Origin of the sequence: Corynebacterium sp. HMSC059E07, assembly GCF_001814395.1 — a bacterium.
GTDB lineage: Bacteria > Actinomycetota > Actinomycetes > Mycobacteriales > Mycobacteriaceae > Corynebacterium > Corynebacterium hesseae.
This window is the reverse complement of sequence record NZ_KV816282.1, coordinates 1-56,526: the sequence shown is the minus strand read 5'-3', so window position 1 is coordinate 56,526 and position 56,526 is coordinate 1. Positions and strand designations below refer to the sequence as shown.

General features: G+C 62.5%; 51 protein-coding genes and 1 tRNA gene (1 of these 52 only partly in view). 24 read left to right on the top strand and 28 right to left on the bottom strand.

The window, feature by feature from the left end:
* Together HMPREF2967_RS02750 and HMPREF2967_RS02745 are read left to right on the top strand one after the other, a co-directional pair.
* Positions 1-530, top strand: the final stretch of a protein-coding gene (locus HMPREF2967_RS02750; RefSeq protein ID WP_070684897.1) for a CAF17-like 4Fe-4S cluster assembly/insertion protein YgfZ. Its footprint begins 532 nt before the window's first position; 530 of the gene's 1,062 nt are visible here — the last part of the coding sequence; its start codon lies beyond the left edge, outside the window; it ends in the stop codon at positions 528-530.
* 186 nt (positions 531-716) lie between these two features.
* A complete protein-coding gene (locus tag HMPREF2967_RS02745) occupies positions 717-944 on the top strand; it encodes a DUF3073 domain-containing protein (protein ID WP_070684908.1) in 228 nt (75 codons plus the stop codon).
* 107 nt (positions 945-1,051) lie between these two features.
* Here the strand turns inward: HMPREF2967_RS02745 and purM are convergent, their stop codons facing one another.
* From purM to HMPREF2967_RS02730, 3 genes are read right to left on the bottom strand one after another with little or no spacing between them, the layout of a single operon-like run.
* Positions 1,052-2,104, bottom strand: coding sequence for a phosphoribosylformylglycinamidine cyclo-ligase (gene purM / locus HMPREF2967_RS02740; RefSeq protein ID WP_070684895.1), 1,053 nt, complete (start codon positions 2,102-2,104; stop codon positions 1,052-1,054).
* Positions 2,105-2,118: 14 nt separating this feature from the next.
* Complete coding sequence (gene purF / locus HMPREF2967_RS02735; RefSeq protein WP_198531011.1) at positions 2,119-3,612, bottom strand: amidophosphoribosyltransferase; 1,494 nt, start codon at positions 3,610-3,612, stop codon at positions 2,119-2,121.
* Positions 3,613-3,646: 34 nt separating this feature from the next.
* A complete protein-coding gene (locus HMPREF2967_RS02730; protein WP_070522921.1) occupies positions 3,647-4,051 on the bottom strand; it encodes a sterol carrier family protein in 405 nt (134 codons plus the stop codon).
* 33 nt (positions 4,052-4,084) lie between these two features.
* On the opposite strand from HMPREF2967_RS02730, the gene HMPREF2967_RS02725 reads away from it, so the two are divergent.
* A complete protein-coding gene (locus HMPREF2967_RS02725; protein WP_070522918.1) occupies positions 4,085-5,119 on the top strand; it encodes an acyl-CoA thioesterase in 1,035 nt (344 codons plus the stop codon).
* Between the two features lie 37 nt (positions 5,120-5,156).
* Here the strand turns inward: HMPREF2967_RS02725 and HMPREF2967_RS02720 are convergent, their stop codons facing one another.
* Both HMPREF2967_RS02720 and HMPREF2967_RS02715 read right to left on the bottom strand, forming a co-directional pair.
* On the bottom strand, positions 5,157-6,086 hold the full coding sequence (locus tag HMPREF2967_RS02720; protein ID WP_070684893.1) for a MaoC/PaaZ C-terminal domain-containing protein: 930 nt from the start codon (positions 6,084-6,086) through the stop codon (positions 5,157-5,159).
* The gene (locus HMPREF2967_RS02715; RefSeq protein WP_070684891.1) at positions 6,087-7,427 is read right to left on the bottom strand and encodes a 3-oxoacyl-ACP reductase; all 1,341 of its coding nucleotides are present in this window, start codon (positions 7,425-7,427) and stop codon (positions 6,087-6,089) included. It lies immediately after the preceding gene.
* Between the two features lie 186 nt (positions 7,428-7,613).
* Between HMPREF2967_RS02715 and HMPREF2967_RS02710 the strand changes: the two genes are divergently transcribed.
* From HMPREF2967_RS02710 to HMPREF2967_RS02700, 3 genes are all read left to right on the top strand, one after another.
* Positions 7,614-8,912: an acetyl-CoA C-acetyltransferase gene (locus tag HMPREF2967_RS02710; protein WP_070684889.1), complete on the top strand. Its 1,299-nt coding sequence runs from the start codon at positions 7,614-7,616 to the stop codon at positions 8,910-8,912.
* A 28-nt stretch (positions 8,913-8,940) separates the two neighbouring features.
* Positions 8,941-11,025 carry an acyl-CoA dehydrogenase family protein gene (locus HMPREF2967_RS02705; RefSeq protein WP_070684887.1) on the top strand — a complete coding sequence of 695 codons (2,085 nt, stop codon included), beginning with the start codon at positions 8,941-8,943 and terminating at the stop codon, positions 11,023-11,025.
* Positions 11,026-11,120: 95 nt separating this feature from the next.
* Positions 11,121-11,756, top strand: a complete 636-nt coding sequence (locus HMPREF2967_RS02700; RefSeq protein ID WP_070684886.1) for a DUF6891 domain-containing protein — start codon at positions 11,121-11,123, stop codon at positions 11,754-11,756.
* Positions 11,757-11,787: 31 nt separating this feature from the next.
* Here HMPREF2967_RS02700 and HMPREF2967_RS02695 read toward each other — a convergent pair whose 3' ends face one another.
* Positions 11,788-12,441 carry a PAQR family membrane homeostasis protein TrhA gene (locus HMPREF2967_RS02695; protein ID WP_232770609.1) on the bottom strand — a complete coding sequence of 218 codons (654 nt, stop codon included), beginning with the start codon at positions 12,439-12,441 and terminating at the stop codon, positions 11,788-11,790.
* Between the two features lie 290 nt (positions 12,442-12,731).
* Between HMPREF2967_RS02695 and HMPREF2967_RS02690 the strand changes: the two genes are divergently transcribed.
* Positions 12,732-13,769: an alpha/beta hydrolase gene (locus tag HMPREF2967_RS02690; RefSeq protein ID WP_070684884.1), complete on the top strand. Its 1,038-nt coding sequence runs from the start codon at positions 12,732-12,734 to the stop codon at positions 13,767-13,769.
* 1,006 nt (positions 13,770-14,775) lie between these two features.
* Here HMPREF2967_RS02690 and purL read toward each other — a convergent pair.
* From purL to purS, 3 genes are read right to left on the bottom strand one after another with little or no spacing between them, the layout of a single operon-like run.
* Complete coding sequence (purL, locus tag HMPREF2967_RS02680; protein WP_070684882.1) at positions 14,776-17,073, bottom strand: phosphoribosylformylglycinamidine synthase subunit PurL; 2,298 nt, start codon at positions 17,071-17,073, stop codon at positions 14,776-14,778.
* A gap of 27 nt (positions 17,074-17,100) precedes the next feature.
* Positions 17,101-17,763 (bottom strand): phosphoribosylformylglycinamidine synthase subunit PurQ, encoded by a 663-nt coding sequence (gene purQ / locus HMPREF2967_RS02675; RefSeq protein WP_070522890.1) that lies wholly within the window; start codon positions 17,761-17,763, stop codon positions 17,101-17,103.
* Positions 17,763-17,993, bottom strand: coding sequence for a phosphoribosylformylglycinamidine synthase subunit PurS (gene purS / locus HMPREF2967_RS02670; protein ID WP_039676532.1), 231 nt, complete (start codon positions 17,991-17,993; stop codon positions 17,763-17,765). The genes purQ and purS overlap by 1 nt, the downstream gene beginning before the upstream one ends.
* 230 nt (positions 17,994-18,223) lie before the next feature.
* Between purS and HMPREF2967_RS02665 the strand changes: the two genes are divergently transcribed.
* Together HMPREF2967_RS02665 and HMPREF2967_RS13075 are read left to right on the top strand one after the other, a co-directional pair.
* Positions 18,224-21,052, top strand: a complete 2,829-nt coding sequence (locus HMPREF2967_RS02665) for an ExeM/NucH family extracellular endonuclease (protein ID WP_070623078.1) — start codon at positions 18,224-18,226, stop codon at positions 21,050-21,052.
* Positions 21,053-21,464: 412 nt separating this feature from the next.
* On the top strand, positions 21,465-21,881 hold the full coding sequence (locus HMPREF2967_RS13075; RefSeq protein ID WP_070522883.1) for a hypothetical protein: 417 nt from the start codon (positions 21,465-21,467) through the stop codon (positions 21,879-21,881).
* Between the two features lie 433 nt (positions 21,882-22,314).
* Here the strand turns inward: HMPREF2967_RS13075 and HMPREF2967_RS02660 are convergent, their stop codons facing one another.
* From HMPREF2967_RS02660 to HMPREF2967_RS02650, 3 genes are all read right to left on the bottom strand, one after another.
* Positions 22,315-23,001 carry a DUF2334 domain-containing protein gene (locus tag HMPREF2967_RS02660; RefSeq protein ID WP_070623075.1) on the bottom strand — a complete coding sequence of 229 codons (687 nt, stop codon included), beginning with the start codon at positions 22,999-23,001 and terminating at the stop codon, positions 22,315-22,317.
* Between the two features lie 117 nt (positions 23,002-23,118).
* Positions 23,119-25,227: a S9 family peptidase gene (locus tag HMPREF2967_RS02655; RefSeq protein ID WP_070684880.1), complete on the bottom strand. Its 2,109-nt coding sequence runs from the start codon at positions 25,225-25,227 to the stop codon at positions 23,119-23,121.
* Between the two features lie 9 nt (positions 25,228-25,236).
* Positions 25,237-26,094: a phosphoribosylaminoimidazolesuccinocarboxamide synthase gene (locus tag HMPREF2967_RS02650; RefSeq protein ID WP_070562275.1), complete on the bottom strand. Its 858-nt coding sequence runs from the start codon at positions 26,092-26,094 to the stop codon at positions 25,237-25,239.
* A 64-nt stretch (positions 26,095-26,158) separates the two neighbouring features.
* Here HMPREF2967_RS02650 and HMPREF2967_RS02645 point away from each other — a divergent pair, with 64 nt between their 5' ends.
* Complete coding sequence (locus tag HMPREF2967_RS02645) at positions 26,159-26,965, top strand: serine/threonine protein kinase (protein ID WP_070623069.1); 807 nt, start codon at positions 26,159-26,161, stop codon at positions 26,963-26,965.
* A 114-nt stretch (positions 26,966-27,079) separates the two neighbouring features.
* Here HMPREF2967_RS02645 and purB read toward each other — a convergent pair whose 3' ends face one another.
* Positions 27,080-28,519: an adenylosuccinate lyase gene (gene purB, locus HMPREF2967_RS02640; protein WP_070684878.1), complete on the bottom strand. Its 1,440-nt coding sequence runs from the start codon at positions 28,517-28,519 to the stop codon at positions 27,080-27,082.
* 39 nt (positions 28,520-28,558) lie between these two features.
* Positions 28,559-29,833 (bottom strand): phosphoribosylamine--glycine ligase, encoded by a 1,275-nt coding sequence (purD, locus tag HMPREF2967_RS02635; protein WP_070596932.1) that lies wholly within the window; start codon positions 29,831-29,833, stop codon positions 28,559-28,561.
* Between the two features lie 34 nt (positions 29,834-29,867).
* Here purD and HMPREF2967_RS02630 point away from each other — a divergent pair, with 34 nt between their 5' ends.
* Positions 29,868-30,296: an HIT family protein gene (locus HMPREF2967_RS02630; RefSeq protein WP_046649286.1), complete on the top strand. Its 429-nt coding sequence runs from the start codon at positions 29,868-29,870 to the stop codon at positions 30,294-30,296.
* 24 nt (positions 30,297-30,320) lie between these two features.
* Here the strand turns inward: HMPREF2967_RS02630 and HMPREF2967_RS02625 are convergent, their stop codons facing one another.
* The 3 genes from HMPREF2967_RS02625 to HMPREF2967_RS02615 form a co-directional block, all read right to left on the bottom strand.
* Positions 30,321-31,772: a sensor histidine kinase gene (locus HMPREF2967_RS02625; RefSeq protein ID WP_070684876.1), complete on the bottom strand. Its 1,452-nt coding sequence runs from the start codon at positions 31,770-31,772 to the stop codon at positions 30,321-30,323.
* 11 nt (positions 31,773-31,783) lie between these two features.
* Complete coding sequence (locus HMPREF2967_RS02620; protein WP_046649284.1) at positions 31,784-32,488, bottom strand: response regulator transcription factor; 705 nt, start codon at positions 32,486-32,488, stop codon at positions 31,784-31,786.
* 132 nt (positions 32,489-32,620) lie between these two features.
* A complete protein-coding gene (locus tag HMPREF2967_RS02615) occupies positions 32,621-33,394 on the bottom strand; it encodes a MerR family transcriptional regulator (protein ID WP_070546752.1) in 774 nt (257 codons plus the stop codon).
* Between the two features lie 80 nt (positions 33,395-33,474).
* Between HMPREF2967_RS02615 and HMPREF2967_RS02610 the strand changes: the two genes are divergently transcribed.
* Complete coding sequence (locus HMPREF2967_RS02610) at positions 33,475-34,764, top strand: MFS transporter (protein ID WP_070684874.1); 1,290 nt, start codon at positions 33,475-33,477, stop codon at positions 34,762-34,764.
* Between the two features lie 66 nt (positions 34,765-34,830).
* Here the strand turns inward: HMPREF2967_RS02610 and HMPREF2967_RS02605 are convergent, their stop codons facing one another.
* Positions 34,831-36,576: a pyruvate dehydrogenase gene (locus tag HMPREF2967_RS02605; RefSeq protein ID WP_070684872.1), complete on the bottom strand. Its 1,746-nt coding sequence runs from the start codon at positions 36,574-36,576 to the stop codon at positions 34,831-34,833.
* Positions 36,577-36,744: 168 nt separating this feature from the next.
* Here HMPREF2967_RS02605 and HMPREF2967_RS02600 point away from each other — a divergent pair, with 168 nt between their 5' ends.
* Entirely contained in the window at positions 36,745-38,244 is a 1,500-nt protein-coding gene (locus HMPREF2967_RS02600) for an MFS transporter (protein WP_070684870.1), read from the top strand.
* Complete coding sequence (locus HMPREF2967_RS02595) at positions 38,231-38,758, top strand: TetR/AcrR family transcriptional regulator (RefSeq protein WP_070684868.1); 528 nt, start codon at positions 38,231-38,233, stop codon at positions 38,756-38,758. The genes HMPREF2967_RS02600 and HMPREF2967_RS02595 overlap by 14 nt, the downstream gene beginning before the upstream one ends.
* Positions 38,759-38,788: 30 nt before the next feature.
* Here the strand turns inward: HMPREF2967_RS02595 and HMPREF2967_RS02590 are convergent.
* Positions 38,789-38,861: transfer RNA gene (locus HMPREF2967_RS02590), tRNA-Thr, on the bottom strand.
* A 186-nt stretch (positions 38,862-39,047) separates the two neighbouring features.
* Between HMPREF2967_RS02590 and HMPREF2967_RS02585 the strand changes: the two genes are divergently transcribed.
* From HMPREF2967_RS02585 to otsB, 5 genes are read left to right on the top strand one after another with little or no spacing between them, the layout of a single operon-like run.
* Entirely contained in the window at positions 39,048-40,724 is a 1,677-nt protein-coding gene (locus HMPREF2967_RS02585) for a threonine/serine exporter ThrE (RefSeq protein WP_070684905.1), read from the top strand.
* A 50-nt stretch (positions 40,725-40,774) separates the two neighbouring features.
* The gene (locus HMPREF2967_RS02580; RefSeq protein WP_070684866.1) at positions 40,775-41,134 is read left to right on the top strand and encodes a hypothetical protein; all 360 of its coding nucleotides are present in this window, start codon (positions 40,775-40,777) and stop codon (positions 41,132-41,134) included.
* Between the two features lie 2 nt (positions 41,135-41,136).
* Positions 41,137-42,558, top strand: coding sequence for an alpha,alpha-trehalose-phosphate synthase (UDP-forming) (locus HMPREF2967_RS02575; RefSeq protein WP_070684864.1), 1,422 nt, complete (start codon positions 41,137-41,139; stop codon positions 42,556-42,558).
* Positions 42,555-43,079: a hypothetical protein gene (locus tag HMPREF2967_RS02570; protein WP_070683728.1), complete on the top strand. Its 525-nt coding sequence runs from the start codon at positions 42,555-42,557 to the stop codon at positions 43,077-43,079. The genes HMPREF2967_RS02575 and HMPREF2967_RS02570 overlap by 4 nt, the downstream gene beginning before the upstream one ends.
* Before the next feature lie 31 nt (positions 43,080-43,110).
* Entirely contained in the window at positions 43,111-43,854 is a 744-nt protein-coding gene (gene otsB, locus HMPREF2967_RS02565; protein ID WP_070532319.1) for a trehalose-phosphatase, read from the top strand.
* On the opposite strand, the gene HMPREF2967_RS02560 is transcribed toward otsB, so the two are convergent.
* Positions 43,851-44,936, bottom strand: coding sequence for a LacI family DNA-binding transcriptional regulator (locus HMPREF2967_RS02560; RefSeq protein ID WP_070684862.1), 1,086 nt, complete (start codon positions 44,934-44,936; stop codon positions 43,851-43,853). The genes otsB and HMPREF2967_RS02560 overlap by 4 nt on opposite strands.
* 72 nt (positions 44,937-45,008) lie before the next feature.
* Between HMPREF2967_RS02560 and HMPREF2967_RS02555 the strand changes: the two genes are divergently transcribed.
* The 4 genes from HMPREF2967_RS02555 to HMPREF2967_RS02540 are packed head-to-tail and all read left to right on the top strand — an operon-like array spanning position 45,009 to position 48,603.
* On the top strand, positions 45,009-46,112 hold the full coding sequence (locus HMPREF2967_RS02555) for a metal ABC transporter solute-binding protein, Zn/Mn family (protein WP_070684860.1): 1,104 nt from the start codon (positions 45,009-45,011) through the stop codon (positions 46,110-46,112).
* Entirely contained in the window at positions 46,113-46,814 is a 702-nt protein-coding gene (locus HMPREF2967_RS02550) for a metal ABC transporter ATP-binding protein (protein WP_070684858.1), read from the top strand.
* On the top strand, positions 46,792-47,754 hold the full coding sequence (locus HMPREF2967_RS02545) for a metal ABC transporter permease (RefSeq protein WP_175973284.1): 963 nt from the start codon (positions 46,792-46,794) through the stop codon (positions 47,752-47,754). The genes HMPREF2967_RS02550 and HMPREF2967_RS02545 overlap by 23 nt, the downstream gene beginning before the upstream one ends.
* Before the next feature lie 9 nt (positions 47,755-47,763).
* The gene (locus HMPREF2967_RS02540) at positions 47,764-48,603 is read left to right on the top strand and encodes a CE1 family esterase (RefSeq protein ID WP_070522820.1); all 840 of its coding nucleotides are present in this window, start codon (positions 47,764-47,766) and stop codon (positions 48,601-48,603) included.
* A gap of 33 nt (positions 48,604-48,636) precedes the next feature.
* On the opposite strand, the gene HMPREF2967_RS12765 is transcribed toward HMPREF2967_RS02540, so the two are convergent.
* The 8 genes from HMPREF2967_RS12765 to HMPREF2967_RS02500 form a co-directional block, all read right to left on the bottom strand.
* Positions 48,637-48,918, bottom strand: a complete 282-nt coding sequence (locus HMPREF2967_RS12765; protein WP_080550367.1) for an ATP-binding cassette domain-containing protein — start codon at positions 48,916-48,918, stop codon at positions 48,637-48,639.
* 305 nt (positions 48,919-49,223) lie between these two features.
* Positions 49,224-49,874 (bottom strand): AAA family ATPase, encoded by a 651-nt coding sequence (locus HMPREF2967_RS02535; RefSeq protein ID WP_010188886.1) that lies wholly within the window; start codon positions 49,872-49,874, stop codon positions 49,224-49,226.
* Positions 49,871-50,605: an AAA family ATPase gene (locus tag HMPREF2967_RS02530; RefSeq protein ID WP_010188884.1), complete on the bottom strand. Its 735-nt coding sequence runs from the start codon at positions 50,603-50,605 to the stop codon at positions 49,871-49,873. Before HMPREF2967_RS02530 ends, HMPREF2967_RS02535 begins: the two co-directional genes overlap by 4 nt.
* 18 nt (positions 50,606-50,623) lie before the next feature.
* Positions 50,624-51,574, bottom strand: a complete 951-nt coding sequence (gene rlmB, locus HMPREF2967_RS02525; protein WP_070522812.1) for a 23S rRNA (guanosine(2251)-2'-O)-methyltransferase RlmB — start codon at positions 51,572-51,574, stop codon at positions 50,624-50,626.
* Between the two features lie 59 nt (positions 51,575-51,633).
* Positions 51,634-53,055 (bottom strand): cysteine--tRNA ligase, encoded by a 1,422-nt coding sequence (cysS, locus tag HMPREF2967_RS02520; protein ID WP_070684856.1) that lies wholly within the window; start codon positions 53,053-53,055, stop codon positions 51,634-51,636.
* A 599-nt stretch (positions 53,056-53,654) separates the two neighbouring features.
* Complete coding sequence (gene ispF, locus HMPREF2967_RS02510) at positions 53,655-54,146, bottom strand: 2-C-methyl-D-erythritol 2,4-cyclodiphosphate synthase (protein WP_070684852.1); 492 nt, start codon at positions 54,144-54,146, stop codon at positions 53,655-53,657.
* Entirely contained in the window at positions 54,139-54,900 is a 762-nt protein-coding gene (ispD, locus tag HMPREF2967_RS02505) for a 2-C-methyl-D-erythritol 4-phosphate cytidylyltransferase (RefSeq protein ID WP_070522801.1), read from the bottom strand. Before ispD ends, ispF begins: the two co-directional genes overlap by 8 nt.
* The gene (locus HMPREF2967_RS02500) at positions 54,872-55,456 is read right to left on the bottom strand and encodes a CarD family transcriptional regulator (protein WP_070684850.1); all 585 of its coding nucleotides are present in this window, start codon (positions 55,454-55,456) and stop codon (positions 54,872-54,874) included. Before HMPREF2967_RS02500 ends, ispD begins: the two co-directional genes overlap by 29 nt.
* A gap of 288 nt (positions 55,457-55,744) precedes the next feature.
* On the opposite strand from HMPREF2967_RS02500, the gene HMPREF2967_RS02495 reads away from it, so the two are divergent.
* Positions 55,745-56,320 carry a hypothetical protein gene (locus HMPREF2967_RS02495; RefSeq protein ID WP_070684848.1) on the top strand — a complete coding sequence of 192 codons (576 nt, stop codon included), beginning with the start codon at positions 55,745-55,747 and terminating at the stop codon, positions 56,318-56,320.
* Positions 56,321-56,526 lie beyond the last annotated feature (206 nt).

Here is a 56,526-nt window from a genome sequence, read left to right as displayed (position 1 = left end):
AGCTGGAGACAGCAGTCACAGAGTTGGAAAAGCAAGGCGGAAGTTTAGCGGGGCTCATGGCCTATACCGCCGAACGAGTGCGCGCACGCGAACCAGAATTGGCCGCTGACCTCGATGCGAAAACCATCGCCCACGAGGTTCCCCAGTGGATCCGACGCAGCGATGATAACCCCGCGTTCGTCCACTTGGAGAAGGGCTGCTATCGCGGGCAGGAGACGGTCGCGCGCGTAGAGAACCTCGGGCGCTCTCCACGCCTGTTGATCATGCTGTACCTCGACGGCTCCGCTCCGGAGCTCCCCGTAAGCGGGGCGGATATTTCGCTGGGGGGACGGCGCGTCGGCAAGCTCGGCACCGTGGTAGAGGATTGCGATTATGGCCCCATCGCGCTTGGTCTAGTGAAACGCAGCGCCCTCAACCACGGGGATCTGAGCATTGGTCCAGTGGCGGCATCGGTCGAGCCGGACTCCATTCCCGCCGACGAGGGCCCCAAGGCCGGGCGCGCCGCTGTGGACCGGCTGCGCGGAAAATAGTGGCGAAATGCACACTGCCCGTTGGCCGCGGGCTAGCGCACTTTTCCACGCACCACTGGGGGTAGTTCGGAATTTTTTCTTCACACAGGCTATGGTGTCTTACAGGAACATACACATATCTGACTAAGACGATGGGGCGGCCAAGAATCCCTGGACCGCCCTACACACCTCAAGGGGGTCATGCACATGGGACGCGGACGCGCAAAGGCAAAGCAGACCAAAGTTGCACGCCAGCTGAAGTACAATTCGCCCGAGATGGATCTGGATTCGCTCCAGCGTGAGCTCGCCTCACAGAACTCCAAGCGTTCCCACAACGAGGACGAAGACCAATACTCGGAGTACGCGGATTACGAGGACTACGCAGATCGCTGGGACTCGGATGAGTGGGATGAGGATGATTCCGACGCGCGCTAGGCGCGCGAGTCACTGTCCCACCCTGTACATCACTTAAGCGAAAGGCCGGAGCCGTCTCCCCTCTGATTAAGGGGAAGCGCCTCCGGCCTTGTTCCTTTTCTCAGGACTTAGAACCCTGGGTGCTCGCCGGTCATGATAACGCGCGGCTCGCCCTCTTCGGCAGCACGAACGGTGCCCAGTTCCCACGCCTCCACGTGGCGGGCGGTCATCATAGCCAATGCTCGCTCGCGATCCTCCGGCGCAACGACGGCGATCATACCGACGCCCATATTGAAGGTCTTCTCCATCTCTTCGAGCGCAACCTTGCCCACCGAGGAAATGGTCTTGAAGATCTGGCCCGGAGTCCACGTCGAGCGGCTCACCTCAGCGCTCAGGCCCTCCGGGATGACGCGCTCCAGGTTGCCGGCAAGGCCGCCTCCGGTGACGTGGCAGAAGGTAGACACCGCGCACTCCGATGTCAGCGCCAGACAGTCCTTGGCGTAGATGCGGGTAGGCTCCAGAAGTTCCTCGCCGAGGGTGCGACCTAAGTCTTCCATGTAGCCGTCGAGCGGCAGACCCGCCTGCTCCAGGAGCACGTAGCGCGCCAAGGAGTAGCCGTTGGAGTGCAGGCCGGAGGACTTCATGGCGATGAGAACGTCGCCTTCGCGCACCTTGTCCGGGCCGAGCAGCTCATCAGCCTCTACAACGCCAACCGCAGTAGCGGAGACATCGTATTCATCCTTGCCCATCACCCCTGGGTGCTCGGCGGTCTCGCCGCCGAGGAGCGCTGCACCAGCCTGGACGCAGCCCTCAGCAATGCCCTTAACAATCTCCGCTACCTTTTCCGGCACTACCTCGCCCACGGCGATGTAGTCCTGCAGGAAGAGCGGCTCAGCGCCGCACACGACAAGATCGTCCACGCACATGGCGACGAGGTCGATGCCGATGGTGTCGTGCTTATCCATGGCCTGGGCCACGGCCAGCTTGGTACCCACGCCATCAGAGCCAGCTGCGAGGACCGGCTCCTTGTAGTTCCCCAGCTTGAACAGGCCGGCGAATCCGCCGAGCCCACCCATCACCTCGGGGCGGGTGGCGCGCTTGGCGTGGGGGGTGATTAGCTCTACTGCGCGGTCGCCTTCCTCAATGTTGACGCCGGCGGCAGCATACGTGTTCTCGCTCATGAGTGACTTAGTCCTTATTCGTTAGTTGTCGTCGAGCCCTGCAGGGTGCGCACGGCCTCAGCATTGGGGTTTCCGGCAGGCAGTCCGAGTGGGTACTTACCGTCGAAACATGCGCAGCACAGTTCGTTGCGCGGCTGTTGAGTAGCCGCCACCATCTCATCGGTGGAGACAAATCCCAGTGAATCCGCACCAATCGCGGTGCAGATGGTCTGTGCTACCTCTTCCGGATCATCGGAAGGGTTGGCATTGGCAATGAGCTCGCCTGGGGAGGCGAAGTCGATGCCGTAGAAGCACGGCCACTTCACCGGCGGGGAGGCGATGCGCACGTGGACTTCGGCAGCACCGGCTTCCCGCAACATCCGGATCAGCGCGCGCTGCGTGTTACCACGCACGATTGAATCATCCACCACGACGATGGACTTGCCTTCAATGACCTCCCGCAGCGGGTTGAGCTTGAGGCGAATGCCCATCTGGCGCTGGGACTGCGTGGGCTGGATGAAGGTGCGGCCCACATAGGAGTTCTTCACCAAGCCGTGTGCGAAGGTCAGCCCGGATTCGCGAGCATAACCGACGGCAGCCGGGTTGCCAGACTCGGGAACGGGGATCACCATGTCCGCATCGGGTGCCGGGTATTGGCGCGCTAGACGACGCCCAATTTCCACGCGCGTGGCGTTGACAGAACGGTCCTTGATATTCGTATCGGGCCGAGCCAGATAGACATATTCGAAGACGCAACCATGGCGCTTGGTCTCGGCGAAGCGCTCGGAGCGGATTCCGGTCTCATCGATGGCAACGAGCTCGCCGGGTTCGATCTCCCGGATAAACTGCGCTCCGACGATGTCGAGCGCACAGGTCTCACTGGCTACCACCCAGCCGGTAGTGAGGCGGCCGAGGGCAAGCGGGCGCACGCCATGCGGATCGCGGGCGGCGTAGAGAGTGTGCCCGTCCGTAAAGGTCAGGCAGTATGCGCCCTTCACCGTGGGCAACAATTGCAGGGCCGAATCAAAGACGGTGTTGTCCTCGTTGACGCCGTCCGCCAACAAGATGGACAGGCACATGGAATCCGAGACGGACTCTTCCTGTGGCTTAATCAGCCCGCGCCGCACGGCCTCGGCGCGCAGTTCCAGGTAATTTACTAGGTTTCCGTTGTGGCCGAGCGCGATGTCAACGCCGCTGGGCGACGTCCCGAACATCGGCTGCACATTCGACCATTCCTTGCCGCCTGCGGTGGAATAACGCGTGTGGCCGACGGCCACGTTTCCATGCAGCGAGCTCAGGATTGATTCATCGAAGACATTGGAGACAAGGCCCATATCCTTAAAGACGACGATGCGATCATCATCGCCCACCGCGATACCGGCGGCCTCCTGTCCGCGGTGTTGGAGGGCGAAAAGCCCGAAGTAGGTTAGCTTCGAAACCTCTTCTCCTGGTGCCCAAACACCGAAGACTCCGCATTCTTCGCGGGGTTCCGGATCCAGGCTGGGATCCGTCGACAAGGGCTTAGTCATGCTCTGGACGTGTTCAGCTACCACGGCGCCAATCCTAGCTGTTTGGGCCTGTGAAAACTAACGGAATCACGGGCAAACAGGCTGCAATGTCGTGGGAGCGGGATCCGGAGGCGTCTACGCGGCCAGCGTTAAGCGCCTGCTCCCAGCCAATGACTCCCGTGGCCAGCTGCAACCATGTCAGGGGATCCATCTCCACCACATTCGGAGGGGTACCCCGGGTATGCCGGGGACCGGCGATGCACTGGACTGCCACGAATGGGGGGACCCGCAACTCCACGGAATGTCCCGGCGCGTCCGCCTCCACCAGGCGAGCCGTAGTGCGGGTGGCCTTTGCCAGAGCAGAGCGACCTGGTTTTTCGGTCCTCTCAGGGTCACGGATCCACTCCGCCACCGCTTCGACGGCAGCACGGGTGGTGGCGGCATCAACGGCCTTTTTCATACGCTATGCACACTCCCTGATACTTTGTTATCCATGTCACCAACCATGCCACCAAGCTCCTCGGAAGAAAAGAAGCCTGTCCCGACCGGGAAGTCTCCCTCCATCACGCTGCGGTTTATGGCCGCCCCGACAGATCTCACCATCGCCGGCGCCCAAGGCATCGGCGGCGGTCGCGTTTTGGAATGGATCGATAAGGCCGCCTATGCCTGCGCGGTTCAATGGTCCGGTACCTACTGCGTGACGGCCTACGTGGGCCACATCCACTTCACGCGCCCGATCCCTTCGGGCCACTTGGTGGAGGTACGCTCGCGCATCGCGATGACGGGGCGGTCCTCCATGCACATCGTCAACGAGGTGCTCTCCGCTGACCCGCGCGATGGCATCTTCACACGCGCCTGCGACTGCCTCGTCATCTTCGTGGCCAAGGACACCGAGACCGGAAAGTCGATGGCCGTTCCGCCGCTCGTTCCGGATTCCACTGAGCACCAGCGCGTATGGGAGGCCGCAGAGTCCCGTATCGAGCTGCGCAAAGCCATCGAAGCGGAGATGGAAAAGCAGACTTATGACGGCCCGTCTGACGCTCCCCGCATGGTCAACCGCTTCTTGGCCAAGCCCACCGACGTCAACTGGGGCGGCAACGTCCACGGCGGCACCGCCATGGAATGGATTGATGAGGCGGGCGCTGCCTGCACCATGGAGTGGTCCGGCGAGCACACCGTCGCGGTCTATGCCGGCGGCATCCGCTTCTACCGGCCAATCCATATTGGTGATCTCATCGAGGTGGATGCCCGCATGATGCGCACGGATACCCGCTCGATGCAGATGTCCGTCCATGTGCGCTCGGGCAACCCGCGCGGCGGCCGCGAAAAACTGGAGACCGCCATCCACGCCACCGTCTCCTACATGGCAATGGATGCTGACTGGCAGCCGCTAGCTGCCCGCCAATTCACTCCCCGCACCGAGGAAGACAAGCGCCTCTGGGAGCACGCCGGCATCCTTCGCGGACTGCGCGGCAAATACTCCCCGAAGCCACTGGTGGTGGCACCAAAGCACCAACACGTGGATTAACAAAAGGATGAGCCAGAGGCCCATCCCTGGGCCGCGCCTACTCTAGAGGCTCAACCCGGCACGCCACGTGGAGGGAGCTTGGGTCCTTGGCCTTGCGCAAGGTGACGGTGCGGGCTCCGATCTCACTGTTTGTGGCGACGCTCGGAGCCACAAACACTCCCGTGGTCGCCGGAAGGATGACGGGCTTGTAGAAGTCCGCGCTGATGCGCACAGCACCGGGGAGGGTGCCGTCGAGCACCGACAGCATGCGAGCGTGCGTGTACATGCCGTGCGCGATGGGCGCGGGGAATCCGAAGAGTTTGGCACCCACCGCAGACACGTGAATGGGGTTCTTATCCCCCGATGCCGCGGCATAGACGCGGGTACTTTCGGGGCTAAAGCGCAGCGTTGCCGCAGGCGTTCCCGCCTCATCGCCGGGGAAGTCGAGGAAGCGCTCAGCCTCCGGACGTGTTCTCACTTGTCGCGGGGTGTCCTTGGTGAACTTCGCCCCCTGGCCTAGGAAGACTGATGTCTGGCGCCAGATCTCCTCGCCGCCAACGCTGTACGTGGTCACCATATCGATGACCAACCCTTTGCGGTGCGGGCGCAGGTTTTCCGCGTGCACGGCGATGTCACAGCGCTCGTCGACGCGCAGCGGGCGTTTCTGCTCGATGCGGTTGGACAGATGCACCACGCCCACGGCTGGGAACGGAAAGTCCGGTGCTGCCATGACCTTGATGGCAAGCGGGAAGGCCAGCGCGTAGAGATAGGTAGCGGGCAGCTCGTTACTCAGACGCAGGCCCGTGGCCTGGCAGTAGCGAGCCAGGTGCTCGGTGTCGACGCCTACGCTGTCGACGCGGTACGCGGTCTGCGGGTCCTCAACCTTGCGCTTGCCCGCCCCCAGCCCGGGGATGGGGACCGCACCCAGCATGAGGCTGCGGTACAGGGCGGGAAGGTCCGGAATCTCGTTGAGTGTGGTGACGTTCATTTAGGCTCCCATGAGGTTCTGACCGCAGACGCGGACGGTGTTGCCGCTCACCGCCGCGGAGGCCGGCGAGGCGAAGAAGGCGACGGTCTCCGCGACGTCGACAGGCAAGCCGCCCTGTTGCAGTGAGTTCAGGCGGCGGCCGATCTCGCGCGGCCCGGTCGGCATCGCCGCGGTCATGGCGGTTTCAATAAAGCCCGGCGCCACGGCGTTGATGGTGGATCCGTTCTCCGCCAACACTGAGCGCAAGGAATCAACGAGGCCAATGATGCCTGCCTTGGTCGTAGCGTAGTTGGTCTGACCGCGGTTGCCGGAAATGCCAGCCATGGAGGACACACCAATCACCGCGGCACCCGGCGCGAGGGAACCGGATTCCAAGAGGCTTTCGGTAATGCGAACTGGCGCCAGAAGGTTAACGGCAAGAACAGAGTCCCACTGGCCTTCATTCATGTTGGCCAGCAGCTTGTCGCGAGTAATTCCGGCGTTGTGGACGATGACGTCAATGGCTCGACCGTGGCGCTCCTGCGCGTGCTGGGCAATCTTATCTGCGGCTTGGGGGTCGGTAACGTCGAGAGGCAGCGCCGTGCCCTTGACCTTGTTCGCGGTCTTGGCCAAGTGCTCGCTGGCCTGCGGAACGTCGATGCAGATGACGCTGGCACCATCGCGCGCCAGCACCTCAGCAATGGTGGCACCGATGCCGCGGGCAGCACCGGTCACCACCGCCAGCCGCCCGTCGAGCGGCTGCTCCCAGTTCTGCGCTTCGCCATTGGTTGCCGGAGAATCGTGTCCCTGGGCACTGACACGCACAACCTGCCCGTCCACGAAGGCCGACTTCCCAGACAGGAAGAAGCGGAGCGTGGACTCCACCTCTGCGGTGGCAGCAGGGTCTGCCCACACCAGGTTAACGGTACCGCCCTTGCGCATTTCCTTGGCCAGGGAACGGGTGAACCCTTCGAGTGCACGGGCGGCAATGCGGGCGTCGATAGTGTCCGCAGCTTCCGGGGTGGTGCCGATGACCACCAAGCGCGCGCACGGCAGAAGGTTGCGCATCTGCGGGTTGAAGAAGTCATAGAGCTCACGCAGCTGTTCTGGGGTCTCCAGGCCGGTGGCGTCGAAGACGAGGGCGGCGCGCTTCGCCTCCGCGGAAGCATTGATGACCTGGTAGTCCACGGCTAGCTGAGAGCTCAGAAACTCAGCGATGCGCCCCTTGCCGCCAATGACGATGGGGCCATCGAGCGCTGGTTCCCCAGCCTTGTGGCGGCGCAGGGGGTGGCCTTGGGGTACTCCTGCTTTGGCTGCGAGCGGTGAGTTGATGAGCTTCTCAGCAATTGTGACGTTCGGCATAGGCTGGCATGTTCCTTTCTCGATTCTTCACAACCTTGCGAGCTTTGTTGAGCTGGTTGCAAGGTTAGTTAATTGAGTGATAGAACTAACAATATCACTTTAGTTGTGACGCGAAACGAACAGCCGGGTTGCTACCCCCTCCCGCTGGGATGATTCGCACGAGACCACTCGCGAAGGAGCTTTTTAATGACCAACCCCCCGCACCGCGTAGCCATCCTGGGTGGCAACCGCATCCCCTTTGCTCGTTCCAATAAGCAGTACGCCCACGCGTCCAACCAAGACATGCTCACCAGTGCGCTGGATGGACTCGTCGCACGCTACGGGCTTCACGACGAACGCCTCGGCCTCGTCGCCGCCGGCGCTGTGCTCAAGCACTCCCGCGATTTCAACCTCACCCGCGAAGTCGTCCTAGGTTCCGCCCTGGACTCCACAACCCCCGCCATCGATGTACAACAGGCCTGCTGCACTTCTCTTGCGGCAGCTATCCACGTCGGCGATGCCATCGCCCAAGGGCGCATCTCCGCCGGCATCGCGGGCGGAACGGACACCACCTCGGATGCCCCGCTGGCCGTTAATGACACGCTGCGCCGCACGCTGCTCAACCTCACCCGCGCCAAGACGGCCGCTCAGCGCGCCCAGCTCATCGGCTCTATTCGCCCCTCGCAGCTGGCCCCGGAACAGCCGCAGAACGGCGAGCCGCGCACCGGGCTGTCCATGGGTGACCACGCCGCCATCACCGCCCGCGAATTGAACATCAGCCGCAAGGCCCAGGATGAGTTGGCGCTCGCCTCCCACCAGAACCTCCACAAGGCTTGGGAGGAGGGCTTCTTCGATGACCTCACCACGGGCTTCCTCGGCGTCAACCGCGATACCAATCTGCGCCCGGATTCCTCCCTGGAGTCCTTGGCCAAACTCAAGCCGGTCTTTGGCAAGCGCGATGCCGAGCAACACGGCACGCAGGCCACGATGACCGCAGGCAATTCCACGCCGCTGACCGACGGCGCCTCCGTCGCCCTGCTGAGCTCCGAGGAATGGGCGGCCGAGCACAACATCGAGCCCCGTGCCTTCCTCGTGGACTCGGAGACCGCGGCCGTCGACTTTGTCCACGGTCCCGACGGCCTGCTCATGGCCCCCACCTACGCGGTCCCGCGCCTGCTCGAGCGCAACAACTTAAGCCTGCAGGATTTCGATTTCTACGAGATCCACGAGGCCTTCGCCTCCCAGGTCTTGGCCACCTTGTCCGCATGGGAGGACGAGACCTACTGCCGCGAGCGCCTCGGATTGCAGTCCGCACTAGGCCCCATCGACCGCGCCAAGCTCAACGTCAAGGGCTCCTCCCTGGCCGCCGGCCACCCCTTCGCCGCCACCGGCACCCGAATCCTCGCCACCACCGCCAAGATTCTCGAAGAAAACGGCGGCGGGCGCGCCCTCATTTCTATCTGCGCTGCCGGCGGTCAGGGCGTCGCGGCCATCGTCGAGCGTTAAGAAAAGCACCACAGAAAGGACCCTCACCATGGCACTCACCAAGTCCTCCACGGACAAAAAGTCCATCTCCCCGGAGCTCAACAACCAGGCCTCCACCGACGCCCCCAAGGCCGAGGCCCGCAGCCCACACCGCCTGCCCACCACCCCGAAGCCTGCTGTTGCCACCGAACTTGCCGCGCTTCTCGACGGCCCACACGCCGCCTTCCGCCAGGAGCTGCGCACCTTCCTCAACGATCCTTCGCTCTTCCCAAACCCGGATCTACCTATGGCGGAGCAGCGCCAACACACCTTTGAGAACCTCTCCAAGGTTCGTGACTTCGGCGGATTCAACCACGGCCTGCGCCGCGCGCACGGCGGTGCCGGCAAGCCGAATCTCTCCACCTTCACCCTCGAAGGCTTGGCGTGGGTCGACGGTTCGCTAGCGATTAAGTCCGGTGTGCAATGGGGCCTGTGGGGCGGTGCGCTGGATCAGCTAGGCACCGAGCGCCACCTCAAGTGGGTTGAGAAGGCCGCCAGCCTGGAGTTGCCGGGCTGCTTCGCTATGACTGAGCGCGGACACGGCTCCGATGTGCAATCTCTCGAGACCACCGCCACCTTCGACCCGGAAACCGATGAGTTCATCATCAACACCCCTTCCGATTCCGCGGTGAAGAACTACATCGGTAACGCCGCCAAGGATGGCCGCGCCGCAGTCGTCTTCACCCAGCTCATCACCCCGGATAGCGACGGCCGCTCCCACGGCGTCCACGCCATCATCGTCCCTATCCGCGACGAGGAAGGCAACGAGCTGCCAGGCGTTACCTTGGGCGATCATGGCCACAAGGGTGGTTTGGTAGGCGTCGATAATGGCACCCTGCACTTCGACAACGTCCGCGTGCCGCGCGAAAACCTGCTCAACCGCTTCGCCGATGTGGACGAGAACGGCAAGTACTCCTCCCCCATCGAGTCCAAGAATGCTCGCTTCTTCACCATGCTGGGCACTCTCATCCGCGGCCGCATCGGCGTATCCGGCGCAGCGGGTGCCGCCACCGAGGCATCCCTGGACATTGCGATTCGCTACGCCAACCGCCGCCGTCAGTTCGAGGGCGCGACCGGCGCCGAAAAGCGCCTCATTGAGCACCGCCAGCACCGCCGCCGCCTGCTCATTCCACTTGCCCGCACGTACGCGCTGCACCTGCTCTACAACCAGATCCTGGAGCGCTACCAGGAGCAAAACGATCAGCACGAGGCTGGCACCTGGTCTGTGACGGAACCGACCGAAGAGCAGAAGTTTGCCTCCCGTGAGATGGAATCCCTGGCAGCTGCCATCAAATCCGCGCAGACCCAGCACGCCACCCGCACCATCCAAGAGTGCCGCGAGGCCTGCGGCGGCGCCGGCTACATGTCCGAGAACCGCCTGACCACCTACCGCGCCGATTCCGATGTCTTCGCCACCTTCGAGGGCGATAACACTGTGCTCATTCAGATGGTGGGCAAGAACCTGCTCACCGCCTATGGTCGCGCGATGAATGATATGAGCCCGTGGGACACCGTGAAGTACGCGGCTACCACCGCCACCGATGTGGTTCGCCGCCGCTACGGGTTCACTACTCGCCTGCAAGGCCTGGTGGACCGCGTGAATCCTTCAGAGGCCTCGCTTTTCGACGCCACCTACCAGGCCAAGCTGATCGACGACCGCGCCCAGTCCATCCTCTTCTCCCTCGTGCGCCGCATCCAGCCGGCTCGCAAGGCCGATAAGGTGCAGGCCGCCGCCATCGTGGACCAATGCCAGGATCACCTCATCGCCGCCGGCTGGGCCCGCGTGGATACCTTGTTGGTCCAGGCCATGATTGAGGCAGAAGAGCGCCTTGAGGAAGGTTCGCTGGCACGCCAGGTCTTCGAGCAACTGCGCCACCTCTTCGTCTTCGACACCTTGGTTCAGCACGCGGGCTGGTACCAGGAGCACAACCTGATTCCGGCCGGCCGCATGAAGGCCGCCCGCGCTGCTATCAACGACCTCGTCGATTCGCTCGCACCGTGGTCCGTCGTTCTCGTGGATGCCTTCGGCGTTCCGTCCGAGGTACACAACATCCCGATGCTCACCGAGGCCGGTGTGGATCCGCTCCACGTCTAGTCACGCCACGCATCTCGAGGGCACCTCCGCCATCCGGCGGGGTGTCCTCCCTGCTTTTCTGAAAGTAGCGATAGGGGCTGTTTATTCTCTGAGCTATGACCACACAGCATCCGATGTTCTCCAGTTCCTTCCCACCCTCCGATGATCTCCTTGAGCCAAGTCCGCTTCGCAACGACATCGCATTGCGTCTCTGCCACGGCAAATCTCGCCAAGACATCCACAACGACTACATTGAAGTCCTCGATGACCCCTCCGAATGGGAGGCCAGCTATGAGGAACCTTATCCAGAGAACTTTGACGCCATCATCGACGAAGTCGCCGCAGAATACGGCCGGCTGGTCACGGAAAAGTCGGAGGATGTTAAGCGCCTCGAAGCCCTGCGCGACGAGCTTGCTCAGCGCGATATCTCCTTCACGTTCAACGAGGCCTGGGATCTCTCAGACGGCGTCTGGGTAGGCTCCAAGCTCGCTGAGAAGGAAGGCCGCAGCGGCTATGTCTACTGCCACAGACAGGACATCAGCCGGGTTATTTACGATGGCGAGCTGTACTTCGGTTTCTCCGCGATGGAGGAAAACGAGGAAGCAACATTCAAGGTCGGCGAGCAACTCGTCGAGGCCTTACGCGCCGTGGGCTTTGCTCCCGAGTGGAATGGTTCGACGACAGCGCGCGTTCTGTGCCAGGACGTCGCTCTCGAATTTCCCCTCGCCGACGACCTCACGGACTCCGAGTAGACAATTACAAAACGCTAGCCCCCGTATGCGGTTAGCCCGCAACAACCATCCAGATGGCTACCATGTGCACCACCGCCGCGGCAATCGTCGCGGTGTGGAAGTGTTCGTGGTAGCCATACCAACGCGCGTTGCGCCCCGGCCACTTGAAGCCGTACATCAACGCACCTATTGAATAGACCACGCCGCCGGCAAAGAGAAGCCACACAACGGCCGGACCCGCGGACTGCCACAGGTTCGGCAATAGCGGCAGGATGAGCCAGCCCAGCACGAGGTAGACCACCACGTCCAGCCAGCGCGGGTGATTAATCCACACCAGATTCAAGATGACGCCCATGATGGCGCCCACCCACGCCGAGGTCAGCATCCATAACGCCTGCGTTGGCTCCAGCACGATGGCGCACAAGGGCGTGTAGGTCGCCGCGATAAACACCGAAATCGTCGCATGGTCAGCACGCCGCCACCATTGCACCGCGCGCATGGATACCCACGGCCAGCGGTGGTACAACGCCGAGACCGTAAAGAGGCCCACCACGCCGACGCCGTAGACCGTCACCGCGAGCCCCTGCCACCACGGCAGCGTCATCCATGCAAAGGTAATCAGAACCGTCGATGCAATCAGGGAGGCAATGGCCGCAAAGAAGTGGCCCCAGCCGCGCGTTAATGGGCGCGGGCCGCGGTCCGCCATCCAGTACGTGCGCTGGATGAGCTGCTCTATCGTGCTATTTTCCTGCACAGAGCCTTCTTCAACTGGAAATTCTTGCGGGGACGATTTCTGAGCACTGGGTGCGTTCATAGTGGGGGCCTTGTCTTGCCTGAGATGCGGGTCATGCGCATAACGCATTCACTCCCAAAACTTACGTACCCGTAACTATACGGACGGGCACTGTGGCAGACAAGGGTTGAGCAACAGTTTTCACCAGTTTTTCTTCCAATATTTGCAGTTCGAGGGCGCTGGCCACGTAAACTACCCACATTATGCTTTCCTTTGTCTCACGCTCTCGCCGCGCCGCGGCGCTGTTCGCAGCTGCCATGATGGCGCTGGGGGCGGCGTCGGCAGGCGCCGGCTCCGCTTCCGCACAGTCCAGCACCATCGGCGAGGTTTCCTCGCGCGTGACCAACCCGCAGCCCTGGCTCGGTGACAAGGCCTTCATTACCTCAAAGCGCCACATGGGTGGCAACCACTGGGTGGTAGACGTGTGGTCCCCGGCCAATCGTGCGGTGATTTCTAATAACGTCCTACTCCCCGAGGGCGATAAGCCGCGCCCCTCCTTCTACCTGTTGCCCGGTGTAGAGGGCGGCCAGGCGGGCATGAACTGGATGACCCACTCTGATATCCGTAATTGGGCCGTGGGCAAGAACGTCAACGTCGTTATGCCGCTCGGCGGCGCCTATTCCCTCTACACCGATTGGAATGCCGAGGATCCCATCCTGGGAGTCAACAAGTGGAACACCTATATGACCGCTGAGTTGCCCCCGCTGATCGACGCCGAATTCCACGGCTCCGGCCGCGATGCCATCGGCGGCATTTCTTCCACGGGCGGCGCCGCACTCGACATCGCCGGCCACGCCCCACAGCGCTACAAAGCAGCAGCCTCCTACTCCGGCTGCCCGGTGCGCTCCGGTGCGATTGGCTTCCCCACCTCCACCGCGATGATCGCCTACGGCGGCGGATCCTCCTTCAACGCGTGGGGCCTGCCGGGCTCCCCGCAGTGGTTCGAGCACGACCCCAACGCCAACCCTGGGCGCCTGCGCGACGTCGAGGTCTTCGTGGGCTCGGCCTCCGGCACCCCGGGTCCCATCGATGGCACCAACAACCCCGCTCAGTGGCTCGGCCCCCGCGCGGTAGAGACGGTTGCTAACCAGTGCTCAGAGGAATTCACCCGCAACGCCCGCAATGCCGGGGTGCGAGTGAACCGTTACTTCAGCCCCCAGGGTTCGCACACCTTCAACCTCTTCTCCCACCAGATGAAGCTGAGCTGGGACCAGACCATCGCCCGCACCATCGGCGCTTAATTGGTTGGTTCCTAGGAGGTTGCCGCCTCACGGCGGGCGGGGCCGGCCCCTCGCTCCTGCCTTCGGCATTTCCTAATAGCTCCCTTGCCTCCCCACACGATGAAGGTCTAAACTCAAGGCGAAAGGTTCCGCCCCACTGAAAGAGCCCCTGAAGGCTTTCCGGCTTACGCCGGTAGGTGGGGCGGTCGCTTATTTTCGGACCGGGCCACTCCAGTAATAGGTCTTTCCCGCCGAAAACATATTGAATTGATCCCAATTGTGCCGCTGCGAAAGTGCTTGAACGTACTGTCCCTTGCCTCGTTCCATTTTCTGAAACCAGGACCAAGAAAAATAGTCAGCAATCTGACCGTTCAAATCCTGTTTTACTGGATGAAAGAGCACACGGAACTTTAGCTGTAGACCTTTCAACAGAGGCTTTATCCTCTTTTCAAATGCCGATCTTTCCTTGCCAGTAAGAACCGAGTCGAAAATTAAAATTACGTCGCTTACCTCTGAGTCTCCCCACACCGCATTAATCCACTTCCCCATCTGCACCAGCAAAGAGCCCTAAAAGCTGCGGTGGAGACTGGTAAGTCGGATGCGTCATTCGCTTATCCACCCAGATCGTGTGGACACGGCACCGATCAAGCTCATTAATTCGGTCTATTACCCGCTTTCGCGTTCCTTTCGAATTTTCAGTTGCATGAAACTCAAGGTCTTTACTCCCCGCTGCCGTAAGTTCATACTTCAGCGCTTGCAGTCCTATCGCAGTGCCTGCTGGATCGAAAGTGCAAAATGCTGTGATTAGGAAGTGCGTGGAGGCTTTTGCACCAAACTGCATATCCCCCCGACTCATCGAGAAAAACATACAAAGTTCTTTTTCTCTTCACGTCTTCCATCTCTGTTCCCCAGCCCCCGTACGCAGCTATTGCTAACAGTCTACAACGCTGACTGGAGCAATTAGACAGTGCGGGCAGGGCCTCGCCTTGGCGAGAACCCCGCCCGGTTGCAGTTCTGTGCGTGAGGTCTACTCCACGACGGAGTTGGCACCCACCGCGTGGCCAAAGAGGTCCGGCAGGGTTGCTGCCCAGGCCTCACGAAGCTCGGAGACAGCGATGGACTCGCCGCCGAGCTCAAACTCGCCATTGTCGGTGGTCTGGCCGATGACGACGGCCGGCACGCCGCACTCCTCAGCGCGGTGCAGGAGCATGTCGACGCGGTCAGCGGTCGTTGCCACGAGCACGCGGGAGGCGGACTCGGAGAAGGCAGCCACGAAGGCGTCCTCGTGGACCTTGGACAGATCCAGGTTCAGGCCCACGCCGCTGCGCTTGGCCATCTCGAACGCGGTGACGGCGAGGCCACCTTCGGAGATGTCGTGGGCAGCGGTCAGACCATCGTTGCCCACGAAGAAGTCAGCGAGGCGCTGCTCATTAGCCAGGTCGACCTGCGGCGGCAAACCGTTGAGCCCGTTCTTCGCCTCATGGCCCTGCTCGTGGGCGCTCACCTGCTGCCAGATGGATCCGCCGAACTCATCCTTGGTCTCACCCAGCAGCACGAGAACCTCGGGTTCCTCCACGAGGCCGAGCTCGTTGCCAATGGACGAGTGGACGTCATCGATGACACCCAGGACGCCCACGACGGGCGTCGGCAAGATCGGCTCCTCGCCGGTCTGGTTGTAGAAGGAGACGTTGCCGCCGGAGACGGGGATGCCGAGTTCCACGGCGCCGTCGGCAAGCCCGTGCACGGACTCGCGGAACTGCCACATGACGTCCGGGTTTTCCGGGGAGCCATAGTTGAGGCAGTTGGTGATGGCGACCGGGCGGGCGCCGGTGACGGCGACGTTGCGGTAGGCCTCCGCCAGAGCCAGGCGTGCGCCCATGTTCGGGTCCAGCTTGGTGTAGCGGCCAGACGCGTCAGCCGACACCGCGATACCACGGCCGGTCTCCTCATCAATGCGCAGAACACCAGCGTTCGCGTGGTGGGACTGCACGGTGTTGCCGCGCACGTAGCGGTCATACTGCTCAGTGATGAAATCACGTGAACACAGTGCCGGGGAGGCCACGAGCTTCTTGAGCGCCACAGTGATGTCCTGCTTCTCGACGCCCTCGAATTCCTGCAGCGCATCCTGCCACTCCGGGCGCGCGTAGGGGCGGTCATACACCGGCCCCTCGTTGGCGATGGTGTGTGCCGGGGCATCGACGACGACCTCGCCCTGGTGGCGAATGATGAGGTGCTTGCCGGTGGTGACCTCACCGATCTCGGCACAGGTGACGTCCCAGTGCGCGCAGATCTCCTTGAACTTCTCCACGTTCTCCGGGGTCACCACGGCGCACATGCGCTCCTGGGATTCGGAAGCGAGGATCTCTGCGGCGGTCATGTTCTTCGCACGCAGCGGGACGTTGTCCAGGTTGATCTCCATGCCGCCGTCGCCGGACGCAGCCAGCTCGGAGGTGGCACAGGCCAGGCCCGCACCGCCCAGATCCTGGATGCCCACCACGATGCCGGACTTGTACAGCTCCAGGCAGCACTCGATGAGAACCTTCTCCGCGAACGGGTCACCCACCTGGACAGCCGGCAGCTTGCGCTCCGCGCCATCCTCGAAGGTGTCAGACGCCAGCACGGACACGCCACCGATGCCGTCGAGGCCGGTGCGCGAGCCAAAGAGCATCACCTTGTTTCCGGTACCAGAAGCGAAGGCCAGCTTGAGGTCCTCGACCTTCAGCGTGCCCACGCACAGCGCGTTCACCAGCGGGTTGCCGGCATAAGATTCATCAAAAATGGTTTCGCCGCCAATGTTGGGCAAGCCCAAGCAGTTGCCGTAGTGCGAAATGCCGTCGACGACACCCGGCAGAACGCGCTTGGTGTCGGGTGCATCCGCCGGGCCGAAGCGCAGCTGATCCATCACGGCAATCGGGCGCGCGCCCATGGCCATGATGTCGCGGACGATGCCGCCCACGCCCGTCGCAGCACCCTGGTGTGGCTCCACGTAGGAGGGGTGGTTGTGGCTTTCTACGCGGAAGGTCACGGCGTTGCCGTCTCCGATGTCCACCACGCCGGCGTTCTCACCGATGCCGGCGAGGATCTTGGAGCCCATCTCTTCCGTCATGGTCTCGCCAAAGTAGCGCAGGTGCGCCTTGGAGGACTTATAGGAGCAGTGCTCCGACCACATCACCGAGTACATGGTCAGCTCGGCGTCGGTCGGGCGGCGGCCCAGGATCTCGCGGATGTGCGCGTATTCGTCATCCTTCAGGCCCAATTCGCGGTAGGGCTGGTCCAGTTCAGGCTGCGCGGATGCCTGCTCGACGGTGTCGTTGTGTACGGTCATTGTTTCTCCTTTAACCGTCGGCGCGGGTTAAGCGACGACCTTGAGGGCGGACACAAACAAACCCAGACCGTCGGTGGACGGGCCGGTGAGAAGATCGATGGCATGCTCCGGGTGCGGCATCAGCCCCACCACGTTGCCGGCCTCGTTGGTGATGCCGGCAATGCCATTGATGGAGCCGTTGAAGTTATCGGTATAGCGGAAGACCACGCGACCCTCGCCCTCCAAGCGCTCCACGGTCTCCGCATCCGCCTGGAAACGGCCCTCGCCGTGCTTCGCCGGGATGAGGATGCGCTGGCCCTGCTCAAACTCGCTGGTCCAGGAGGTCTGTGCGTTCTCCACCTCGAGGTAGGTATCCACGCAGTGGAAATGCAGGCCCTGGTTACGGGTCAGGGCGCCGGGCAACAGGCCAGCTTCCGTCAGAATCTGGAAGCCGTTGCAGATGCCGAGCACCGGCATGCCCTTGTTAGCGGCATCGACGACCGCGCGCATTACCGGGGCGAGCGCCGAAATCGCGCCGGAACGCAGGTAATCGCCATAAGAAAAACCGCCGGGAACCACGACGGCATCGACGCCGCGCAGGTCCTCGTCCGCATGCCACAGGGACACGACTTCGGCGCCGGCGGTGCGGGCGGCGCGGGCCGCGTCGACGTCGTCAAGCGTGCCGGGGAAGGTAATAACGCCGATCTTCATTACTGGATGACCTCGTAGTCCTCGATCACGGTGTTGGCCAGCAGGGTGGAAGCCACCTTCTCCAACTCCTCGGCGCTGACCGAATCATCGACTTCAATTTCAAAGCGCTTGCCCTGGCGCACGTCGCTGACACCAGCAACCCCCAGGCGGCCCAGCGCGCGAACAACGGCCTGACCTTGCGGGTCCAAAATCTCGGCCTTGGGCATGACATTGACAACTACACGAGCCATGAAAATTTTTGCCTTACTGTGCGTGAGTATAGGTGCCCCGCCAGTCTATCCCGCCGGCAAGAAAGATTCGGAATCTTTGGGGGTGATGAATTCAAACCAAACGGCTGAAGAATTCTTGGGGAATCCCACCTTAACCCCCAGCTCACCTAGTGCGCTCCGGTATCACTCGGTGCGAAACCCGGGTAGAACGAGATGCATTGTCCTGTTCTCACCTATCCAAGGAACCTCTCATGTATCTCAAAGGCATTGGCTCACTCGCCATCGCTGCTCTTGTCTCTACCTGCATCGTCGCACCTCAGGCCGGTGCGGCGGCGGACGGCTCCAACGCCGTTATCTCTGAGGTCTACGGTGGCGGCGGCAACAAGGGGGCGGCGTTTACTAAGGATTTCATCGAGCTTTATAACCCCACCTCCGCTGACCTCGACCTCACTGGCTGGTCCGTGGAGTACCTATCCGCTTCTGGCAACTCAGGCGGAAAACACGAGCTGTCCGGCTCCCTCCCGGCTGGGGGCTACTTCCTCATCCAGGAAGGTGGCGGCGACACCGGGGAGCCGCTTCCTTCCCCTGATGTAGAGGGGAACCTGAACCTGTCCGGCTCCAAAGGCTCGGTCAAGCTTTACGACGCCTCCGGTGCCGAGGTGGACCTCGTGGGGTATGGGGAGGCGTCGATTAGCGAGGGCTCCCCCGCCCAAGCCCTGAACAACTCCACCTCTGCGCAGCGGGACGCCGAGGGCACCGACACCGACGACAATGCCGCCGACTTCAGCACTGCAGCACCGACGCCGAAGTCTGCCGGCGGCACCACCCCGCAACCGGACCCATCCCCGGCCGAGCCGGGTTCCACGGTCACCATCCCGGAGTTCCAGGGCACCGGCGCACAGTCCCCGCTCAAGGGCCAGAACGTCTCTACCCAGGGTGTGGTGACCGCGGTATGGCAGGGCGAGAAATCCCTCAACGGCTTCACCATCCAGACCCCGGGCACGGGCCAGACCGCGCCGACCGAGGCATCTGAGGCAGTCTTCGTCTACACCGGTGGCACCGGCTTCTACCCAGAAATTGGGGAGTCCGTCGAGGTCACCGGCACCGTTGATGAGTACTTTGGGCAGACTCAAATCGCGTTGAGCAATGGCTCTGTGCTTTCCGACGCCCTCCCCGCCGTCACCCCGCTGGCCATCGATGCCCTGCCGGAAGGTGATGAGGAGCGGGAGAAGCTCGAGTCCATGCTGCTCAAGCCGGGCGTGCACACCGTGACCGACAATTACGGTCTCAACCGCTACGGCGAGCTGGGCTTGGCTCCGGGCACGGAAGCTCTGCGTCAGCCCACCGACATCGTCTCCCCGGGCACCCAAGAGCAAAAGGACATGGAGGCTGCTAACGCGGCGAAGTACGTCATTTTGGACGACGGCTCCACCCGCGACTTCTCCCGTGATGGCGCCTCGACGAAGCTGCCCTACATCATGCAGAACGGCTCGGAGGTCAAGACCATCCGCACCACCAACCAGGTAGAGTTCGCGGACTCCGGCGTCATCCTGGGCTACGGTCACGAGCAGTGGCGCTTCCAACCCACCGCGATGATTACCGGTGACTCTGCCGCCGCGGACCTGCCGATTACGTGGGACCCGGCCCGTCCAGAGGCCCCGCAGGTGGCTGGCGATTACACCGTGGCGGCGTTTAACGTGCTGAATTTCTTCATCAACTTGGGCGAAGACAACGGCGCAAAGGCGTACAAGGACCGCTTTGGCAACGGCGTGGGCTCCGATAGCGGGACCTTCCGCGGTGCGTGGTCCGAGTCCGCGTTCAATGACCAGAAGGGCAAGATCCTCACCGCGCTGGAGGGCCTTGATGCCGATGTCATTGGCCTGTCTGAGATCGAGAATGCCGCGAATACCGTGGGTGGCTCCTACGATGACGCCGTGAAGTACCTCGTGGGTGAGCTCAATTCCCGCGCGGGTTCTGAGAAGTGGGATTACGTCAAGGCCCCGGCGAACGCGTCAGCCGATACGGACGTCATCCGCACCGCGATCATCTACAAGAAGGACCGCGTTAAGCCGGTGGGTGAGGCCACCTTGCTTGAGGACGCCCGCTTCAAGGGCACCGCCCGCACCCCGCTCGCCGCGGAGTTCCAGCCTGTTTCCGATAGGTGCGCTGTTGAAGGTCCCGATTCCTTCGTGGTGGTGACCAACCATTTCAAATCCAAGGGATCGGTAGCGAACGGTGATGCCGATACCGGCGACGGCCAAGGCAACAACCCCAACGTGCGCAACGCCCACGCCCAGGCCGTCCTCGACGGGCTGGCCAAGCAACCGCAGTGGCAGAAGAAGGCCACCTTTGTCATGGGTGATTTGAACACCTACTCCAAGGAAGATGCCATCTCCGTCTTCCGCAATGCGGGCTACACCATCCCGGTGGAAGAGCTCAATGCGCAAGAGGACTGGCAGAACGTGGCCTCCTACCAGTTCTCCGGCCGCCTCGGCTCCCTGGACCACATCCTGGCCAACGAGCACGTCGATGCGCAGGCCGCGCAGACCTGGAACATCAACTCTGACGAGCCCATCGCCATGGAATACTCCCGCCGCAACTACACCGGCGGCGATGTCTTCGAGGCCGATAACCCCTACCGCTCCTCCGACCACGACCCGGTCAAGGTGGGCTTTAACCTTGCGACGGTGAAGCGCACCGATAACCAGCTCAAGGACTGCACCACGACCGACGAGCCGGACCCGTCTGAGGAGCCGGCTCCGTCGGAGGAGCCGGATCAGACCGACGATGACGACAAGGTTGACACCAAGCCAACTCACAGCTCCGGTTCTTCTGCCGGCGAGCACTGCCTGCCGACTGCCCTCGGCCTCACCATCCCCGCAGCCCTCGCCATTCCGGTTGCCTTCCTTGGGTTTGCCAACACGCAGTTCAACATCCCGGGCTTCGAGCCTGTCCGGAAGCAGATTGAGTCGATGACCCGCAACATCCCGCGCGAAGCTCAGTACGCCGTCGGTGGCCTCGGCCTGCTGGCTGCGCTTGGCATCATCGGCGCGGCCTGCGCCCCAACCGAATCTGAATAGAGACCAGCCGGACCCGATGAAACAAGAGGCCACCCCTCCCCTTTTTTTGGGGGGGGGAGCACAAGGCAACATCAAACCGCCTGACGGTTGCAGGCTCCTTTTCGATGCCTCATAATTCACTACAAGGTGAAAGGGACTTACCCCAGCTCACCCCACAAATCATCTCTCTCCTGCAAAGGACACTCATGAAGTTCTCTCTTCGGAATCCTTCATCCAGGAACCCAAACTCGACTTTGCTATAGCTTAGACACCACAGGCGGACAAAGCGGTTCTCCGGTCTATGCCACAGACAACGCTGCCATCGGCATTCACACGCATGGCATCAGCGATCTCGGCTGCCCTGAAAACAGTGCCCTACGTATAAGCCCAAGCATGCTAAATACCTTCAATGACATTAAGGAGATCCAAAACAATGCAACCACAGATCCCGGTTCCAGCTCAGGTTCAAGCTCTCATTAATAACCCAAGTAACCTTCTCGGACTCATTGGTACCGTTCTGGGCATTATTTCCCTAGTTGTTGCAATCAGTGTCGGCCAAGGCCTCCCCAACGATGGGCAGTCCAAGCCTAATGCAGGAGAATCAACGATTCGCGTTGTAACCTCCAGTGGTAACCCGGCAGGCGAATGTAAGCTTCTTGGCCTTTCGCAGGAAAAGGTACACACGACTAATGCCAAAGGCGTGTACTTCTACGCGTTGGAACCTGGTTCGCATACCATCAACGCATCTTGTTCAGGGCTTTCCAGTCTTTCCTCCGCGCGAGCGCTCGAGGGTAGTCAGGAAGTAACCGTGAATGACGAGCCGGTAATGGTAAAGATTGTTGTTAAGTAGATTGGCCCTAACTTTCTTGGTTCTAAAGAGCTAAGAGAAACACGCACGTGCCCCCAGGGAAACCTCCCGGGGGCACACGCTTTTCAATGAACCACACCTAATTCGAGAGGGAACCGTACTTTCGTACGCGCCCGTATGAGAAGCTGGCGCATTTAATGACAGCAGCAAAACATCATTTTCAAACAAATGAACGCTTTTAAACCTCTGCCCCAAGAGCGCCAAACGCTTATCTGCATGTGTTTACACGGGCAGTTGGCTGTAAACCTGTAAAGACCCCATCACCTTCAATGCACATCGCGATGATCTGTTTGAAGTTAGCCACAAGAACTAGCTTTTCCAAGTAGAAGTTGACGCAACACCACCGAGTCGTGGAGTCTCCAACTTCCCCATGTTGTATCGAGTACGCGCTAGAAAAGAAAAAGAGGTTGGTGGGCTATTCGGCGTGCGTGAAAACGGAATAGTCAGCGGGGCGGGCACCTGCTGCCATGGCGCGCTCGGCGGCCTTAAGGAAATCAGCAACTACCTTACGGTCATCGAGGTTGCGGCCAGAGATTGACAGGCGCACGGTGTTGCCGCGCTGTGCAGAGCGCTCTGCTGCGCGAATAATGTTGCGGCGCCACCACTTTGCCGAACCGAAGCCCTCACCAAAGGACAGATTGCGGGCTTGGTGGAGCTCGCCTGTGCGAAGGTCGTGGATGCCACGGGTGGAGGCGGCAAAGTCGAAATCAAACTCGGGAAGGACTTCTAGTGTTCCCTCCGACATTCGCCAGCGCGGCGGTGCAAAGATGGTCGGCTCAAAGCCGATCTTGGCCATCTGTCGCGTCGCGCCCTTGAGGCGCAAACGTGCCTCGTGCGCATCCAGGTTGGCGAACTCCGCACGGCGGCCCTGGACCGCTTGGTCAAAGCCATTGAGAATAAGCACGCGGCCCGATTCGGCCTGCTCGCGAAGCCAGGATTGCGTCGCCGCGTCTTTAGCTAGGTGCCAATTGCCGTCGATGTGCGGCGCCACCAGCAAAGAGACAGGAACGTCAGCTTTATCGAACTGCTTGAGCAGATCGGAGGCTTGGCTTCGGGTGTCATTAAAAATACTGGAAATCGAAACCAGAAGGTGGCCATGCATAAGGAAAATTATCGCACAGCCACCGCCCCGGCGCGCGCTGAAAGAGATTCGGCGCTCCCCCCACATGGGCGGCCTAGGTCGCTGTGTGGCTCATTAGCCACACAGCGCAAGCGGTCTCTAAGCCTCGACACCCGTGGCCTGGTTGATCAACCACGCGTACTCAAAAGCCGCCTGCCGCCACTGGGCATAGCGCCCGGACACGCCACCGTGGCCAGCGGCCATTTCAGTCTTGAGGAGGAACTCGCCGCCGGTGGCAACGTCGCGAAGCTTGGCCACCCACTTCGCCGGCTCAACATACAGCACGCGGGTGTCATTGAGCGAGGTCAACGCCAGAATATTCGGATACTTCTGCGGAGCGATGTTTTCGTATGGCGCATAGGAGGCCATGTAGTCGTAGACCTCCGGATCGTGGTACGGGTCACCCCATTCCTCCCACTCCACCACCGTGAGCGGCAGTTCCGGCATGAGAATGGAGGTCAGCGGGTCCACGAAGGGCACGTTAGCCTCGATGGCCTTGAACCTATCCGGTGCCATGTTCGCCACCGCGCCCATGAGCAGGCCACCGGCGGAACCGCCTTCAGCCACCAAGGTCTCCGGTGTAGTCACCCGGCGCGCGATGAGGTCATCAGCCACCGCGATGAAGTCCGTAAACGTGTTTTTCTTGGCCAGCATCTTGCCGTCGTCGTACCAGTTGCGGCCCATTTCGCCGCCACCGCGAACGTGCGCCATGGCAAAAATCATGCCGCGGTCCATAAGAGACAAACGGAAGACCGAGAAGTACGGGTCCATATTCGCCTCATAGGAACCGTAGCCATAAAGCAACGTCGGGTTCGGTTGCGTGCGGTCCAGGTCCGCGCGGTGCACGATGGACACCGGCACCTTCGTCCCATCGGGTGCTTCAGACCAGACGCGGTAGGCCACGTACTCATCCTTGTCATAGCCGCCCGGAACTTCCTGTTCCTTCAGCAGCGTGTACTCACCGGTGGCCACGCGGTAGTCAAAGAGCTGTGCGGGCTGGATGAAGGAGGTATAGCTCACGCGCAGCACCGGCGCATCCCACTCCGGGTTGCCGGCCACGCCAACGGTATAGAGTTCCTCGTTGAAGTTGAGCTCGCTGAGGCGCGCCCAGCCTTCCCGCACATCCATAATCGCCGCCCGGCCGATGCCGCCCCGGCGGTAGGCCACGACGATGTGGTCGCGGTAGCAATCAACGCCCTGCAAGCGAACCTCATCATCGTGCGGCATGAGCACGGTGAGCTCACGCAAAGAGGGAAGTTCCTCACTGACCGGGCAATAGCCCAACTCAAAGTTCGGGCCGGTCACGTTGTGCGTGACCACCCAATAGTCGGTACCGTCCACGACCGCGTGGTCGACGTCGTAGTCCACGCCGGACTCGCGCGCCCACAAACAGCGGAACTCACCCTCCGGGTTGTCCTGCTCGAGTACCCATGCCTCACTCGTCAGCTTCGAGCTCGACACGATCATGATGTACTTCTCGCTGCGGGTCGTGCCCACGCCGATGCCGAAACGCGAATCCTCCTCGCGCATGACCACGACATCCTCCGACTGCGGGGTACCCACGCGGTGGCGCCACACCGTATCCGGGCGCCACGCATCATCCACGGTGGTGTAGAAGATGAACTCCTCCCCCACCCACGTTGCACCGTAGAAGATACCTTCCAGGCGGTCCTCCAACAGCTCGCCCGTGCGCAGGTCCTTGATGAAGAGCTCAAAGCGCTCATCACCGGCCACGTCCACCGAATAGGCCAGCAGGTCACCAGAATCGCTCACCGTGGACGCACCTAGGGCGAAGAAGTCGTGGCCTTCGGCGAGCGCGTTGACGTCGAGAAGCACCTGCTCTCCTTCCGGTGCCCCCGTCTCCGGGATGGTCGGCGGGGTCCACGGATCGGAGCCTTCCGACACCGGGATGCGGCAGCTATAGCCGTACTCCTTGCCCTCCTCGGTACGGCCGTAGTACCAGTACTTGCCGCGACGCTGGGGCACGGACATGTCCGTCTGCTTGATGCGGGACTTGACCTCGGTAAAGATGTTCTCCGTCAAGGTGTCCAGGTGTGCGGTGCGCTCTTGGGTATAGGCGTTTTCGGCCTCAAGGTATTCGCGGGTCTCCGGGGCGTCTTTCTCACGCAGCCACTCGTAGTCATCAACGAAGCTGCGGCCGTGAAACTCTCGCGTGATGGGGCGCTTGGCAGCAATCGGTGCGTTCATTCAGCCTCCTTAAAAGGTGGTTCCGGACAGGCGCTCAAAGGCCTCAACATAACGCGCGCGGGTGGCCTGGACAACGTCGTCCGGCAAGCGCGGCGGCGTGGACTCCTTGTCCCAGCCGGAATTGGTGAGCCAATCGCGAACGTACTGCTTATCAAAGGAAGGCTGGACTTTGCCTTCCTCATAGGTATCGGCCGGCCAGTAGCGCGAGGAGTCCGGTGTGAGGACTTCATCGGCCAAGACCAAGGTGCCGTGCTTATCGACGCCAAACTCGAACTTCGTATCCGCCAAAATAATGCCCTTCTCCTCCGCCAACGCGGCGGCCTTGGCATAGATGCGCAGGGTGGCATCGCGCAGCTCTTCGGCTCGTTCGCGGCCGAGCTTGTCCACGACGACATCGAAGGAGACGTTCTCATCGTGCTCGCCCTGCTCCGCCTTGGTGGCTGGGGTGAAGATGGGCTCGGGCAGGCGGGAAGCCTCGGTCAGACCCTCGGGCAGCTCGACTCCGCACACGCTGCCGGATGCCTTGTACTCCTTGAGCCCGGAGCCGGTGAGGTAGCCGCGGGCGACGCACTCGAAGGGCAGCATGTCGAGCTTCTGCACGACCATTGAGCGACCGAGGACTTCCTCGGGGATGCGCTCATCATCGAGCGGTCCGGCCAGGTGGTTGGGGAAGTCGATGGCGTCGAAGAAGAACTTCGACGTCGCCGTGAGCACGCGGCCCTTGTCGGGGATGGCCGGCTCGAGGGCGTGGTCATAGGCGGAAATACGGTCGGAGACCACCATGAGCAGGGTTTTGTCATCGATTTCGTAGATATCGCGCACCTTGCCGGAGGCGATGTGGGCATAGGAAGAAAGTTCTGGACGCATGACATACATTCTAGACCCGTCTAGACTGCTTCAAGATACATCCCAATCCCGAGGAGCTAAGCCCGTGCACTCTCGCCTGACCTCCCTTTTGACCTCCGCTGCGCTGGTGGGCGCCGCCCTGTCTGTGCCCGCTGCGCACGCAGCCGACATCTCCGTGCGCGAGTCCGCCCACGGACAGTGGCTGTGCACGATGTCGGCGTCCTCCACGGATCGCGCACTAGCCCGCGATGTCCGGGCGGGCTACATCAACACCATCCGCACGACCTCGGAGAAGATTCAAGCGCAGTTCCCGAAGCTGGACTTCTCCGCGTACACCTCGCGCGATATCAGCAAGGCGCCGGGCTACGCGGCGACGGTGGCCGCGCTGGGCAAGGCCGGCTACACGGGCGCGGATATGGTCATCATCATGGTCGGCGCGTCCGCCCCGGAGGACCTGGTGGAGGATGAATCGGTGCTGTTGCCAGGGGATGCCGAATACTCGATCAATGCGGCGAAGTCCCGGACTGAGAAGGGACCGGCACCGTTGTTGTCGACGGGTAGCGATTTCAGCCCCAAGCTGCGCGCCGCTCTGGCAGAAAACCAGGCGCAGGAAAAGGAGGCCGTCGATGCCTTCAACGCAGCGCAGGTGCAGTCCTTTGCCGAGTGCGTGGAAGAGCTGCGCAGCCGCGGTGCGCAGGAGGGCATCCAACCGGTGCCAGAGCTACCCATTCCGGGCAAGACGACGCAGCAGCAAACCTCGTCCACGGGTGCTACGGTTCTCGGCATCATGGCGGTGCTCACCGCTCTGATGATCGGCGGCTACCTTGCTACCAACGGCAAATCTCTCGGCGGCTTCGAGCTGCCGGTGCTGCGCATCCCTGGAATGGCCTAAGAGCTAGTGCCGGGTGAGCCCGGCCGCCAATGGGAAGTCGTTTCGATCAAATAAGGGCCAGAAAATTGAGGATCTGGGGCCTTAATTGATCGAAACGTACCGCCAAGGGTGAAACTAGAGGATTTCACCCGGGGTGTAGGCGGCGGCCTGCGGGTGCTGATCAGCAATCGCCTTGATGCGGCCCAGAATCTGGCTCACCTGCGATTCGGCAGCGCCGATGAAAGCGTGCTTGTCCGACAGCGCGGCCTCGAGGGCGGCGGCATCGAGCGGCAGGCGCTCGTCGGCAGCTAGGCGCTCGATCAGATCCTGCTCCCCACCATTCTCACGCATGTTGAGTGCCACGGCGACGGCGTTTTCCTTGATGACCTCGTGCGCGGTCTCGCGGCCCACGCCCGCGCGCACCGCCGCCATGAGGATGCGGGTGGTGGCGAGGAAGGGCAGGTAGCGCTCCAGTTCGCGGTCGATCATCGCCGGGAAGGCACCGAATTCCGCGAGCACGGTGAGGAAGGTTTCAAACATGCCGTCAATGGCGAAGAAGGCATCCGGCAGTGCCACGCGGCGGACCACCGAGCAGAACACGTCGCCCTCGTTCCACTGCTGGCCGGACAGATCCGCCACCATGGTGAGGTAGCCGCGCAGAATGACCTGGAAACCGCACACGCGCTCGCAGGAGCGGGCGTTCATCTTGTGCGGCATCGCGGAGGAGCCGACCTGGCCTTCCTTGAAACCTTCAGTCACGGTCTCGTTGCCAGCCATCAGGCGGATGGTCGTGGCCAGCGAAGAGGGCGCGGCGCCCAGCTCAACGAGCGCAGACACAGCGTCGAAGTCGAGGGAGCGCGGGTAAACCTGGCCCACCGAGTTGAATACGCGGGAGAAGCCCAGGTGATCCGCAATGCGCGTCTCCAACGCGGCGAGCTTGTCTTCGGATCCGCCCATGAGGTCGAGCATGTCCTGCGAGGTGCCCATCGGACCCTTGATGCCGCGCAGCGGATAGCGGCTCAGCAGCGATTCCACGCGCTCGATGCCCAGCAGGAGCTCGTCGGCAGCGGAGGCGAAACGCTTGCCCAGGGTCGTGGCCTGGGCAGCGACGTTGTGGGAACGACCCGCCATGACCAGCGTCTGATACTGCGCCGCGCGCTCACCAATGCGCGAGACCACCGCGATGGCCTTATCGCGCACCAGCTCCAAAGAACGCAGAATCTGCAGCTGCTCCACGTTCTCCGTCAGGTCACGCGAGGTCATGCCCTTGTGGATGTGCTCGCAGCCGGCTAGGGCGTTGAACTCCTCGATGCGCGCCTTGACGTCGTGGCGCGTAACGCGCTCACGCTCCGCGATGGAGGCGAGGTTGACGTTCTCAACCTGCGCCTCGTAAGCGGCGATAGCCGAGGCAGGGATGTCGACGCCAAGATCCTTCTGCGCCGTCATCACCGCAATCCACAGCTGGCGCTCCAGGATGATCTTGTGTTCCGGGGACCAGATTTCAGCCATCTCTGGGGAGGCGTATCGAGCGGACAGGACGTTGGAAATGTTCTTCTTTTCAGCCACGTCGCTCATTATTCCACGCCGCACCCCAAAGGAGGCATTATCAGGGGATTAGATGCTAATCTGACCCTTCTCCGCCGGCAGTGCAATGTCCGTGCGGAAGAAGCCGCCTTCCAGCTCGATGCCGCCGAGAACCTCGTAGGCGGCTGCGCGGGCATCAGCGAGGGTGGCACCACGGCCGAGAACGTTGAGGACGCGACCACCGTTGGAGACGTAGCCTCCCTCCCCCGTGGTGGTACCGGCGTGCAGAACCCGGGTGGGATCATCAAGATCCGGCGAGGCAATCGGATCGCCCTTGCGCGGCGAAGCCGGGTAGCCCTCGGCGGCCAGCACCACGGTGACGGCATAGCCGTCTTCCCACTCCAGCGGCGCCAGCTCCGCTAGCTGTCCGGTAGCGGTGGCATTCAGGACCTCTCCGAGCGGAGACTTCAGCAAAGCGAGCACCGCCTGCGTTTCCGGGTCACCGAAGCGGGCATTGAATTCCACCACGGCTGGGCCTTCCTTGCCCCACGCCAGGCCGGCGTACAGCAAGCCAGAGTACGGGGTGCCACGCTTGACCATTTCCTTAGCCACGGGGACGCAGACTTCGTCGACGATGCGCTGGACGCCGTCGGCAGGCAGCCACGGCAGCGGGGTGTAGGCGCCCATGCCGCCGGTGTTGGGGCCCTCATCGTTGTCGTAGGCGCGCTTGTGGTCCTGCGCTGGGAGCAGCGGGACGACGGTCTCGCCGTCCACCAAGCAGAACAGGGAGACCTCCGGGCCGTCGAGGAAGGACTCGAGCAGCACCGGGTTGCCCACGGCGTGAACCGCATCAACGTGCGCGCGGGCCGCGTCGCGGGACTCGGTCACCACGACGCCCTTGCCGCCGGCCAAGCCGTCGTCCTTAACCACGAAGTGCGGGCCGAAACGATCGAGGGCGGCCTCGATGTCCTCATCGCTGGTGCCGGGGGCGAGCTGCTCCGCGCGGGCGGTGCGCACGCCGGCGGCCGCCATCACGTCCTTAGCAAAGGCCTTGGAACCTTCGATCTGTGCCGCGCTTGCCGACGGCCCGAAGACCGCGATGCCGCGCTCACGCAGTGCATCCGCCACGCCTTTCACCAGCGGCACCTCCGGTCCAATGACGACGAGGTCCGCTGCGATGTCCACTGCCAGCTCCGTCATGCGTGCAGGATCGTCCACCTGGGAATACTCCGGGTGGACGGTGGCCTGCATCTTATGCGCCGGGGAACCGGGGGCAATGTGCAGATCGGTAACAGAAGGGTCAGCTTTCAGGCCGGTGAGCAGGGCGTGTTCGCGGCCGCCCGAGCCGATAACGAGAATGCGCATGCCGTCTATCTTAACTGGCGGTAGCCTAGGGGCCATGTCTTCCGTATTTACAAAGATCATCGAGGGCGAGCTGCCTGCTCGCTTTGTGTACCGCGACGAGAAGTGCGTGGCGTTTTTGTCCATCGAGCCGCTGCGTTATGGCCACACCTTGGTGGTGCCGGTCGAAGAGGTCGATAAGTGGACTGACCTCGATTCAGAAACCTGGGCACACCTCAACGAGATCGCTCTAGAGATCGGTGGCGCCATCAAGACGGCCTTCGACACCCCACGCACCGGCTACATCATCGCTGGCTTCGACGTTCCCCATACCCACATCCACCTCTTCCCCACCGAGAAGATGGAAGACTACGACTTCGCCAAGGCCTTCGCTGCCGACGCCACCGACCCCGCCGCCATGGACGAGGCCGCCGCGCGCATCCGCCAGCACCTCGGCACGGACGAGGATGGCCGCCGCGACAGCTAAGAGCTGACTGCTACCTTTCGGCAGCTAGGCACTAGCTGCCGCCTTGGGCAGCTGGACGGTAAACACCGAGCCGCTGCCCAGCTCCGAATCCACGGAGATTAAACCGCCGTGCTGCTCGACGAGTGATTTCACGATGGCCAAGCCCAAACCCGAGCCACCCGTATCGCGGGTGCGCGAGGTGTCTGCACGGTAGAAGCGCTCAAAGATATGGGCCGCGTCTTCGGGGGAGATGCCCTTGCCGTCATCGGCAACGTCGATAAGCACGTGCTCCTCGTCGTCGCGCAAGGTCAGCGTCACCGACGCCTCCTCGCCGCCGTGGCGGATACCGTTGGACACCAGGTTAAGCAATACCTGGTGTAGGCGATCCGGGTCTCCGTTGACCATTGGAATCCCGGAGGCCTCGTTGTTGACGTTGATGGTGCGGCCCGCAAAAGCCGCCCGCGCCGAGGAACCCACTGACAGCACAAGTTCCAGCATGTCAACCTCGCGCATGTCCAGGCGCGAGCCCTCCGCGCGCGTCAGGGCCAGCAGATCCTCCACGAGCAACGACATCCGCTTAGACTCGGCATCGATCTTGCTGAAGACAAACTCCGCGTCCTGGGTAGCCCCCGAGCGGTACAGCTCCGTGTAGCCGCGCAGGCTGGTCAGCGGCGTGCGCAGCTCGTGGGAGGCATCGCCGACGAAGCGGCGCATTTGCTGTTCTTTTTCCTGCGCATCGACGACGGAATTCTGTAGCTGCCCCAGCATGACGTTGAGCGCTGCGGCAAGCTGCCCCACTTCAGTGTGCAGCGGCCACTCCGGCACGCGCTTGTCCAGGTTGCCCGCCGCGATTTGGGAAGCCGTTTTCTCGACCACGCGCAGCGGCCGCAGCGCCCGGTGGATCAGCCACATGCCCACCACCGCGATGATCAGCATGACCAAGGCCGCGATGATCACCTGGACAATCGCCAACCCCTTCAGGATGGAGTTCTCCGTCGTCATGTCTTTGGCGACGACCACCACGGAACCATCCCGTTGGAGCTTGGCCACGGCCCGCCATTCGGTCTCGCCCTGAATCGAGCGCACGGTGGTGGGTTCCCCGCCGACGATCACGTTGCGCGCATCGGGCAATGCGGCCATCGGCCGCGTGGTCACCACGGAACCATCGGGATAGTACGCCAGCGCCACATAGTCCGTCGGGGGTCGGCGGCTTCCGTCCTGCGGCATATAAAAGGACTCGTCAAGGTTGCTGGCCCAGGAACTATGGGCGTCGTTAAGCTCGGTGTCCACTCGGGTGTAGAGCACGTTACGCATGATCGACGACACCGCCAGGGAGGACATGGCCAGGCCAAGTCCCGAGACCAGCACCATGAGGACAAGTAGCCACGTGCGCAGGGGCAGCGCTTTCGGGCGCTGCATACGCCGGCGCGGGGCTTTATCCCGCACCAGCGTCACCCCGGATTGTGGGGCCTGAATATTCGCGGTGGGTTCGCTCATAGTGGATGAGCCTACGAGCGCGGCATGCGCAGCACGTAACCGACACCGCGGACGGTGTGAATAAGCGGGGTATCGCCGGTATCAATTTTGCGGCGTAGGTAAGAAATATAAGACTCCACCACGTTGCCGTCGCCGCCGAAGTCGTAGTGCCAGACATTATCCAGGATCTTAGACTTGGACAGCACGACCTCGCGGTTCTGCATGAGGTAGCGCAGCAGGTTGAACTCGGTGGGCGAAAGCTCCACGATCTCCCCCGCCTTGGTGACCTCGTGGGTGTCATCGTTGAGGGTGAGGTCGGCATAGGTCATGGTGGCGTCGCCGTCCTGGTCATCCACCGCGTTACCGCGGCGCAGAATCACGCGCAGGCGGGTGATGACCTCTTCCAGGCTGAAGGGCTTGGTGACGTAATCATCCGCGCCAATGGTCAAGCCATGGATGCGCTGGTCCACGCTGTCCTTGGCGGTCAGGTAGAGCACGGGGCCGTCGAGGCCCTCTGCGCGTAGCTTGCCCAGCAGCTCAAAGCCGTCCATGCCCGGCATCATGACGTCCATGATGTAAGCGTCTGGATTGATCTCACGCGCGATGCGCAGGGCCTCGTTGCCGGAGTTGGCGCTGTGTACGTCGAAACCTTGAAACTTTAGGGAGACGGTGAGCAACTCAACGATATTGGGCTCGTCATCGACGACAAGTACCTTGACGTCCTTCGAATCATCCATGGTCCCGCTTTGGTCCTTTCTCCGCTTCTCTTAACGCCTGGTGGCGCCAGGGATATCTCATTCAAGGTGAGAAGTATTGCACTCTGGCTTCCAAGGGTACTGAGCGGAGTCTGTACGTGCGCTGTGAACCGACTAGTCCCAGGCGAGATTGTCCAGATCCACCCCTTCCGCCTGCGCTTGCGCCTCAATCAGCTGACGCAAATAGTCGGCATTACCGCGGTAGGTCTCGTTAAACCGCGGGTCCTCGCAGTACATGCGCGCCAGGATCACCTGCTTGGACCTCGACACCGGGTACCACTGGGCGATGAGGGCGCGGTGCTTGTCGACGATTACCTTCGCCTCCTCGCCGCCCGGTTCAAGTCCTGCGTCCGCGGCCTCCTCTAGCTCGGCCGCAAAGTTCTCATGGTCCACTGAGAATTCCTCCCAGTCCTTCTTTCCCATCGAATCTGCGACGGCCGCACTGGCCGCCCATTCTTTGCTGTCTCCCCACTTCTCGTGGGCTTCTTCCTGCAGTTGGGGCCATGCGTCACCCAGGTTCCGCACTTTTTGGCTGGGGCTTAGGTTCTTATCCATTTCAGTCTCCTCAATTAGTCTTTCCACTGCGTACAACATGGCGTCGACGTCGGCTCGCCGCTTCTGCAAGGCCTCGTGTTGGGCGCGGAGGCGGGCCAGGGTGGCTGCGGAAGGGGCGTCGAGAAGCACTGCGATGTCTTTCAGCTCAATCCCGACGCTGCGATAAATCAGGATGTCCATCCCGCGTTGCACGTCATCTTCGGTGTAGAGGCGGTGATCGCCCCCGGTGCGCCACTGGGGGCTAAGCAGGCCGATGTCATCCCAGTGCCGCAGGGTGCGGGTGGTGACTTTCAAAATGCCGGCCACATCGCCGATGCTGTAGTCGTTACGCATGTCGTTGAGCCTAAAAGTTGACGTCGCGTTAAGTGCAACTCCATCCACTCGGCAGGTGTTTTTGCCTACGATAATGAAGCATGACGCAAGCCTCGACACGCACTGACCGCCTCACCGTGGCTGCCTGGGCCCTGTGGGACTGGGGTTCGGCAGCTTTCAACGCGGTTCTCGTGACGTTTATTTTCTCGGTCTACCTCACCGACTCGGTGGGCCAGCAGATTGATTCGCAGTTCACACCGGCACAATGGTTGTCGTGGTCCATGACGGTGGCGGGGCTGGTGATTTTTGCGGTCACCCCCGTGATGGGCCAGCGCTCTGACCGGCTGGGCACGCGGCGGCGCGCGCTGGGTTTCTGGTCCCTGCTGACGTTCTTGGTCATGGCTAGCTTATTCTTCATCCGCAATGATGCGCCCGCGTATTTCTGGCTCGGGCTTATCGGCCTGGCGGTAGGTTCGGTGACCATCCAATTCGCGGAGGTCAACTACTTTGCCCAACTCAACCAGGTGGCCACCGAGGACAGAGTGGGCCGCGTATCCGGCCTGGGCTGGTCGGCAGGCTATTTCGGCGGCATCGTACTGCTGCTCATCTGCTACTTCGGCTTCGTCTCCGGCGAGGGCGGCGCACTAGGGCTAAACACGGAGGGCGGCTGGAATATCCGGCTCGTAGCGTTGCTTTCAGCAGCGTGGTTTGGGTTGTCTGCCATTCCTGTGTTGCTGCGTGTGCCGGAGATTGCGCCGTCGGGTGAATCGACGGGTGGTGTGGCGGCGTCTTACCGCGAGCTGTGGCGCACGGTGGTGACGCTGTGGCGGGAGGACCGCAATGCCTTTGCTTTCCTCTTCGCTTCGGCCATTTTCCGCGATGGGCTCTCGGCCGTGTTCAGCTTCGGGGCGGTGCTGGGGGTGTCCGTCTATGGATTGTCTCCCGGTGACGTGCTCATCTTCGGCGTTGCCGCCAACGTTGCGGCCGCGCTCGGCGCGGTGGCGGGCGGGCTGATCGACGACCACGTGGGCCCCAAAGCCATCATCCTCACCTGCCTGGCTATCTTGACGCTCATGGCCGGCATCATGTTCGTGGCGCAGGGGCCGACGGCCTTCTGGATCTGCGGACTCATCTTGTGCCTATGTGTGGGACCAGCCCAGGCTTCCGCCCGCGGTTTCTTGGCGCGCGTTGCCCCGCCAGGGCGCGAAGGCGAGATGTTCGGCCTCTACGCCACGACCGGGCGGGCCGTGGCGTGGTTGACGCCTTTCCTGTTCGGTGTCTTCGTCTCACTGTTGGGCCAAGGCGACCGGGGAGGCGTGCTCGCCATTGGGCTGGTCTTGCTCGTTGGCGCGCTGGTCCTCATCCCAGTCAAAGACCCCGCGAAGGCATAACGCTTTCGCGGGGTGGAACCGCAGGGTGTGGGTCCCTTTTAATGTGCGGCGCTTAACGCCGACACATTAAAAGTCCTGCGGGCGCGGAATATTGCGCAGATTGGACTTCGCCATGGTGAGCATCTGACCCACGCCGCCGCCGAAGACGGTGCGGGTTGCCGCCTTGGAGAAGCCGAGCAGCTGCTCAAAGGTCAGTGTGGGTGGCAGGGAGAGGGCGTTGGGGTCGGTGACGACGTCGATAAGCGCAGGCCCGTCGTAGGCCAAGGCCTCCTTGATGAGGCGCGGAGCTTCCTTCGGGTCCTCGATGCGGAAGTGCTTGATGCCCGCGCCCTCCGCAATCTTGGCGTAGTTCACATGCTCGTGGTCAGTCTCGTGCTCCGGGAGGCCCTGGACCAGCATCTCCAGCTTGACCATGCCGAGGGAAGAGTTATTGAACACAAACATCTTCACCGGCAGGTTGTGTAGCTTCACCGTGAGCAGCTCGCCCATGAGCATGGACAGACCGCCATCGCCGGAGAAGGTAATGACCTGGCGGCCCGGGTGCGCCGCCTGCGCGCCGAGGGCCATCGGCAGGGCGTTGGCCATGGTGCCGTGGCGGAAGGAACCGATCTGCTCGCGCTTGCCGTTCGCAGTAATGTAGCGCGCGCCCCAGACATTGCACATGCCGGTATCGACGGTGAAGATGGCGTCTTCATCGGCCTGCTGGTCGATGAAGTCGGCGATGTACTCCGGATGGATCGGCGTGTGCTTCTCGACGCCGGAGGTGTAGGCCTCAACGACGTGATGCAGCTTGTCGTAGTGCTTTTTCAGCATCTTGTCGAGGAAGGAGCGGTCCTTCTTTTCATCGACGTGCGGCAGGATGTTCTCGATGGTGGCGGCGACATCGCCCGTCACCGGGTACTTGATGCGGGTGCGGCGGCCGATGTGGGAGCCGTCGATGTCAACCTGCGCCACGTTGGCATCCGGCAGGAAGTCGTTGTAGGGGAAATCCGTGCCCAGCAGGATGAGCAGGTCTGCTTCGTGGGTGGCCTCGTGGGCTGCACCATAGCCGAGCAGGCCGGACATGCCGACGTCGAAGGGGTTGTCGTACTGGATGTACATCTTGCCACCCAGGGCGTGGCCGATGGGGGCCTTGATCTTTTCGGCGAGCGCGAGGACCTGCTCGCGGGCGTTCTTCACGCCGGCGCCGACGAAGAGGGCGACGGTCTTGGCCTCGTTGATGGCCTGGGTCAATGCGGCGGCCTCGGCAGGATCCGGGAAGACGACCGGGCAGCCGGCGGAGATAACAGAGGAGGTGAAGGTATCATCCTCGGCCTCCTGCGTGGACACATCGCCCGGGATAACGAGGACGGACACTCCCTTGCCCGCCATGGTGCTCTGGATGGCGTGGTGCAAGACCACGGCACCTTGGTCAGCGGAGTTCACCATCTCGCAGTAGCTCGAGCACTCTTGGAAGATGGCCTCCGGGTGGGTCTCTTGGAAGAACTTCGAGCCGATCTGGCGGGAAGGAATGTGGCTGGCCAGGGCGAGGACCTTGGCGCCGTTGCGGTGGGCGTCATAAAGTCCCTGAATAAGGTGCGTATTTCCCGGGCCGCAGGATGCGGCGCACACGGCAAGGTTGCCGGTGGTGAGGGAATCGGCCTCCGCGGCAAACGCTGCGGCCTCCTCGTTGCGAACGTGAACCCACTCGATGGAGGACTTCCGCACTGCGTCCACGATGGGGTTGAGGGAATCGCCGACGAGGCCGTAAATGCGCTTCACGCCCTGGGCTTCCAAGGTTTCTACTAATTGTGTGGCGTAATTGCGTGCCATGATTTACCTCTCTAACTTTTGCCGTTAACGGCACCAGTGTTCACCCTTTAAGGCGTGTTTCGCCACCATAAAGCTGACTTCTCACGTCCTAGAAACTTTGTGACTGCGACAACAACTCCACCCACTAAGCTTTGAAACTGTAACGACCGTTCGCTATAGTTTCGAACCATGTCAGACCTCCACGTGAAAGCCTCCGCCGAATCCCTCCGCGCCTCCGCTACGCGCCGGTGGACCTTTTTTGGCGTCATTTCCCTGGGCCTGCTCATGATCGGCTTAGACAACTCAATCCTCTACACCGCGCTACCGGTGCTCTCCGATCAGCTCCACGCCACCTCGCTGCAGCAGCTGTGGATCATCAACGCCTACGCGCTCATGCTGGCCGGCCTCCTGCTGGGAACCGGCACGTTGGGCGATAAAATCGGGCACCGCCGCATGTTCGTCATCGGCCTGTGGATTTTCGGCATCGCATCACTGGCCGCAGCGCTAGCGCCCGGCGCATGGGAATTAGCCGCGGCTCGCGCCTTTTTGGGCCTCGGGGCCTCCATCATGATGCCCGCAACCCTCGCTCTCATCCGGTTGACCTTTGAGGATGAGATTGAGCGCAATACAGCCATCGGCATTTGGGGCTCCATCGCCGTCGTGGGTGCGGCGGCCGGCCCCACGGTGGGTGGCTTCTTGCTGGAGCATTTTTGGTGGGGCTCGGTCTTCTTGGTCAACGTGCCCATCGTCATCATCGCGCTCATCCTCACGGCCTTCCTCGCCCCGCCGAATATGGCGAACCCGGCGAAGCACTGGGATTTCCTCTCCTCGCTGTATGCGCTCATCACGCTGGCCTCGCTGATACTCGTCATCAAGTCGGTGGCCAGCGCCCACCTCAACGCCATGCTCATCGGCGGCGCGCTAGCCGCCTGCCTCATCGGCGCCATCCTCTTCACCCGCCGCCAGCACAAGCTGAAGGAACCACTCCTCACCTTCGATATTTTCCGCTCCCCCATCTTCAGCGGCGGCGTCTTGGCTGCGGCGGGCGCCATGTTTGGCATGGCGGGACTAGAGATGACCACAACGCAGAAGCTCCAGCTGGTGGACCTGTATTCCCCGCTTCATGCCGGGCTCATCATTTCCCTCATCGCGCTGGCCGCACTCCCAATGTCCGCGTTGGGTGGTGCCAACCTCCACCGTTGGGGTTTCTTGCCGATCATCGCCGGTGGCTTCCTCTTCATGGCGGCGGGCATCGGCTGCGTGGTGTGGGGCGGCACGCACAACATCTTCCCCGCATACCTGGCGGGCCTATTCATCACCGGAATCGGCGCGGGGCTTGTCATGTCAGTCTCCTCCACCGCCATCATCGGCGCCGCCCCCGCCTCGCGCTCCGGCATGGCCGCCGGCGTGGAGGAGGTCTCTTATGAATTCGGCACGCTGCTCTCGATTGCGATCACCGGTTCCGTACTCCCCATGGTGTACAAGAGCGGTCTGCCCGAAGACGTCCAAGACCTGGGCATGGAAGCGCTCCACAACTCGGCGCTCGCGGAGGTTGCCGGCCCCGCCTATACCGACGCCTACCTGGCCACCGCCGCAGGACTCGGCGTAGTCATGCTCGTCTTCGCCGCGGTCACCGGCTGGTGCTTCCGCACCAACCCCACGTCAGGAGGTGCCGATGCCTCGCACTAGTAAAAAGGTCGAAGCGCTCGACATGGCGCTCACCATCATCGAGAAGGACGGCGTCCACGCGCTCACTTATGATTCCTTGGCCACGGCCACGGGCATGAGCAAGTCTGGGCTCATCTACCACTTCCCCACCCGGCACCAGCTGCTCATAGACTGCCATTCGTTGTGCGCGGAGCGCTGGGAGGAGGAGCTTATCGCACTCTCCGACGGCAAGACGGCCGAGGAATTAAGCCCGCGCCAGCGCTACCGTGCCGCGTTGGAATCAATGGGCAAGAATGATCCGCTCATTGAGCTGCTGATGTCCATCCACGCGCAGTCCCATCCGGATTTTCAGAAGGTGTGGAGGGATGTCGACGAGCGTTGGCTCCCCGATCCCGCTACGGAGGATGAATCCGTGGCGCTCGCGATGGTGATAGCGAACGGCCTGTGGGTCCATGATCACCTCACCGAGCGCCCCCTGTCACCGCAGCGACGCCGGGCGCTTATCGACGTCGCCCTAGGCCACCTCGCCGACTAAGAAAAATGGGCCTTTAAAAAGGCCCTTTTGAGCTGGAGACGAGACTTGAACTCGCAACCTACGCATTACAAGTGCGTTGCGCTACCAATTGCGCCACTCCAGCACCGCGGCTAATCCGCTAGAGGGAATCGTACCTGAGACCACCCCTCGGAAGGAAAGCCAGGGTGCTTGCGCTGCGAAAAAGCGAGTGCGAGGACCCCGAAAAGCACTGGCAGGTGCATAAATCGGCGGCAGTTACTAAAGTGCTGACTTACCGAACCCAGAAGTGTTGATGAGGTCTTTCTTTTCCGTGTCTGTTCTTTCTTCCTTGCGCCAGCGCCTGCTGTACCGTTCGGCCCCCGTCGCCACAATTGACGCCGCGAAGGCCGCACCACCGCCCTCCCCTCTTGCCCCGGTCGATCTCACCGACCCGGCCCAGGTCACGGGCGTCATGGAGATCGCCGCGCGCGTCGGGGAAATCCTGATTGCGGCTGGCTCCGCCAATACCGACGTCCAGGCGCAGATTCACCTCGTCGCATCCTCTTATGGTCTGCACTACTGTCACGTGTCCATCCTGATGAACACGATCACTATCCACACGGCTATCGGCACGGGCCCGGACCGGCGAAACCTCCACGTCTTCCGCGTGGCGCCGAGCATCGCTGTGGACTTCACCAAGCTCTCCGCCGTCGACCGCCTCATCCGCTCCATCCACTCCGGTGCCACGCCGCCGGCCATGGCGGAGAAGGTCCTGGATGATATCGACGCGATGAAGAACCCCTATTCCACAACCACCATCGTCAGCGCCTGGGGAGCCATGGGTGGGTTTATCGCCGTCATGCTCGGTGGTGATCTCCTCGTCGGCGTCATCACGTTCCTCATTTCGGCGCTCATCATGGGCACGAACATGTTCCTGGCCGGCTACCGCTTGCCACCCTTCTATCAGAACCTCGTCGGTGGCCTGCTTGCCGTTGTCCCCGCGGCCATTCTCTACAACGTCTTCGCGGGTTTCGGTATCCACATTCTGCCCTCCCAGATCATCGGTTCGGGCATCATCGTGCTGGTGGCGGGACTGACCTTGGTGCAGTGCCTGGTGGACGGCATCACGCGCGCCCCCGTAACCTCCTCCGCCAAGTTCTTCGAGGCCCTCATGTCCACCGGCGCCATCATCGCCGGCGTGGGCCTGGGTATCCAGGTTGCCTCATGGGTGGGCTTTAGCCTGCCGCCGCTGGCGACGCTCGCGCCACCCGTCTATCACCAGATCCCGCTTCTGGTGCTGTGCGGCGGAATCGGCTCCGCCGCCTTCGCGTTGGCCTTGGGGGCTTCGTGGTCGGAGGTCACCATCTCCGGGCTCACGGCGGCCGCCGGTATGGTTTTCTACTACTTCCTCGTCGTCTTTTTCGGCGTTGGCGCTGTCGTCGCCTCCGGATTCTCGGCCGTGGCGGTGGGCCTCGCGGGTGGTCTCCTTTCCCGCCGCTACATGATGCCACCGCTCATCACCATGATCGTGGGCTATACCCCCATGCTTCCGGGCCTGACCTTGTACCGCGGCATGTATGCCATGCTCAACGAACAGCTCATCACCGGCCTGACCAACCTGGCCAGTGCGCTTGCCATTTCCGGCGCGCTCGCCGCCGGCGTGGTCTTCGGTGAGCGCGTCGCCCGCCGCCTGCGCCGCCCGCAGTACTTCCGGCCTTATACCGCCTTCAAGCGCCTGGGAACGTTTTCCTTTTCGCGGGCCACCCGTTTGGCGCAGCGAGCACGCATCCCCCGCGTGCCCATGTCCCCCTTCGCACCGCGCCACAACCTTCCGGCCCCGCCGCCGCAGTATGGCCCCAAGCCACCGACGCCCGCGCAGCAGGCGCGCTTCCAGCAGGGTGATGCCGTCACGGACATGTGGCCCGTCACCACGGAGTTTCCAGCGCAGCGCCCCACCTACACGGTGCCCGGCAAAGATGACCCGAGCGCCCCATCGGCGTCGCAATAGCGTAGAATAGCCGGTCTGAAAGCTTTCACACTTCATCCCAGGAGGACTCCGTGCCACCAAAGGTCACAGATACTCAGCCAGCGGCTGACCAGACTCATGCAGTAGAGGAAGAGACCGCCCGCTCCGCGCGCCGCGTCGTTGCCACCTATGCGGAGGATTTCCTTGACGGCGTGACTCTTATGTCGATGCTGGGCGTCGAACCGGAAGGCTTGGTGCACCGCAAGGTCTTGGCCGAGCAAGCCGACGCTGCTCCGAAGAAGTCCAGCAAGAAGTCAACGAAGAAGGCCTCCAAGAAGTCCAGCAAGAAGTCGACCAAGAAGGCTACGAAGAAAGCCTCAAAGAAGGCGACTAAGAAGAGCACCAAGAAGTCGACGAAGAAGGCGTCTAAAAAGTCCGCGAAGAAGGCCTAGCTATGTCCGGGCGCAGCAATAGCTTCGTAGTCGTGGCCAACCGCCTGCCGGTGGACCTCGAGACCTCCGCCGACGGCACCCGTGAATGGAAGGCCTCCCCCGGCGGTCTCGTCACCGCGCTTTCCCCTGTCTTGGAGGAACACCAGGGCTGCTGGGTGGGCTGGCCGGGCGTGGCCGACGAGGCACCTGAGCCTTTCACCACCGACAACGGCGTCCTGCTTCACCCGGTACGCCTCACGCAAGAGGATTATGAAGCCTTCTACGAGGGCTTTTCCAATGCCACCCTGTGGCCGCTCTACCACGACCTCATCGTCACCCCCGTCTACAACCGCGATTGGTGGGACGCTTACCGCGAGGTCAACCTACTTTTTGCCAACGAGGTAGCGGCTGTCGCCGCGGAGAATGCCACGGTATGGGTGCAGGACTATCAGCTGCAGCTCGTGCCCGGCATCCTGCGCCAGCTGCGCCCCGATCTCACCATCGGCTTCTTCCTCCACATCCCCTTCCCCTCCCCGGATCTCTTCCGCCAGCTGCCGTGGCGTGAGGAGTTGGTGCGGGGGCTTCTCGACGCCAACTTGATCGGCTTCCACCTCGAATCCAACGCCCGCAATTTCCTAGAGCTCGCCCGCGCCCAGGGCCTGAAGGTCGAAGGTGAAGTGAGCACCCGCGCGGTCACCGCGCGCATCGTGACCAGTAGTGGGCATTCCGTCGGAATCGGCGCCTTCCCCATCTCCATTGCGGCGGGTGAGTTCGCTGAAGGCGGTGATGCGGGGGACATCGCCAAGCTGCGCGCTGAGTTGGGTAACCCCACGCACGTCATTTTGGGAGTCGACCGCCTCGACTACACAAAGGGCATCCTGCAGCGGCTTACCGCCTTCGAGGAGCTCCTCGAAACCGGGGCACTGGACCCAGACGAGGTAACCTTCGTGCAACTGGCCACGCCGTCGCGCGAGCGCATCGACCACTACCGCGCCACGCGCTCGAAGGTGGAGGAAGCCGTAGGCCGCATCAATGGGCGCTTCGGGCGCCTCGGTGCGCCGGTGGTGCACTATCAGCACAGCTCCGTTCCGAAGGAGGTCCTGCGCCGCTACTACAGGCTCGCGGACATCATGCTGGTCACGCCCTTCAAGGATGGAATGAACCTCGTAGCCAAGGAATACGTGGCCTCCCACGGCGATGGCTCCGGCGCGCTCGTACTCTCCGAGTTCGCAGGTGCGGCGGCAGAGCTTACTCAAGCTAACCTGTGCAACCCCTTCGACATCGAATCCATCAAGCGCGCCCTGCTCTCCGCGGTCAAGGCGCTGGAGGAATCGCCTGAGACCATGCGCGAGCGCATGACTGCCATGAACGAGCAGGTGCGCCAACATGATATTGCTTTGTGGTCGCAGTCCTTCCTCGGCGCGTTGGATCAGGAGGAAGCATGATGCGACGCCGCCCCGCCGCAGCGCTCACTGCTGTGCTCGCCTCGGCGCTGCTCGCAAGTGGACTAACCGGGTGCGGCTCCGCGGACGAGGAGCCCACACCGCGCGGCGATGATCGCATCGTGGGCAAGGATTGGCAGGTCATCAATCTTTATACCTCCCCGGACGCGCCATCCTCCCTCCCCGCCGATACCGCGCAGGTTCCGCACATGAGTTTCGGTGAGCACACTGCCGTGGGCTCGACCGGCTGCGTCCCCTTCACCGCCGAAGTCTCCTTCCACAAAGGAGACAAGGCCTCCACGATCTGGGAGGGTGACGTGATGCGGGTAGAAAAAGCCACCTACGAGAGCCCACCGAACGGTGAAGACTGCGAGGGCTCGGTCAGGTGGGCCGATTCGCTGATGCGTAACCTCATCGCCGAAGGCCATGAATTCGACTTTGCGCTTAACCCCAACAACCAACTGGTGTTGACACTGCGCACCGATAAAGTGGATTCACCGATCATCCGCATGTCCTCGCTCTAGCGCCGAAATTTTCAGCGCTAGGGTGGGAAACATGATTGATGCTCTCGCCTCCGCCGAACACCTCGCGGTTGTGTCCGACTTTGATGGAACCCTAGCTGGCTTCGCCCGAAACGCTTATGACGTGCGCCCAGAGCAGCGCTCACTCGATGCCTTGGCCTCCCTTGCGGCGCTCCCCCACACCACCGCCGCAGTACTCTCTGGCCGGCACCTCGACGGCCTGAAGCGGGTGTGCCCATTGCGCGAACCGGTGCTCTTTGGCGGTTCCCATGGAGCCGAATCCTCGTGGGAGGAATCCTCCTTAAGCCCAGAGATGAAAGCCCATCTGGCCAAGAAGGAAGAAGAGCTGAAGGAGATCATCGCCCGCCACCCCGGCGCGGAGCTGGAGGTTAAACCCTTCCAGCGCGTGCTGCACCTGCGCGCACTAGAGCTGCAAGACCCGGACGCCGCGGCCGCCGCCTATGCGGAAGGGGCAGCGTTAAGCGCCGATGGCTTCCCCAAGACAGAAGGCAAATGCGTCGTCGAGTTCTCCGCAACGCAGGCCACGAAAGGCACGTGGATTGAGAAGCTTCGCCAGCGCGTCGGCGCCACAGCGGTGGTCTTCTTAGGGGATGACACCACCGACGAAGACGGCTTCGCCGTGCTCAACCAGCCACCGGACCTTGGCGTCAAGGTCGGCGAGGGCGCAACGCAGGCAGCGCTTCGCCTACCAGATATCGCGGCGGTGACGGAGTTCCTCGAAGAACTCGCGTCCGCCCGCGCGCAGCACAGCTCTTAAGCCCCGGCCGGGGCCACTGTGCGCCCGGGGTGGAAAGACGTCGAAAGCAACGTGCGCGGCGCACCACCGTCGCCCTCAATGAGGCCCGCCAACATGCGCCCGGCCGCCGCCCCCTTCTCCTTATTCGGCTGCACGACGGTGCTCAGCCCCAGCGCTAGGGCCGGCGCGATGCCGTCGAATCCGGTGACGGAAAGCTGCTCGGGCACAGCAATTCCATGATCGCGGGCATAAGCTATCACGCCGAGCGCCATCGAGTCCGTCGTGCACAGCACCGCGGTGAGTTCGGGGTGGGCGCTCAGCAACTCTTCGGCTGCCGCATAGGCGGTGCGCGGGTCGTTGATGTGGCGCGTCACCACGGGGATATCTGAAGGATCGAGGCCCGCCTGCGCGAAGACGTCCAGCGCCCCCAGCACGCGCGAGCGCTGGACGTGCATGTCCGCCGCGGCGAGCTGTTCGGCCGTCACTTCGCCGTCGAGGCGCTCACGGTGCAGGCGGATGGTGAGGATGCCGATGCGGGTATGGGAGGCGTCGACAAGCGCCTGCGCCGCCGGGGCGATCGCGGCGCGGTCGTCGATGCCCACGAAGGGCAGGCCCGAATCCGTGGGCTGGTCACACACCACCACCGGCAGACAGCGACGGCGCACGGCCTCCAGATAAGCATCGCCCGCCGCCACGGAATAGACCACGAAGCCATCAACCGCCGCCGACCCTACGAGTTGCGCCGCCTGGGCATCGTTGGGGGCGCCCACGGTATCCGGGCCGGCGGGAATCAAGGTAAGGGTCGTGCTCGCCCCCGCTGAAGCCTCCGCCATCCCGGCGAGGAAGTCCACGGAAGCCATGTCCTCGAAGGCATAGGACAGGTGCTCGGTGAGCAGGACCCCCAGCGACCCCTGGCGGCGCGTGCGCAGGCTGCGCGCGGTGGGATCCGGGCCGGTGTAGCCGCGCTCGGCCGCGGCAGCGAGGATGCGCTCGCGGGTGGCAGGCGCCAGCTGGTCCGGGCGGTTATACGCGTTGGACACCGTGGTGGGCGAAACCCCGAGTTCGGCAGCCAGGGAGGCCAGCGTCGTGCTGCGTTTGGACATGACGGTAACACTACCCGTTTTCAACTCATTATCATTTGACAACAATTTTCACTAAAGCGTAGAAATAGGGACATGACCACTTCCCACTCACGCCGTGCTTTCCGACGTCCCACCGCTCTCCTCTTCGCCGCCACCCTGGGTGCCGCAGCGCTGAGTGCCTGCTCCTCCGGTGATGACAGCGCCGCCGGCGGCTCGGATGCCGGCTCCGACAAGGAGACCATCCACGTCGTGGCCTCGACCTCCATCTGGGCCGACGTTGCCCAGGCCGTCGTCGATACCGCACAGACCGACGTCAACATCGACGTCCGCCCCATCGTGAGTGGCAATGGCGTGGACCCCCATCACTTCGAACCCACCGCGGCCGACATCGCGCGCGCTAACGACGCCGACGTCATCATCGCCGGTGGCGGCGGCTACGACGCATGGCTCTACCAGGCCGTCAAGAACCAGGACGAGATCATCCACGCCCTGCCGCTGACCGCGCATGACCATGGCGATCATGATCATGGAGAAGAACACGACCATGCGCACGAGGAACACGCGCACGACCATGACGAGCATGGTCATGACGGCCATGACCATGGAGAAGGTCATGATCATGACCACGCTCACGAAGGTGAGACCGTGACCATGGATGAGGCCAAGAAGATCGCCGCCGAGCACCCCGAGCAGGTCACCAACATCGATGGCAACGAGCACGTGTGGTACGACTCCGCCGCCATCGAGAAGGTGGCGACGGAGGTCGCCACGCTAGTTAACGAGGCCAACCCAGAAGCCAAGGCGACCGCCGACCCACTCGTGGAACGTGTGGAAGGACTGAAGGCACGCATCGAGAAGCTCCCGCAGCGCAACTACGCGCAGACCGAGCCCATCGCGGACTACATCTTCAAATACACCGAGAGCACCGACGCCACCCCGGAGGGCTACCGCAAGGCCACCGTTGCTGAAGGCGAGCCCACCGCCGCCGACCTGGCGCACTTCCTTGAGGACATCAAGCAGGACAAGATCGACCTGCTCATCTTCAACCCGCAGACCGAAACCGACATGACCAAGCGCATTCGCACCGCCGCCGAGGACAAGAACATCCCGGTCGTCGAAATCGGTGAAACCCCGCCGGAGAAGACCAACTTCCTTGACTACTATGAAGAAGTCGTCAACGCACTCGAGGCCGCATAAGTGCTCATTTCCTTTAAGAATGCCGCAGTAGAACCCCTGTGGTCGGATATGAACCTCGCCGTAGACCGCGGCGAGTTCATCGCCGTTTTAGGCCCCAATGGCGTGGGCAAGTCCACGCTGCTGGGAACTATCCTGGGTACCCGCCAGCTCACCGCGGGCAGCGTAGACGTCACGTGCCACGTGGGCTTTATCCCGCAGCAAAGAATGTTCCCCCAAGACCTGCCCCTGCGCGCCCGGGATCTCGTGTCGCTCTCCCTCGCCCATGGCGTGCTCCGGAAGCGAAGGCCGGCGCGGGGGCGTGTCAACGAACTCCTCGCCGAAGTTGGCGCCACCGGCATTGCCAACCGCCGCGTGGGCCAGCTCTCCGGCGGGCAGCAACAGCTCATTCGCCAAGCCCAGGCCCTAGCCAACGACCCAGAGCTCATCCTCGCGGACGAGCCGCTGTTGTCTTTGGATCCAGCGCGGCAGCAGGCGACCGTCGAGAAGCTCAATGCGTGGCGCCACGAGCGCGGCACCTCCGTACTCTTCGTTACCCATGGCATAAACCCGGTGCTGGGCGTGGTAGATAAAGTACTCTACCTCGCGCCCAATGGCCACACGTTCGGCACGGTCGATGAGGTCATGCGCTCCGAGGTGCTCTCGGAGCTCTATGGCTCCTCCGTGACCGTCCTCAACGTCGATGGGAGGCTCATCGTTGTCTAAGTTCATCGAGGACACCCAGTACCTGCTGGGTGTTGATTTCGTGCAATCCTCGCTCATCGCCTGCGCGCTGCTCGGAATCCTCTCCGGGGTGATGACCTCGCTCATCGTCCTGCGCCAGATGTCCTTCTCCGTGCACGCCACCTCTGAGCTCGCTCTTATGGGCGCGGCCGCGGCTTTGCTGTTCGGCCTCAACATCGGCTTCGGCGCGATCGCCGGCGCCATTGTCGCCGCCATCATCCTGGCGGTGCTGGGCTTGAAAGGCCAACAAGACAGCGCCATCGGCGTGGTCATGAGCTTCGGCCTGGGCCTCTCGGTGCTCTTTTTGCACCTCTACCCCGGCAACGCCAAGACCGCGATGACGCTCCTGACGGGACAAATCGTCGGCGTCTCCTCCGCTTCGGTGTGGTTACTCGCCGCCACGACCGCCATCATCGTCGCCGTAGTGGCGCTGTTCTGGCGCCCGCTGCTCTTCGCCTCTGCGGATCCCGTCATGGCCCAAGCCGCCGGCGTGCCGGTGAAGTCCCTAGCGGTCTGCTTCGCCATCCTCGTTGGTCTGACGGCCGCGCAGTCCGTACAGATCGTCGGTTCCCTACTCGTCATGGCGCTGCTCATCACCCCGGGCGCAGCGGCGGTACAGATTACCTCCTCCCCGCTGCGCGCGGTGGTGTGGTCCACCATCTTCGCGGAGGTCTCCGCCGTGGGCGGCCTGGTCCTCTCCCTGGCGCCGGGCCTGCCCGTCTCGGTCTTCGTCACGAGCATCTCTTTTGTTATTTACCTGGTCTGCCGCGGCATCGGCTGGGCTCGCAGCCGCAAGGCCGTCCGCGACGACGTCGCCGCCCGCCGCGCCTCCCAGGAACACTTCCGCGCCGCCACCGATCGCGCCGACGCCGAGACACACCACACCTCGACGCACGATGAGCACTGCGCGCATCAGGATTAGGCTAGATGCGTGACTTTGGAACGCCGTAGCCTCGAATTACAAGACCGCACCCGCACGTACCTCGTGTACCGCCCGAATGATGACGTCGAGCGCCAGAGAGACCTCCTCCTGTTCTTCCACGGCTCCCTGCAATCCGCGAACGTCATCCGCCGCTTCACTAACGGCACGTTCGATGACCTCGCCACCCGCCACGGCATGCTTGCGGTCTACCCCACCGGCGTGGAACAGCACTTTAACGATGCCCGCGCCACCCTGCCCGTCGCCGCGCGCGAGCTGGGCATCGATGACGTCGCCTTCACGCGCGCCATCCTCGACGAGCTGCGCGCGGAGCAGGAGATTAGCCGCGTGTTCCTCTGCGGCTTCTCCAACGGCGGGCAGATGGTTATCCGCTTGCTCTTCGACGCCCCCGGGCTTGCCGATGCCGCCTGCATCTTCGCCTCCACTCTCGGCGCCGGCGCCAACCATGCGCCCACCAATCCGGACTCGGCGTACCAACCCACCCCGGTCATGTTCGTCCACGGCACGGGCGACCGGCTCGCGCCCTATACGGGCGGAACGGCGGGCATTGACCCGAAGCGCACCCGCGGTGCCGTCACCGGCGCGCAGGAGAACGCCGCACGCTTCGCGGAGCTCAACCATGCCGCCGGCCCAGAGCGCACCCACCTTTTCCCCGACACCGTTGTCGACCGCTGGGAGCCGGCAGACGCCACCGGCGCGCCGGTCGAGCTCGTGAGCGTCGAGGGCATGGGCCACGTCATCCCGTCGGGCAACGAGCTGGACCCACGCCTGGGTAAAAACACGGATTCCTTCATCGCTGCCGAGCTCGTGGAGGAATTCTTCGGGCTCTAGACTGCACGTGCGCCCCATCGTGTCTCACTCCACTCAGCCCCAACCTCGGGTCGAGGCCGTTCGTAGGTGAGCGTCGAGAAGCAATAATTGTGGATTACCGACCAGTGCTTTGGCGATTCCTAGACGCTGTTTCATACCGAGCGAAGCATGCTCGCAGGAAACACTGTGGTGCAATGAAAGGCCTACAAGGGATAAAAGATCCTTCAGTTCATCATTCAGTGAACCTTGTTGTAGTGGTCGGCAATGTCGTTGACGATCGCGTAGAGGTCGCGTTCCATCGCGTAGGTTTTCTTTTCTCGCGTACTGACTAATCACACTTGCGACCCGTTGTTATCTAGAGAATTATTACGTCCCAGCGTGATGTTGCACACGTCTGTGCATGTATGTACTCTCGATGTCACGGTTTGCTGGCGAAGATTCTTCAAGTTACCCGCAGCTGAATCTGTACAAGGTGAAAACGGCAGGCAAAGGACCGAGTTGTCCTCGTCTCTAAGCCGTGGAACCCCAATCCTCCAGAACCTTGTATTCGGCACACGCACGCAATCTGAATGTTCAAGATGTGAAGTACTGGCCAGCAACCAAGAAGTAAAGATCGCCATCCAGCTTTCTCGGCCCTGAATCTAGCATCCGGAGGCGTAGAGAAACTCACGCAACGACTGAAACGCCAGCGTCTGTGTCACGTCGCGCAGCTCAAGGAAGAACCCATCTTCTGTAATTTCAACAATCCGCGCACCGGGGATGGCTGCCACAATCGGTGAGTGCGTCACCACGATGAACTGCGCACCCGCCTCCGCGGCGCGATGGATTTCCGCCATGAGCGTCATCTGCCGCACGAGCGAAAGCCCAGATTCCGGCTCGTCGAGGATGTAGAGCCCGCGCCCATCAAAGGAACGCTGCACGACGTCCATGACGGACTCGCCATGCGACATCGCGGTCGAACCAACGTTGTAGTGCGCCTCCGCTCGCAGGAAGTAGCCGTCCTTGGGCGCGGTACCTAGCCGCAGGCTCGCCCACCTCCGGAGGGGATTGATGGGACCGGCGGAGCGCTGCACACCCCATATCCCACCGCGCTCAGGAAAGCCGTACTCGAAGGCAATGCCCTCGGCGAGCGTCGACTTTCCTACCCCGTTGTCCCCGGTCAGCACGGTCACCGGCGCACGCAGGTCCAGTCCTTGGCGTCGCAGCGCCACGAAACCAGGAACGGAGGACACCCACTCAGGTCCGTGGCCGCCGTCCAGCGCGGCATAGGCGTCGACATAGAAGTCTCTCATTCGCCCTCCCCAATAAGAAACGCGGCGGTTCCCAATGGATCGGCAAGGAACTCGCGCGCGGCGTGGACAGCTTCCGTCGCTTCGGGAGCGACGGGCGCAATCCCCTTGTCGCCGAACGCGTAGACGGTCGCGCCTTGCATGCTGAGGAAGACTGGCGAGTGCGTCGCGAGGATGACCTGCGCGCCCTGGGCGGCGAGGCGCTCGAGCTGCGTGACAACCTCGACCTGCCGGGGATAGGACAAGCCGTCTTCCGGCTCGTCGAGAATGATCATTCCGTCAGAATGGAAGCGTCTCTCGACGAGGGCGAGCAGACCCTGGCCGTGGCTGAGAAACGGCAGGTCACTGAGCGGATCGGGATTCTCCGGGCTGTGGATCTGGTGGTGATACTCGCTCAAGTTGAGGAAGGTCTCGCCGCGCAAGAAGTACACGTCGCGCGGGTTGTGCGCCCGCGAGCAGATGAGCCACTCGGGATAGTCCTCGTCGCCGGTGGCAAACCGGGCGTGGCGCGAGCCGCCCTCGGGATTGACGCCAAGCCCCACGGCGATGGCCTCGAGCAGCGTGGATTTTCCGGCGCCGTTATCCCCCACGACGACGGTCACGGGCGTAGGCAAACGCAAGGCGCCGCCGGGCAGCGCTGCGATGAGCACGCCCAGGCGGCGCATGTGTTCCGGCACGCCGGGCAGTCCCTCCCCAATAAGCTCCGGGGCGGGACGCACACTCGTGAGGAACATGGCGGCGAAAGCGTGAGCCTACTTCTGGGCCGCGCGGCGCTGGCGGGCGAACTCCGAAAGGACCGCACCTGCCGCCACGGAGGCGTTGAGGGATTCAACCCAGTCGGTCATGGGGATGGACATGATGGCATCGCAGTTCTCGCGGACGAGGCGCGAGATGCCCTTGCCCTCAGAGCCGATGACGATGACGACGGGGTCAGTGCCGCCGTTGTAGGTGTCGAGCGTGTGCTCGCCTCCCGCATCGAGGCCGACGACCTGGTAGCCAGCCTTCTGGAACTCCTGAACCGTGCGGGTCACGTTGGTCACGCGAGCTACTGGCAGGCGCGCGGCAGTGCCTGCCGAGGTACGCCAGGTCACCGCGGTAACGGAGGCCGAGCGACGCTCCGGAATGATGACGCCATGGCCGCCAAAAGCGGCAACGGAGCGGATGACCGCGCCGAGGTTGCGGGGGTCGGTGATGTTATCGAGGATGACGAACATGCCCGGTTCCTGGGCATCGCGTGCGCGATCCATCAGGTCATGGACGTCGGCATACTTATATGGCGGGATCTGCAGACCAATGCCCTGATGCATGCCGTTGCCGGTCATGCGGTCCATCTCGTGGCGCTGGACCTCAAGAATCGGGATGTTGCGGGTATTGCACATGGCTACGGCCTCAGACAGGCGGGCGTCGTTGCGCGTTCCCTGCACAATGTAGAGCGACGTTGCCGGAACCTTAGCGTGGAGGCACTCGATGACCGGGTTGCGGCCGACGACCATCTCCGCGGTCTCCTTGTGGTGGCGGCCCGAGTTGCGGCGTTCGCGCTCCAGCTTCGCCTTGTGCTTGGCGTGGTAGACGCGGTCCTCCGCCTTCGGCGTGGGCCCCTTGCCGGCTAGGCCCTTGCGGCGCTGACCGCCAGAGCCCTTCGTAGCGCCCTTCTTATTCGTCTTGCGGATACCTGCGCCGCCGCGGCCATGGGTACGTGCCATAATTCTTCTCCTTATGTTGTCCTCGGCTTCTGTGCTGTCCTAGGCCTTTGCCAAGGACGTTAATCCGCCAAGGACCAGGTGGGGCCGTCGGCGGTGTCGGTGATGGTAATACCCGCGGCTGCAAGGCGGTCGCGCACAGCGTCCGCAGTAGCCCAATCCTTTTCTGCGCGGGCGGTAGTGCGACGCTCCAACTCGGCTCGGACGAGGACGTCCAATGCCGCATCAGCGCCGCTTTCTTCGCCACTATCTTTCCACTGTTCATCGAGTGGATCAAAGCCAAGAACCGCAGCCATGACGCGCACCGCCCCGGCAAGGCGCTCGGCTTCCTCACGGTTGCCTTCTCCCAGCGCCTTATTGCCCGCGCGCACCGTGGTGTGGATTTCCGCCAGCGCCTTCGGGACAGCAATGTCATCGTTCATTGCGTCCTCGAAGGCCGCGGTCCACTGGCCCTTCTCGACGCCCTCGAACTTGCCCACAAAGTCCTCAATACGACGGTAGCCCGCCGCGGCCTCGGTCAGCGCTGCCTCAGAGTATTCGAGGACCGAACGGTAGTGCGCGGAACCCAGGTAGTAGCGCAGCTCCACCGGGCGGACGATATCCAGCATGTTGGCAATGGAAAGCACGTTACCTAGGGACTTGGACATCTTCTCACCGGACATGGTCACCCAGTGGTTGTGCATCCAATAGTTGGCAAACCTATCGCCGGCCGCATGGGACTGTGCAATCTCGTTCTCGTGGTGCGGGAACTGCAGGTCCAGGCCGCCGCAGTGGATATCGAACTCGCTACCCAGGTAGTAGGTGGACATGGCCGAGCACTCCAGATGCCAGCCCGGACGGCCGCGCCCCCAGGGAGTGGGCCAGGACGGCTCGCCCGGCTTAGCCGCCTTCCACAGGGCAAAGTCCTGTGGACTGCGCTTGCCAGCGTTGTCTGTTTCGCCCTGTTCCATCTCCTCGACGCGGTTGCCCGACAGCGCGCCGTAATCCGCCCCTTCCGTGGCATTCCACGCGGCGACATCAAAGTAAACGGAGCCAGCCTCATCGTCCTCCCCCGCTGGGCCCCCAGGCACGGCGTAGGCGAAGCCGGCGTCGATAAGCCTCTGCATGTACTCCACCATCTGGGTCACAAAACCCGTCGCGCGCGGCTCCACAGAGGGCGGCAGAACGCCCAGGGTGTTATAGGCCTTGGTGAACTCGCGCTCATAGGTGGATACCCACTCCCACCAGGGGCGGTTATTCTCAGCGGCCTTGGTGAGGATCTTGTCATCGATATCGGTGACGTTGCGCACCAAGGCCACGTCATAGCCCTGCGCGAGCAGCCAGCGGCGCAGGATGTCAAAGGCAACGCCGGAGCGCAGGTGCCCAATGTGCGGCTGCGACTGCGGGGTGGCACCACACAGGTATATCGACGCATGGCCGGGGCGAACCGGCTCGAACTCACGTTGGCTGCGGGTGGCGGTATCAAAAATGCGCAAAGTACTCACCCGGCCTAGTCTAATTGACCCGCAGGTAGGAATTCACCACGGCCGATGGTCACACGGAGCAGGACTGGGCGCAGTGCCTGTCCATTCAACCCGATTTAGGTAGTGGGTGGATGAGCAACGTCGCTTTTAACACTGATACTGGCGGCTTACAGTAGCGTGGTGGGATTGTTCCGCACCCAATTGACCTAAGACAGGAAGGCGTCCCGTAAAAGGCGGCTGTCTCAAGGCATCTTTGGGTCCAAAAGCGCCATCTGCAACGAATAAATGGCGTTTTCAGCCGTGAAAACGCCATTTGATTGATGCCTTTTGTCAGACGCCCTTTGCCAGATGCCTCCAGCACGTCGACGGAGGCACGCAACTGTTCACGGAGCTAACGTTCAAGCAGAAGCTCGACGCGTCGGAGCTCGTCATATAAAGCGCGTTCTGCTTCCGAAAAGCGACCGGAGTCTGCAAGCATCCGCAAATCTTCAGAGCTAAGGTTTTCACCAACCGCAGCTTCCAAGGCGTACAGGAGTTCGTCGTGCCGAGCACGAAGTGCCTCAGTATTGGTAATTCGCATTGTCAAAGCCACAGCGTCCTCCTTTTCTGATGACTTTACGTTAGGAATTGGGAGCGCGCCAGACCACGGCGGTGGCCACGGCTGCGCGGCCCTCCTTGCGTCCGGTGAAGCCAAGGTGATCCGTCGTCGTCGCAGAGACGGACACTGGGGCGCCGAGGATGTCGCTCAGCACGGACTCGGCTTCCTTCCGCCGCGGGCCCATCTTGGGGCTCTGTCCAACCAACTGTGCGGCGGCGTTGCCGATAATGAAGCCTTCCTTCTCCAGCAGCTCGCGGCACTCGCGCAGCAGCTGGGCACCGGAGACCCCGTCGTACTCTGGCCGGCCCACGCCGACGAAGGAGCCGAGGTCGCCGAGGTTGGAGGCGGAGAGCAAGGCGTCGACAAGCGCGTGGCTCACCACGTCACCATCGGAGTGGCCCTCGCAGCCATCCGCGTCCTCGAAGAGGAGACCTGCGATCCAGCAGGGTTTTCCGGGCTCGATCTGGTGGGCGTCGGTGGCGATTCCCACGCGCGGGATAATCGGGTTAGTCACTAGGCACCTCGAAGATGGTCGGTTCGGCCTCATCCGTCACGGCCTTGGCCAGGACGAGGTCGATGGGGGTGGTGATCTTGAAGGCGAAGGTATCTCCCTGCACGGTCTCCACGCGCTCGCCGTGCCATTCCATGAGGCTGGCGTCATCGGTGGCGACGAAGTCAGGGTCCTGCGCCCAATAGTCTAGGTTGGCGCGGCGCAGCGCAGCCAGGTTAAAACCCTGCGGCGTTTGCACGGCGCGCAGACGGGAACGGTCTGGGGTGGACAGGACCGTCTGGCCCTCCACCTCTTTGATGGTGTCTGCCACGGGAAGGACCGGGATGACTGCGGTGGCGCCGTCGAGCACGCGCTTGGCGACGCGCGCGATCATCCCCGGCGGAGTCAATGCCCGGGCGGCGTCGTGGATGAGCACCACGGCGTCCTCTTCCGGGATTGCTTGCAATCCCGCCCAGACGGAATCGGCGCGCTCGCCCCCGCCGTGGACGATGCGAATGGGTACGTCAGAGTCGATGCGGCCGAGAATGCTGGAGGCATAATCTTCCATGGCCGGGCTGACCAGCACGATGATCTCATCAACGAATTCGGAGGTGATCATCGCCCGGACGGAGCGCTCCAAGAGGGTGCGCCCGCGCAGCTCTACGTAGGCCTTGGGAACGTCTGCGCCGAGGCGCGTTCCCTGACCAGCAGCCGCGACGAGAGCAATGACGCGGGGGGTGGGCTGGTCCTTAGTCTTCGTCGTCGAAGGAGAGGTCATCGAGATCGACGTCATTGTCAATGTCGGTGGTAATGGACTTGTCATCCACCAGGCCAGCGGCGCGGTGACGCTCGATGGTGGCGTTGATTTCCTCCATCATGGTGTTAGCCTTCTTCTCATCAACCGGCTTGGCCAGGGAGAGCTCACCGACCAGAATCTGGCGGGCCTTGGCCAGCATGCGCTTCTCACCAGCGGACAGGCCACGGTCCTGGTCGCGGCGCCACAGGTCACGCACAACCTCGGCCACCTTGTTGATGTCGCCGGAGGCGAGGCGCTCCTGGTTGGCCTTGTAGCGGCGGGACCAGTTGCCGGCTTCCTCAACGTCTACTTCGCGCAGAACGGAGAAGACCTTCTCGAGGCCTTCCTTGCCCACGACATCACGCACGCCGACCATCTCAACGTTCTTGGAAGGCACACGGACCACGAGGTCGGACTGGTTGATTTGGAGAACGAGGTATTCGAGCTCCTCGCCGCCCATCTCCCGGGTTTCAATCGCCGTAATCTTGGCGGCGCCGTGGTGGGGGTAGACGACGACCTCTCCGACCTTAAATTCCATTGCCACTCCTTGTGAAGCCTTTGAGACGGTGCCCATCGTGTGCTCTCGGCGTACTCTCGGTGGGCCGCATATACAGGGAATCTATTCTAGCACGCAGCCATCGTGCCCCGCTCCCCCGCCCGGGTACCGCCTGCCCGCCGCTTTACACCACGGTGACGCCCTATAGAAAGCTCGGCTACCCCCGGTCTACCCAAGGGGTTTGCTGGAAACTGTGTGCTTTCTCCCCAGAGGTACTAGGCTAAAGCGTTGATAAGCTTTGTGATCGCAATTCAATGGAGGACACTCACAGTGCAGTCCCTGAAGTCCGCCGCTCGCTGCGGTGCCATCATGTCAGTTACCGCCCTCTCCGCGCTGGCCTTGGCGTCCTGCTCGGCCGGTCATGTTGCTCAGACCGCGGAAAAGGTGATTGCTGTCGACGGCGCATCCGCAAGCTCCGAAGATGGAAAGGTGGCCGTACGTGACGTCACCATTCAGGTTGAGCCGGACACCGGTGAGACCTCCCTCAAGTTCATCGCCGTCAACCAGGGCTACAAGGTCAACGACGTCGTCCTCGAGTCCGTCAGCGTCGACGGCCAGGATGTTCCTCTGGAGGGCGTCGAGCCGCTCCCCCGCGATCATTCCCTCTTTGCTGATTCCCAGACGAACCTGGACCGCCTCCCCAAGGACGGCAAGGATGAGAACATCACTTATGTGACCACCTCCCTAGAGAACGAGGACTACGCCTTCGGCGGCTCCCGCCCGGTGACCTTCACCTTCAACACCGGCACCATTGAGGTTGACGCCACCGTGTCCGCCTCCCCGCTGCAGTCCGGTGACTTCGACCGCGACCCGCAGTCCACCGAGGGCTACGTCGAGAACAAGTAAGCTTTTTCTTCATAGCGCAACCGCCCCAGCTGCCAAAGTTTTCCCAGATCTTCGAATCAGGGGATTCAACTTCGTCAGTTGGGGCGGTTTCATTTTTTCATTCTCCAATCAAGCCAAGGAATAGTGACAAACCACCGCTCGGTGAAAGACCTAGACCGTCTTACAGGCTAACGTTGTTATGTCCATAGGGTTTTTGGACATGGAGT

What these genes read in the sequence shown, in the direction of transcription:
- HMPREF2967_RS02745 (WP_070684908.1), top strand. Translation starts at nt 717, where the DNA reads ATGGGACGCGGACGCGCAAAGGCAAAGCAGACCAAAGTTGCACGCCAG.
- purM (WP_070684895.1), bottom strand. Translation starts at nt 2,104, where the DNA reads ATGAGCGAGAACACGTATGCTGCCGCCGGCGTCAACATTGAGGAAGGC.
- purF (WP_198531011.1), bottom strand. Translation starts at nt 3,612, where the DNA reads ATGACTAAGCCCTTGTCGACGGATCCCAGCCTGGATCCGGAACCCCGC.
- HMPREF2967_RS02730 (WP_070522921.1), bottom strand. Translation starts at nt 4,051, where the DNA reads ATGAAAAAGGCCGTTGATGCCGCCACCACCCGTGCTGCCGTCGAAGCG.
- HMPREF2967_RS02725 (WP_070522918.1), top strand. Translation starts at nt 4,085, where the DNA reads ATGTCACCAACCATGCCACCAAGCTCCTCGGAAGAAAAGAAGCCTGTC.
- HMPREF2967_RS02720 (WP_070684893.1), bottom strand. Translation starts at nt 6,086, where the DNA reads ATGAACGTCACCACACTCAACGAGATTCCGGACCTTCCCGCCCTGTAC.
- HMPREF2967_RS02715 (WP_070684891.1), bottom strand. Translation starts at nt 7,427, where the DNA reads ATGCCGAACGTCACAATTGCTGAGAAGCTCATCAACTCACCGCTCGCA.
- HMPREF2967_RS02710 (WP_070684889.1), top strand. Translation starts at nt 7,614, where the DNA reads ATGACCAACCCCCCGCACCGCGTAGCCATCCTGGGTGGCAACCGCATC.
- HMPREF2967_RS02705 (WP_070684887.1), top strand. Translation starts at nt 8,941, where the DNA reads ATGGCACTCACCAAGTCCTCCACGGACAAAAAGTCCATCTCCCCGGAG.
- HMPREF2967_RS02700 (WP_070684886.1), top strand. Translation starts at nt 11,121, where the DNA reads ATGACCACACAGCATCCGATGTTCTCCAGTTCCTTCCCACCCTCCGAT.
- HMPREF2967_RS02695 (WP_232770609.1), bottom strand. Translation starts at nt 12,441, where the DNA reads ATGGCGGACCGCGGCCCGCGCCCATTAACGCGCGGCTGGGGCCACTTC.
- HMPREF2967_RS02690 (WP_070684884.1), top strand. Translation starts at nt 12,732, where the DNA reads ATGCTTTCCTTTGTCTCACGCTCTCGCCGCGCCGCGGCGCTGTTCGCA.
- purL (WP_070684882.1), bottom strand. Translation starts at nt 17,073, where the DNA reads ATGACCGTACACAACGACACCGTCGAGCAGGCATCCGCGCAGCCTGAA.
- purQ (WP_070522890.1), bottom strand. Translation starts at nt 17,763, where the DNA reads ATGAAGATCGGCGTTATTACCTTCCCCGGCACGCTTGACGACGTCGAC.
- purS (WP_039676532.1), bottom strand. Translation starts at nt 17,993, where the DNA reads ATGGCTCGTGTAGTTGTCAATGTCATGCCCAAGGCCGAGATTTTGGAC.
- HMPREF2967_RS02665 (WP_070623078.1), top strand. Translation starts at nt 18,224, where the DNA reads ATGTATCTCAAAGGCATTGGCTCACTCGCCATCGCTGCTCTTGTCTCT.
- HMPREF2967_RS13075 (WP_070522883.1), top strand. Translation starts at nt 21,465, where the DNA reads ATGCAACCACAGATCCCGGTTCCAGCTCAGGTTCAAGCTCTCATTAAT.
- HMPREF2967_RS02660 (WP_070623075.1), bottom strand. Translation starts at nt 23,001, where the DNA reads ATGCATGGCCACCTTCTGGTTTCGATTTCCAGTATTTTTAATGACACC.
- HMPREF2967_RS02655 (WP_070684880.1), bottom strand. Translation starts at nt 25,227, where the DNA reads ATGAACGCACCGATTGCTGCCAAGCGCCCCATCACGCGAGAGTTTCAC.
- HMPREF2967_RS02650 (WP_070562275.1), bottom strand. Translation starts at nt 26,094, where the DNA reads ATGCGTCCAGAACTTTCTTCCTATGCCCACATCGCCTCCGGCAAGGTG.
- purB (WP_070684878.1), bottom strand. Translation starts at nt 28,519, where the DNA reads ATGAGCGACGTGGCTGAAAAGAAGAACATTTCCAACGTCCTGTCCGCT.
- purD (WP_070596932.1), bottom strand. Translation starts at nt 29,833, where the DNA reads ATGCGCATTCTCGTTATCGGCTCGGGCGGCCGCGAACACGCCCTGCTC.
- HMPREF2967_RS02630 (WP_046649286.1), top strand. Translation starts at nt 29,868, where the DNA reads ATGTCTTCCGTATTTACAAAGATCATCGAGGGCGAGCTGCCTGCTCGC.
- HMPREF2967_RS02625 (WP_070684876.1), bottom strand. Translation starts at nt 31,772, where the DNA reads ATGAGCGAACCCACCGCGAATATTCAGGCCCCACAATCCGGGGTGACG.
- HMPREF2967_RS02620 (WP_046649284.1), bottom strand. Translation starts at nt 32,488, where the DNA reads ATGGATGATTCGAAGGACGTCAAGGTACTTGTCGTCGATGACGAGCCC.
- HMPREF2967_RS02615 (WP_070546752.1), bottom strand. Translation starts at nt 33,394, where the DNA reads ATGCGTAACGACTACAGCATCGGCGATGTGGCCGGCATTTTGAAAGTC.
- HMPREF2967_RS02610 (WP_070684874.1), top strand. Translation starts at nt 33,475, where the DNA reads ATGACGCAAGCCTCGACACGCACTGACCGCCTCACCGTGGCTGCCTGG.
- HMPREF2967_RS02605 (WP_070684872.1), bottom strand. Translation starts at nt 36,576, where the DNA reads ATGGCACGCAATTACGCCACACAATTAGTAGAAACCTTGGAAGCCCAG.
- HMPREF2967_RS02600 (WP_070684870.1), top strand. Translation starts at nt 36,745, where the DNA reads ATGTCAGACCTCCACGTGAAAGCCTCCGCCGAATCCCTCCGCGCCTCC.
- HMPREF2967_RS02595 (WP_070684868.1), top strand. Translation starts at nt 38,231, where the DNA reads ATGCCTCGCACTAGTAAAAAGGTCGAAGCGCTCGACATGGCGCTCACC.
- HMPREF2967_RS02575 (WP_070684864.1), top strand. Translation starts at nt 41,137, where the DNA reads ATGTCCGGGCGCAGCAATAGCTTCGTAGTCGTGGCCAACCGCCTGCCG.
- HMPREF2967_RS02570 (WP_070683728.1), top strand. Translation starts at nt 42,555, where the DNA reads ATGATGCGACGCCGCCCCGCCGCAGCGCTCACTGCTGTGCTCGCCTCG.
- otsB (WP_070532319.1), top strand. Translation starts at nt 43,111, where the DNA reads ATGATTGATGCTCTCGCCTCCGCCGAACACCTCGCGGTTGTGTCCGAC.
- HMPREF2967_RS02560 (WP_070684862.1), bottom strand. Translation starts at nt 44,936, where the DNA reads ATGTCCAAACGCAGCACGACGCTGGCCTCCCTGGCTGCCGAACTCGGG.
- HMPREF2967_RS02555 (WP_070684860.1), top strand. Translation starts at nt 45,009, where the DNA reads ATGACCACTTCCCACTCACGCCGTGCTTTCCGACGTCCCACCGCTCTC.
- HMPREF2967_RS02545 (WP_175973284.1), top strand. Translation starts at nt 46,792, where the DNA reads ATGGGAGGCTCATCGTTGTCTAAGTTCATCGAGGACACCCAGTACCTG.
- HMPREF2967_RS02535 (WP_010188886.1), bottom strand. Translation starts at nt 49,874, where the DNA reads ATGAGAGACTTCTATGTCGACGCCTATGCCGCGCTGGACGGCGGCCAC.
- HMPREF2967_RS02530 (WP_010188884.1), bottom strand. Translation starts at nt 50,605, where the DNA reads ATGTTCCTCACGAGTGTGCGTCCCGCCCCGGAGCTTATTGGGGAGGGA.
- rlmB (WP_070522812.1), bottom strand. Translation starts at nt 51,574, where the DNA reads ATGGCACGTACCCATGGCCGCGGCGGCGCAGGTATCCGCAAGACGAAT.
- ispD (WP_070522801.1), bottom strand. Translation starts at nt 54,900, where the DNA reads ATGACCTCTCCTTCGACGACGAAGACTAAGGACCAGCCCACCCCCCGC.
- HMPREF2967_RS02500 (WP_070684850.1), bottom strand. Translation starts at nt 55,456, where the DNA reads ATGGAATTTAAGGTCGGAGAGGTCGTCGTCTACCCCCACCACGGCGCC.